This window comes from Pseudomonas paraglycinae, assembly GCF_021601625.1.
Taxonomy (GTDB): domain Bacteria; phylum Pseudomonadota; class Gammaproteobacteria; order Pseudomonadales; family Pseudomonadaceae; genus Aquipseudomonas; species Aquipseudomonas paraglycinae.
Genome location: NZ_BQHR01000029.1, coordinates 1 through 51604, shown reverse-complemented (window position 1 = coordinate 51604; position 51604 = coordinate 1). Strand labels below are relative to the sequence as shown.

The following is a 51604-nucleotide window of genomic DNA, read 5'->3' as shown; positions in this document are numbered from 1 at the left end:
GCCCTCCACCAGCATCGCCTGACAGGTCGGAATGGTCTTGCCATAACGGGCGCTGAGCTCCGCCGCGCGGGCCACCAGTTCCCGGGGAAAGTGCAGATTTTCCAGGGTCATGTGGCCGACCACTTCGCTGCTGAGATAACCGAGCATCTGCTCGGCGCCGGGGTTGAAGGTGTTGATCACCCCGCGCAGGTCAGTGGCGATGATTGCCACCTGGGTCGCCGCGTTGAGCACCCCGCGCAACTGACCGTGGGTGCCGCGCAGTTCCTGTTCGCGCTCATGCAGTTCCTGGGTGCGCAATTCGACCATGCGCAACGCGCGCTGGCGCTGACTGACCAGCACATAAAGCAGCGCGCTCAGCAGCAGACTGAGCAGTCCGCCCAGCACCACCACGCTGCCAACCGACGAATGGTTGGCCTGCATGAACGCTTCGCTCGGCAGGATATCCACCTGATAGTCGTGATCGGCCATGCGCACCAGCCGGGTAGCGGACAGATCGCTCGGCGCCGGTTCATTGGTCGATTCGAACAGCACTTCATGCTGATCGTTGGTAGACAGATCGAGGATGCGCACCGACAGATAGTCATGGAACGCATCCGGCAAACCGTCCGCCAGCAGCTGACGCATGCTTATGACAGCCATCACGTAGCCGTATGATCTGGGCTCGCCTTCGCGCAACACCGGTGCCACCAGCAATACGCCGCGGGCGTAAGCCGGCTCGATACCGACCAGATGCATCGGCTGCGACACTGCCAGACTGCGAAGCTGGTCGGCGCGCTCCAGGGTCGAGCGGCGCAACGGCTGAGCCAGCAAGTCGTAACCCAGCGGAGAACCGAGCCGGCTCTGGGTCTGGCTGTACAACACCACCACGTATTCATCGCGGGCGGAGGCCAGTTGCAGTTCGCCGCGCGCATTGAGTTCGCGCACGCTGAAGGTGCTCAGGCCCTCATCTCGCACGCGCTGCTCGAAGGCGGCACGTTCGGCACCGCTCACCCGCAAGGCAAACGAATAAGCCTGGGTGCGCAGCAATAGAGGATGGGTGTAACCGTCGAATTCGGCGCGGGACACCGATTCGGAGTTGGCGAAGAACCGGCGCAGGCCATCGAGACGTTGCTCCTGATCCTGAAAACGCTCTTCGATGCGGCTGTAGCGCTCGTTGGCCAGCAGCTGAAAGCGTTGGCGCAACTGGCTGTGAAACTGATTGAGGGTGCCCCAGGCGAGCAGCCCCGTGAGAATTCCGCCGGCGAGCAATACCAGCACCCCGACCAGCCAGGCCGAGACGTCTTCGCTGATAAAACCCAATATCTTCGGGCGCACGGGGTGCAACGACATAAAAGCCACTCACTACGTCAGCATCTGCGGGAAAAACCCCATCGGCCGTGTGTGAGTTATAGCTATTAGCCACTAATTTGGCTAGCTCTGAACGGATCCAAGAGCCTTTAAAAATCAAGGCTCTGTGGATCCAATTTTGCAGAGCGTCAACGAGCCGTGATTTTCCAGGCGCGGTGGATCTTGCCATTACGGGCGAAATCCGGGTCGATGGTGCTGGCGGTGATTTCCTCGACCGCGTAGCGCTCGGCCAGGTTGTCTTCAAGCTGGAACTTGCGGAAGTTGTTGGAGAAGTACAACACCCCACCGCTCGCCAGTCGGGCCATGGCCAGGTCGATCAGTTGCACCTGGTCACGCTGCACGTCGAAGATGCCTTCCATGCGCTTGGAGTTGGAGAAGGTCGGCGGATCGATGAAGATCAGGTCGTATTCGTCGCGGGAATTCTCCAGCCACGCCATCACATCGCCCTGCTCCAGACGGTTCTTGTCGGAGAAACCGTTGAGCGACAGGTTGCGGCGCGCCCAGTCGAGGTAGGTTTTCGACAGGTCGACGCTGGTGGTGCTGCGCGCGCCGCCCTTGGCCGCGTGCACGCTGGCGGTCGCGGTGTAGCAGAACAGGTTGAGGAAGCGCTTGCCGGCGGCCTCTTTCTGGATCCGCATGCGCATTGGCCGGTGGTCGAGGAACAGCCCGGTGTCGAGGTAGTCGGTGAGGTTGACCAGCAACTTCACACCGCCCTCGGTCACTTCATTGAACTTGCCCTGAGCCGCCTGACGCTCGTACTGCTTGGTGCCGCTCTGACGCTCGCGGCGCTTGACCACCACGCGGCTCTTGTCGATGTTCAGCGCCTGCGGGATGGCCGCCAGCGCATCGAACATGCGGATCGAGGCTTTTTCCGGGTCGATCGACTTCGGCGCGGCGTATTCCTGAACGTGCACCCAGTCGTGGTACAGGTCGATGGCCATGGCATATTCCGGCATGTCCGCATCGTAGACGCGGTAGCAATCGATGCCTTCGCGCTTGACCCACTTGCTCATGGCCTTGAGGTTCTTCTGCAGGCGGTTGGCAAACATTTGCCCGCCTTCACTCAGGCGCGGTTGCTCGATCACTGGCGCCGGGGCCGGCGTCGGTTTGATCGGATTGCCGTTCTTGTTGAACTTGCGCTCTTGCGGCTCATCCGGCGTCTGATCGTAGGCGGCTTGCTCGCGTTCGGCCTGACGTTGCTCCGGGGTGCGACGCTCGCCGGTGACGAACTGATCCGGCAAGACTTTGATCAACAGCAGCTTGCACGGCAGCGCGCCGTTCCAGAACGAATACTGCTTGTGGCTGCGGATGCCCATGCGCTTGCCCAGGTCCGGCGCGCCGGTGAACACCGCCGCTTCCCAGTTCAGGCAGGCCTGACGCAGACGCTCGCCAAGGTTCTGGTAGAGGTACAACAGGCTGGCTTCATCACCCAGACGCTCGCCGTACGGCGGGTTGCAGATGACCAGGCCTTTCTGGTTCTGGTCCGGACGCGGCTCGAAGGTCGCCACTTCGCCCTGATAGATCTTGATCCACTCGCTCAGGCCGGCGCGTTCGACGTTGTTGCGGCCCGGCTGAATCAGGCGTGGGTCGGCTTCATAACCACGAATCCACAGCGGCGGCTTGGCCAGACCGGCAGCGGCGCGCTCGACCGCTTCTTCATGCAGCTTTTTCCACAGCGCCGGCACGTGGCCGAGCCAGGCGGTGAAGCCCCACTGCTCGCGACGCAGGTTCGGCGCCATGTCGGCGGCGATCATGCCGGCTTCGACCAGGAACGTGCCGACACCGCACATCGGGTCAGCCAGCGCGCCACCTTCGGCGGCGATGCGCGGCCAGCCGGACCGGATCAGGATCGCGGCCGCGAGGTTTTCCTTCAGCGGCGCGGCGCCCTGCTGCAAGCGATAGCCGCGCTGGTGCAGGCTGTGGCCGGAAAGGTCGAGGGACAGAATCGCTTCGCCGCGATCCAGGCGCAGGTGAATGCGCAGATCCGGGTTGAGCTTGTCGATGCTTGGGCGGTCGCCCTGCGGGGTGCGCAGTTTGTCGACGATGGCGTCCTTGACCTTCAGGGCGCCGAAGTGGGTGTTGTCGATGCCCGAACCGTGGCCGCTGAATTCCACGGCCAGGGTGCCGTCGGCCAGCATGTGATCCTGCCAGTCGACGTCGAGTACACCGTGGTACAGGTCTTCGGCGTTTTTCATCGGGAAACGCTTGAGCACCAGCAGCACCCGGTTGGCCAGACGCGACCAGAGGCACAGGCGATAAGCGGTTTCCATGGTCGCCATACCACGCACGGCGGAGGTGTGTTCGCGGGCCTCTTCAAGGCCAAGCCCGACGGCTTCCTCGATGAGCAGGCCTTCAAGGCCTTTGGGGCAAGTGAGGAAGAGTTCGAAACGGTCGGACATGGTTTTTCCAGAGCCTTTGGCTAATGAACCGGCAACGCATTGCCGATCCGGTTTTCAATCAGGCGCTTTTCTACAAGAGCGCCCGCGTGGCACGAAGGTGTGCCGTTCCATCCCCGCTGCTCGGGTTAAAAGAGCTTAGATGCCGGGACAGATAAAAAAGTTGAAGCAACAAAATGACTCAAAGCAACCCTTCGTCGAATAGTACCCCAGCGTAAACGTGGGTCATTCTCACTAAAGGATTAACCTCATCATCCAGCGCGGGGCCGATCATACCGGGGTTTGGCCAATAGACGCTGGATAAATACGCGGTTACTTATGGCCATAGCATCTTTTTCGTTACGTCCTTATGACAAAACGGTCATTCCATCGATGTGACTCATTGGTTAGAACTGGACACAGGTTGACGTCGCAACGGCGTCAACACCTTGGCTCGCCACGCCGGCAGCGAGCCGCCAACGGCAGAGTTTTTCTGCCAGACCTCAATTGAGGTCGACGCGACAAAAACAGTCAACAAGTGAGGGAAACACCCTATGAGAAGACTTAAGCGTGATCCGTTGGAAAGAGCATTTTTGCGCGGATATCAATATGGCGTTGGTGGCAAATCCCGTGAGCTTTGCCCATTTACTCTACCGTCGGTACGTCAAGCCTGGATCAACGGCTGGCGAGAAGGACGCGGCGACAACTGGGACGGTATGACCGGCACTGCGGGAATCCACAGACTCAACGAACTTCACGCCGTCGGCTGACACAGGGCACTTATTCCGACACGACAATCTGATTTCGTAACAACCTGATCACCATGCACGTCCTTCCCGGACGGCGGGCTACGGCCCAGGGGCTCCTTCGAGGAGCCCTTTTTTGTGCCTGCCTTTTATGTCCGCCGATCAGCGCTTGGCGGCGATCGCGTCCACGGACTCGCGAATCAGCGCCGGGCCCTTATAGATGAAGCCGGAGTAGATTTGCACCAGACTCGCGCCGGCAGCGATCTTCTCGGCCGCATGCTTGCCTTCGGTGATGCCGCCCGCCGCGATGATCGGCAACTTGCCGCCCAGCTCGGACGCCAGCACTTTCACGGTGTGGGTGCTCTTCTCACGCACCGGCGCGCCGGACAGACCGCCCGCCTCGTCACCATGTTCCATGCCTTCGACGCCCACGCGGCTGAGGGTGGTGTTGGTGGCGATCACCGCGTCCATCCCGGTTTCGATCAGTGCTTGCGCGACTTGCGCGGTTTCTTCGTCGGTCATGTCCGGCGCGATCTTGATCGCCAGCGGTACATGTTTGCCGTGGCGCAGGGCCAGTTCGGCGCGGCGCGTGGCCAGGTCCGCCAGCAATTGCTTGAGCGAATCGCCGAATTGCAGGCTGCGCAGGCCCGGAGTGTTCGGCGAACTGACGTTGACCGTGACGTAACTGGCGTGGGCGTAGACCTTGTCCAGGCAGATCAGGTAGTCATCGACCGCGCGCTCGACCGGGGTGTCGAAGTTCTTGCCGATGTTGATCCCCAGCACGCCCTTGTATTTGGCCGCCGCCACCCGCGCCAGCAGGTTATCCACACCAAGGTTGTTGAAACCCATGCGGTTGATAATCGCCTCGGCTTCCGGCAGACGGAAAATCCGTGGTTTCGGGTTGCCCGGCTGCGGGCGCGGGGTCACGGTGCCGATTTCGACAAAACCGAACCCCAGCTGGGCGAAGCCGTCGATGGCCGCGCCGTTCTTGTCCAGACCGGCCGCCAACCCCACCGGGTTCGGGAACTGCAGGCCCATGACATTCACCGGCAGCGACGCCGGCGCCTTGCACAGCAAGCCGTTGAGGCCCAAACGCCCGCCCGCGCCGATCAGATCCAGCGACAGATCGTGAGAGGTTTCCGGGGAAAGTTTGAACAACAGCTGACGGGCCAGGGTGTACATGGGCGGCTATGACTCGGGCGGCGAAAAGAGGCGGCGATTATAGCCGGGCATCGCCCCGCCGCGCGAGGCGCACGGGTAAATCCGTGCGCATGGCATATGCCTTGCACCTTCCTCGGCATCAGCCCGCAGGCCAATGGTGGCGTGCAGGCAAGGACAATGGCGTCGTCTCTCGGTTTTGCGCGGGCAAAGCCTGGGACGACGTTTTTTTTGAGGGTGGCTTTCATGACTCAAACCTCCGCCGGGCCGCTGGCCTGGGTCAACGGCAGCGATGCCCCGGAAAAAAGCGCGATCAACCTCGGCTTCATGGCCCTGAGCGACTGCGCCTCGCTGGTGGTCGCGGCTACTCAGGGCTTTGCCCAGCCTTACGGCCTGACCCTGAACCTCAAGCGCCAGAGTTCCTGGGCCAACCTGCGGGACAATCTGGTCAGTGGCGAACTCGATGCCGCCCACAGCCTTTACGGTCTGATCTACGCGGTGCACTTGGGCATCGGCGGTGTCGCGCCGACCGACATGGCGGTGCTGATGGGTCTGAACCAGAACGGCCAGAGCCTCAACCTGTCCCACGGCTTGCAGGGCCTGGGCGTGACCGGTCCTGAAGCGCTGCACCACCATGTGCACCAAACCCGCGCAAAACTGACCTTCGCCCAGACTTTCCCGACCGGCACCCATGCCATGTGGCTGTATTACTGGCTGGCGAGCCAGGGCATTCATCCGTTGCAGGATGTCGACAGCGTGGTGGTGCCGCCGCCGCAAATGGTCGCGCACCTGCAGGCCGGGCGTATTGATGGCCTCTGCGTTGGCGAACCGTGGGCGGCCAGCGCCGTGCAGCAGGATCTCGGTTTCACGCTGGCGACCAGCCAGACCATCTGGCCCGATCACCCGGAAAAAGTCCTCGGCTGCACCCGCGCGTTCGTCGAGCAATACCCCAACACCGCCCGCGCGCTGGTGATGGCGATCCTCGAAGCCAGCCGTTTTATCGAAGAAAACCCGGAAAACCGCCGCAGCACCGCGCAGTTGCTGAGCGCCCCGGAATACCTCGACGCCCCGGTGTCCTGCATCGAACCGCGCTTTCTCGGCGACTACGACGATGGCCTCGGCAATCGCTGGCAGGACCCGCACGCCTTGCGCTTTCACGGCGATGGCGCGGTGAATCTGCCGTATCTGTCGGACGGCATGTGGTTCATGACCCAGTTCCGCCGTTGGGGTTTGCTGCGCGATGACCCGGACTACCTCGCCGTCGCCCGTCAGGTGCAACAACTGGAGATCTATCGCGACGCGGCGACTGCTGTGGGCGTCGCAGCCTGGGGCAAGGACATGCGCAGCAGCCAGTTGATCGACGGCAAAATCTGGGACGGCAGCGACCCGGCCGCCTACGCCCGAAGCTTCAAGCTCCACGCGCTGAGCGACAGCGCGCCCCTTTTCGCCCAACGCTGACAGGAGACCGCGAACATGCTGCGCATTCTGCTGATCAACGACACCGCGAAAAAAGTCGGACGCCTGAAAGCCGCGCTGACCGAGGCCGGTTTCGAGGTGATCGACGAGTCGGGTCTGACCATCGACCTGCCGGCGCGCGTCGAAACGGTGCGTCCGGACGTGATCCTGATCGATACCGAGTCACCGAGCCGCGATGTGATGGAGCAAGTGGTGCTGGTCAGCCGCGACCAGCCACGGCCGATCGTGATGTTCACCGACGAACATGACCCCGGCGTGATGCGTCAGGCGATCAAGTCCGGGGTCAGTGCCTACATCGTCGAAGGCATTCACGCACAACGCCTGCAGCCGATTCTCGACGTGGCCATGGCCCGCTTCGAGAGCGATCAAACCTTGCGCGCCCAGCTTCAGGCCCGCGACCAGCAACTGGCCGAGCGCAAACGAATCGAACTGGCCAAGGGCCTGTTGATGAAAATGAAGGACTGCAACGAAGAAGAGGCCTACACCCTGATGCGCCGCCAGGCCATGAGCCGCCAGCAGAAACTGATTCAGGTGGCGGAGCAGATCATTGCGATGAGCGAGTTGCTCGGCTGAAAAGCCCCTCACCCTAACCCTCTCCCGGAGGGAGAGGGAACCGACCGCAGTGTCTTGCGTCATACATCGACCTGAAAAACCCAGTCGATTATGGATTCAAAGCCGATCGTTCACGTCGGCGTATCTCTCGAATATCCCCCGATCAGTCCCCTCTCCCTCCGGGAGAGGGCTAGGGTGAGGGGCTTTTGATTTTGACTTGGCACAAATCTCGCTAAGCAATCCCTACAGGTAACCAACGGCGGTTGCCCCACCTACGACAAAGACGTCGCTCACCTTCTTCGCCCCCTTTCGGCGATCCGGGTAGCGGCGTTTTTGCGTTTTGGCCCCACAGCCCGGGGCCGGTGGTGCGGCCGTGGCGGCGCCCCACTGTGCTGGTTCTGACTCCTTCTCGAGATTCTCTACAGCTGAGGTGCGCGATGAATAAAAGCTTCTGGAAATCCGGCCACACCCCGACCCTGTTCGCGGCCTTCCTGTATTTCGACCTGAGCTTCATGGTCTGGTACCTGCTCGGCCCGCTGGCGGTGCAGATTGCCGCCGACCTGCACCTGACCACCCAGCAGCGCGGTCTCGTGGTGGCCACGCCGATTCTGGCCGGCGCGGTGCTGCGCTTTGCGATGGGCATGCTCGCCGATCGCCTGTCGCCGAAAACCGCCGGGCTGATCGGCCAGGTGATCGTGATCTGCGCACTGTTCGGCGCCTGGAAGCTTGGCATCCACAGTTACGAACAGGCCCTGCTGCTCGGTTTGTTCCTCGGCATGGCCGGCGCCTCGTTCGCCGTGGCCCTGCCGCTGGCCTCGCAGTGGTATCCGCCGGAGCATCAGGGCAAGGCGATGGGCATCGCTGGAGCCGGCAACTCCGGGACCGTGTTCGCGGCACTGATCGCCCCGGTACTCGCGGCGTCGTTTGGCTGGAGCAATGTATTCGGTTTCGCCCTGATTCCGCTGATCCTGACCCTGGTGCTGTTCGCCTGGCTGGCGAAAAACGCGCCGGAGCGGCCGAAAGCCAAGTCCATGGCCGACTACTTCAAGGCCCTGGGCGATCGCGACAGCTGGTGGTTCATGTTTTTCTACAGCGTCACCTTCGGCGGCTTCATCGGCCTGGCCAGCGCCCTGCCCGGCTACTTCAACGATCAATACGGTTTGAGCCCGGTGACCGCCGGTTACTACACCGCGGCCTGCGTGTTCGGTGGCAGCCTGATGCGTCCGCTGGGTGGCGCGCTGGCGGACCGGTTCGGCGGTATCCGCACCCTGCTGGCGATGTACACGGTAGCCGCCGTCTGCATCGCGGCGGTCGGCTTCAACCTGCCAAGTTCCTACGCGGCGCTGGCACTTTTCGTCTGCACCATGCTCGGTCTCGGCGCGGGTAATGGCGCGGTGTTCCAACTGGTACCGCAACGTTTCCGTCGCGAAATCGGCGTGATGACCGGGCTGATCGGCATGGCCGGCGGCATTGGCGGTTTTGCCCTGGCGGCCGGCATGGGCGCGATCAAACAGAGCACCGGCAGCTATCAACTGGCGCTGTGGTTGTTTGCCAGCCTGGGTGTGTTGGCGTGGTTCGGTCTGCACGGAGTCAAACGTCGCTGGAGAACCACCTGGGGTTCGGCGGCCGTGACTGCTGCCCGGGTCTGAAGCCCGAATGGCTCTGCAACTGAGCTTTGCCGAAGCCAGCGCCACCGGCCCCCGCGCGGAAAATCAGGACGCTTTGCGCCTGGTGACCCCCGCCCCGGCGCTGGCTGCCAGCAAGGGTTTCCTGTTCGCCATCGCCGACGGCGTCAGCCAGTGCGCCGATGGCGGGCTGGCCGCGCGCTCGACCTTGCAGGCGCTGGCACTGGACTATTACGCCACCCCGGAAACCTGGAGCGTGGCCCAGGCCCTCGATCGTCTGCTGCTCGCACAAAACCGCTGGTTGCAGGCCAACGGTGGCGGACAGCCGTTGCTCACCACGGTCAGTGCGCTGGTCATGCGCGGTAAACGCTTCACGCTGGCGCATGTCGGTGATTGCCGGGTCTATCGCTGGCACGCCGAGACCTTGCAACGGATCACCGAGGATCACGTCTGGGATCAACCGGGCATGCAGCATGTGCTCAAGCGGGCACTGGGACTGGATCAGCATCTGGTGCTGGATTTTCTCGATGGCGAACTGCGTGACGGCGAATGTTTCGTGCTGCTCAGTGATGGCGTGTGGGCGGCGCTCGGCGATACCGCCATCGCCGGAATCCTGCGCGATCAACCGGATCTGAACAGTGCCGCGCTAACGTTGGTCAACGCCGCGCATCTGGCCGGCAGTCAGGACAACGCCAGCGCGCTGTTGGTGCGAGTGGATGCCGTCGGCGAGGCCAGCCTCGGCGACGCGCTGATCCATTTGCAGCAGTGGCCGCTGCCCCCGCCGCTGAAACCGGGTCAGGACTTTGAAGGCTGGCGGGTTCAAGAGGTTGTAAGTCGCAGCCAGCAATCGTTGCTGTATCGCGTGCTCGATGGTCAGGGCCAGGCGTGGCTGTTGAAGACGTTGCCTGCACAACTGGCAGACGATGCTCAGGCCGGTCAGGCCTTGCTGGCGGAGGAATGGTTCCTCAAACGCGTCGCCGGGCGGCACTTTCCTGAAGTCCATAGCGCTGGTCAGCGTCAGCATTTGTACTACGTGATGCGTGAATATTCGGGGACGACCCTGGCTCAGTTGTTCGGGCAAAGCGGCCCGCTGCCACTGGCTCAGTGGCAGGATCTGGCCGAACGCCTGCTGCGGGCTGTCGGCCTGTTGCATCGACGGCAGATCCTGCACCGCGACATCAAACCGGAAAACCTGCACCTGGGGGACGACGGCGAGTTGCGGCTGCTGGATTTCGGTCTGGCGTATTGCCCCGGTCTGTCGCAGGACGCACCGTCAACCCTGCCCGGAACCCCGAGCTACATCGCACCGGAAGCCTTTCAAAGCGCAGTACCCAGCGCACAACAGGATCTGTATGCGGTGGGCGTGACCTTGTATTTCTTGCTCACCGGGCATTTTCCCTACGGCGAGATCGAAGCATTCCAGCGCCCGCGTTTCGGGGTGCCGGTGAGTGCCGGGCGTTATCGCCCGGATCTGCCGGAGTGGCTGGCGCAGTGTCTGGAACGCGGTGTGGCGGCCGATCCTTTGCAACGCTATGAAACCGCCGAGGAATGGCTGCTGATTCTGGAGCAAGGTGAGCGCCGCAGCCTGAGTGTGCGCCCTCGTCCCTTGCTGGAACGTGAGCCGTTGAAGGTCTGGCGGACACTGGCGTTACTGGCACTGCTGGGCAATCTGGTCCTGCTGTTCCTGTTGTTTCATGGCTGATGTGGCGCTCCATTAACGGGCGTGCCGCTTCCATTCAGTGCAAAAACCACATCGAACATCTGGCCATTTCCAGCATTACCCCAGTGAAATCGCGGCTCAGCGCAACTTGGCACAACCACTGCATTAACGTTTCCAACTGACATAAAGCCCGACCTTCAACGACGAAGGCCAGGCTTCCCGAGAGAACGGGACAAGGACAAAGGCGTCCTCGCTAGGTAACTGGCGGGACGCCTTTTTTGTTTGCGCCATTTTTGTCGAGCAAGGCCTGACTGCCCACAAGAGGCAAGCCCGATGCTCCCGGAGAACCTGATGAAAAAACTCAAACTGGTGATGATCGGCAATGGCATGGCCGGGGTCCGCACCCTGGAAGAACTGCTCAAGCTGAGCAACGAGCTGTACGACATCACGGTCTTCGGCGCCGAACCGCACACCAACTACAACCGCATCCTGTTGTCGCCGGTACTGGCCGGCGAACAAACCTTCGAAGAAATCGTGCTCAACGACCTCGACTGGTACCTGGAAAACAACATCAAACTGCTGCTCAACCGCAAAGTGGTGGAGATCGACCGGGTCAAACGCCGGGTGATCGCCGAGGACGGCACCGAGGCCGAGTACGACCGCTTGCTGATCGCCACCGGCTCGACCCCGTTCATCCTGCCGATCCCCGGCAACACCTTGCAGGGTGTGATCGGCTACCGCGACATCGCCGACACCCAGGCCATGATCGACACCGCAAAAACTCACAAGCACGCCGTGGTGATCGGCGGCGGCCTGCTCGGCCTCGAGGCCGCCAACGGCCTGATGCTGCGCGGCATGCACGTCACCGTGGTGCACCTCGGTGAGTGGCTGCTGGAGCGGCAACTGGACAAGACCAGCGGCCAACTCCTGCAAACCGCCCTCGAATCCCGTGGCCTGCACTTTCGCCTGTGCGAACAGACCCAGGCCCTGCATGACGCCGGCAATGGTCGCGTCGGCTCGGTGCAATTCAAGAACGGCGACATCATCCCCGCCGATCTGGTGGTCATGGCCGCCGGGATCCGCCCCAATACCGAACTGGCGGAAAAGGCCGGTATCCCGTGCAATCGCGGGATTCTGGTCAACGACACCCTGCAAACCTACGACCCGCGCATCTATGCCATCGGCGAATGCGCCAGCCACCGTGGCATCGCCTACGGCCTGGTGGCGCCGTTGTTCGAACAGGCCAAGGTCTGCGCCAATCACCTGGCGCAACTGGGTTTCGCCCGTTATCAGGGCTCGGTGACGTCGACCAAATTGAAAGTCACCGGCATCGACCTGTTTTCCGCCGGCGACTTCATGGGCGGCGAAGGCACCGAGACCATCACCCTCTCCGACCCGATCGGCGGGGTGTACAAAAAACTGGTGATCAAGGATGACGTGCTGGTCGGCGCCTGTCTGTACGGCGATACGGCAGATGGCGGTTGGTATTTCCGGCAGATTCGTGAGAATCACGCCATTGGTGAGATCCGCGATCACCTCATGTTCGGAGAAAACGCACTTGGCGATGTAGGACATCAGGGCCAGGACAAAGCCATGAGCATGGCCGACAACGCCGAGGTCTGCGGCTGTAACGGCGTGTGCAAGGGCACCATCGTCAAGGCCATTCAGGAACACGGACTGTTCAGCGTCGACGAGGTGAAAAAACACACCAAGGCCGCCAGCTCCTGCGGCTCCTGCGCCGGGCTGGTCGAGCAGATCCTGATCAACACCGTTGGCGGTGCAGCCGACGTCAAACCGAAAAGCGAAAAAGCCATCTGCGGTTGCAGCGACCTCAATCACGGCCAGATTCGCCAGGCCATTCGCGAACAGCATCTGCTGACCATCGCCGGCACCATGAGTTACCTCAACTGGCGCACCCCGAACGGCTGCGCCACCTGCCGCCCGGCCCTCAACTACTACTTGATTTCCACCTGGCCCGGCGAAGCCAAGGACGATCCGCAGTCGCGCCTGATCAACGAACGGGCCCACGCCAACATTCAGAAGGACGGCACTTATTCGGTGGTGCCACGGATGTGGGGCGGCGTGACCAACCCGTCGGAACTGCGGCGTATCGCCGACGTGGCGGACAAATATCAGGTGCCGATGGTCAAGGTCACCGGCGGCCAGCGCATCGACCTGCTGGGGATCAAGAAACAGGATCTGCCCGGTGTGTGGAAAGACCTCGACATGCCGTCCGGCCACGCCTACGGCAAATCGATCCGCACCGTGAAAACCTGCGTCGGCAGCGAGTTCTGCCGCTTCGGCACGCAGAATTCGACCCAGTTGGGCATCGACCTCGAGCACGATCTGTTCAACATGTGGTCGCCGCACAAAGTGAAACTGGCGGTCTCCGGATGCCCACGCAACTGTTCGGAAGCGGGGATCAAGGACGTAGGAATCATCGGCGTCGATTCCGGCTGGGAGATGTACATCGGCGGCAACGGCGGGATCAAGACCGAAGTCGCCGAGTTCTTCGTCAAGCTCAAGACCGCCGAGGAGGTGCGCGAGTACAACGGCGCGTTCCTGCAGTTGTACCGTGAGGAAGCCTTCTACCTCGAACGTACCGTGCACTACCTGCAACGGGTCGGCATGGAGCACATCAAAAAAGCCGTGCTGGAAGATCCCGAGCGCCGCAAGGCCCTGAACGAGCGCCTGCAATTCTCCCTGTCGTTCGAACAGGATCCGTGGAAAGAGCGCCTCGCCCAGCCACAACTGAAGAAAGAATTCGACGTGATCCCCGTGAAAAACCTGGAGGTGCCGGCATGAACTGGCTCGATATCTGTGCCCTGGAAGAGATCAATGCCCTCGGTTCGCGGATCATTGCCGGGCCCAAAGGTGACATTGCGATCTTTCGCACAAGCGACGACGAAGTTTTCGCACTCGATGACCGCTGCCCGCACAAGGGCGGCCCATTGTCCCAAGGCCTGATCTACGGCAAACGTGTCGCCTGCCCGCTGCACAACTGGCAGATCGACCTGCAATCCGGCGAAGCCCAGGCACCGGACGTCGGTTGCGCTCACCATCACCCGGCCCGGGTCGAGAACGGCCGTGTGCAACTGGCCCTGCGGGACGCCGTCTGATGAACCGCCAGACGACCGCCTCGACCTGCTGCTATTGCGGGGTCGGCTGCGGCGTGCTGATCGAGCATGACGGCGAGCGCATTCTCGGCGTCAGCGGCGATCCGGCGCATCCGGCCAACTTCGGCAAACTGTGCAGCAAAGGCTCGACCCTGCACCTGACCGGTGATTTGGCAGCACGGGCGTTGTACCCGGAATTGCGCCTGGGCAAAGGCCTGGCGCGCAGTCGCTGCGACTGGAACACCGCGCTGGATCACGCCACCAACGTGTTCGCCGACACCATCGCCGAACATGGCCCGGACAGCGTGGCGTTCTACATCTCCGGGCAGTTGCTGACCGAGGATTACTACGCCTTCAACAAACTGGCGCGGGCGCTGGTCGGGACCAATAACATCGACAGCAATTCGCGGCTGTGCATGTCTTCGGCGGTGGTCGGCTACAAACGCAGCCTCGGCGCCGACGCACCACCGTGCAGCTACGAAGACCTGGAGTTGAGCGATTGCGTGGTGATCGTCGGCAGTAACATGGCCTACGCCCACCCGGTACTCTTTCGCCGCCTCGAAGAAGCCAAATCCCACCGCCCGCAGATGAAAGTCGTCGTTATTGATCCACGGCGCACCGACACCTGCGATCTGGCGGACCTGCATCTGGCGATTCTGCCGGGCACCGATGTCGCGTTGTTCCATGGGATTTTGCATCTGCTGTTGTGGGAAGACTGGATCGACCGCGACTTCATCAAGGCGCACACCGACGGGCTCGCCGAGCTGAAAAGCCTGGTACGCGATTACACGCCGGCCATGGTGTCGCAGTTGTGCGGAATCAGCGTCGAGCAGTTGCAGCAATGTGCGGAATGGATCGGCACCGCGCCGAGTTTTCTGTCGCTGTGGTGCATGGGCCTGAACCAGTCCACCGCTGGCAGCGCGAAGAACAGTGCGCTGATCAATCTGCACCTGGCCACCGGGCAAATCGGCCGGCCGGGTGCAGGACCTTTCTCTTTGACCGGTCAGCCGAATGCCATGGGCGGACGGGAAACCGGCAGCCTCTCAAACCTGTTGCCCGGGCATCGCGAAGTGGCCAATCCGGAGCACCGCGCCGAAGTGGCGGCGTATTGGGGTGTGGATAAGCTGCCGGAAAGTACCGGCCTCAGTGCTATCGAACTGTTTGAACAAGTGCGTAGCGGCAAGATCAAGGCGCTGTGGATTGCCTGCACCAACCCCGCACAATCGATGCCTGACCAGAACGCTGTACGTGCAGCGTTGGAAGCTTGTCCGTTCGTGGTGTTGCAGGAGGCGTTTCGCACCACCGAAACCGCGGCGTTTGCCGATCTGATGCTGCCAGCGGCCAGTTGGGGCGAGAAGGAAGGTTCGGTGACCAACTCCGAACGGCGGATTTCCCACGTCCGCCAGGCCATTGCTGCACCGGGTGAAGCGCGTCCGGACTGGGCGATCACGGTGGATTTCGCACAACGCCTGGAGAAACGTCTGCGCCCGCAACAGCCGGGTCTGTTTGCGTTCGAGCAACCGGGTCAGCTGTTTGACGAGTACAAACAACTGACCCGGGGTCGCGATCTGGATTTGTCCGGGATCAGCCATGGGTTGATTGATGAACTGGGGCCACAGCAATGGCCCTTTCCCGCTGGCGCTCGCCAAGGTACAGCCCGGCTGTATGGCGACGGAATCTTTCCTACGCCGAACGGGCGCGCGCAGTTCGTTGCCGATCCCTATCGCGCCGCCAAGGAACAACGCGACGCGCGCTTTCCACTGACCCTGATCACCGGCCGCCTGCGTGATCAATGGCACGGTATGAGTCGCACCGGTACGGCGGCGCAGTTGTTCGGCCATGTCAGCGAAGCGGTGTTGAACCTGCACCCGGATGAGGTGCGCCGCCACCGCTTGCAGCCGGGGGATCTGGTGAATCTGAAAAGTCGTCGGGGCGCGGTGATTGTGGCGGTTGCCAGCGATGACAGCGTGCGTCCGGGTCAGGCGTTCCTGCCGATGCACTGGGGCGATCGTTTCCTCAAGGGCGGCGTGAACAGCCTGACCCTGCCCGCCTTCGATCCTTTGTCGAAACAGCCGGAACTCAAGCACAGCGGTGTACGGCTGGAACCGGTGAATCTGCCCTGGCAACTGTTCGCACTGATCGAGGGCGATGTTCAACGGCATTTCGAGGCGCTTCGACCGCTCTGTGAGGCGTTTTCCTACGCAAGTCTCAGCCTTGTCGGACGTGAACGGCCTGCGCTGCTGATACGCGCAGCCAGCGCCGCCGCACCCGATCCGCAATTGCTGCGTGAAATCGACCAGTGCCTGGCCCTGATTGAGGGGCCGGTGCTGGCTTATGACGATCCTCGCCGCGCCATCGGCAAGCGGGTACGCATCGAAAACGGACGAATCACCGCGATCCGTCTGGCCGGTGAAACCCTCGCTCAGCACTGGTTGCAAGGCCTGTGGCTGGAGGGGCGCGCCGACGAACAACTGCGGCGCTGGCTGCTGGCACCGATGAGTGCACCGCCGGGCAATGCCGGCGCGCAGGTTGTGGCGGACAAAACCTTGTGCAACTGCAAGAACGTCAGCCACAGCGCGGTCTGCGCCGGCATTCGTGAAGGTCTGGATCTGCAGGGTTTGAAAAATACATTGGGGTGCGGAACGCAATGCGGTTCCTGCGTCCCGGAAATCAAGCGCTTGCTGGCCGCCGACGTGCGTCCGGTCGCCGTCATCTGAAGAGGAAAACACCATGAACGCGAAAGTCTGGCTGGTGGGCGCGGGCCCCGGTGATCCTGAACTGCTGACGCTCAAAGCGTTGCGTGCCTTGCGCGAAGCCGAGGTGGTGCTGATCGACGATCTGGTCAATGAGGCGGTGCTTGAGCACTGCCCTGCTGCGCGAATCATCGCGGTCGGCAAACGCGGCGGCTGCCGCTCGACGCCCCAGGCGTTCATCCATCGGCTAATGCTGCGTTATGCGCGTCAGGGTAAATGCGTAGTACGGCTCAAGGGCGGCGATCCATGCATTTTCGGGCGTGGGGGTGAGGAAGCGCAGTGGTTGCGCGAGCGCGGGGTCGAGGTGGAGCTGGTCAATGGCATCACCGCCGGACTGGCCGGCGCGACCCAGTGTGATATTCCGCTGACGTTACGCGGCGTGGCCCGGGGCGTGACGCTGGTCACGGCTCATACCCAGGACGACAGTCAGTTGAACTGGCGGGCGCTGGCGCAAGGCGGGACGACGCTGGTGATTTACATGGGAGTGGCGAAGCTCGGCGAGATTCGCGAGCAACTGCTGGCGGGCGGTATGGCAGCGGATACGCCGGTGGCGATGATCGAGAATGCCTCGTTGCCAGAACAGCGTGAATGCCGCAGTGATCTGTCGGCGATGGAAGACGATGCCCTTGGTTTCCGACTCAGGAGCCCTGCGATTCTGGTGATCGGCGCCGTCGCAGCAGCTGCGACCCAGGTCGATTCAATCGACTGGGCAGCCGATCGCCTGGCCTGACAATCCCCGGTTTCACCAAATCGCAGGCAAAGAAAAGCCCGGCCTAAGCCGGGCTTTTCTCGGAGCGGCAGCTAATTACTTAGCTTGAGCTTCAACCTGCGCTTCTACGCGACGGTTAACAGCACGGCCAGCTTCAGTTTTGTTGTCAGCAACTGGGCGGGATTCGCCGTAGCCGATCGACTGAACGCGGGACGATTCAACACCGTACTGGTTGGTCAGAACTTGCTTAACGGCGTTCGCACGACGCTCGGACAGTTTCTGGTTGTAAGCGTCAGGACCGACGGAGTCAGTGTGACCTTCAACAGTAGTGGTGGTGGATGGATACTGCTTCATGAAGTCAGCCAGGTTTTTGATGTCGCCGTAGCTGTTTGGCTTAACAACCGACTTGTCGAAGTCGAACTTCACGTCCAGCTCAACACGAACAACTTCAGCAACTGCTGGGCAGCCATCAGCGTCAACAGTTACGTTGGCTGGGGTGTCCGGGCACTTGTCAACGTTGTCGCAAACGCCGTCGTTGTCGCTGTCGGAGCAGACTTCAGCCGGAGCTGGAACTGGAGCAGCAGCTGGCTTGGAGCCGCCACCGAAGTTCACACCGATACCGACGCTAGGAGCCCACTCGGTGTCGCCCTGGTCGATGTTGTATTGAGCTTCAACGCCAGCACGGGCGTAGAAGTTCTCGGTGAAGTACAGCTTGGCACCGCCGCCAACGTTGGCGAAGGTAGAGCGGTTACGACCGCCAGTGCCGTTCTGACCGATGCTCTGATCGGAGAAACCAGCCGAGACGTATGGACGCAGCATGTCGCCTGGGTTGTTGAAGTGGTACAGAGCATCCAGAGCGGTGTTGGCGCCCTTGATGTTACGACCGTCGTCGGAACGCACGTTGTGCACTTCGTCGTAGCCCAGACGCAGTTCAACGTCGTCGGTCAGGAAGTAACCGACCGAGCCGCCGAACAGGTTGCCGTTGTTCTTGAAGTTACGAGCGCTGTCGAATTGTTCTTTCTTTGCGAAGCCTTCGATTTCAACTGCGCCTTGGCCTTGTGCCAGAGCGCCGAAAGAAGTGGCGGCAATCAAAGAACCAATGGCCAAGCCCAAGGTGTTTTTCAGTTTCATCCGTTAAATCCCCATCTGGTGATTGTGAAGCAGTCCCGCAAACCGGGGGACAACTCGGCGGCAAGTCTATCAGAACTTGCCTACACGTAAGAGATATTTGCGCCGAACTAAGTTTCAGCAATGCCTGCAAATTTCTCACGCAATTTATCAAGAGCGCGTTTGTAACGCATTTTTGTCGCACTCAAACCCATGTGCATGATGTCTGCGATCTCCTGGAACTCCAGCTCTGCGACAAATCGTAGCACCAGAATTTCCCGGTCAATCGGGTTCACATACACCAGCCAGCGATCCAGTCCGCCCTTCTCCTCGGGTTTCGGCGCCTTTTCTTCGGACGCTTCCTCGAGGGGGTCAAGACTCAGTGCGTCCATCAAGCGACGCTTTCGCCGTTCCTTCCGATACTGTGTGATGCACTCGTTGTACGTGATGCTATATAGCCATGTCTTGAACTTCGATTTCCCCTCGAAGTTCTTCAGGCCGTACAGCACCTTCAACATCACCTCCTGACAGACATCGTCCGCGTCGCGATCGTTCCCGAGATATCGCGCACAAACGTTAAATAATGTCCGCTGGTAACGCCGCATCAATTCTTCATACGCGCGCGTCACGTGAAAAAGCTCGGTATGCGAGCGCGCGACCAACTCCTCATCAGAGAGCTCGCGGGGGTCGTAGCGCGTGGATAGCGTTTGGGCTTTATTCAAAACAAGTCGTGCCGACAGTCAGGTCAATGTCCACCGCAGCCAGCGACAGCTGGCATTTTGCGGCGGCATACATTAGCAGGGTTTGCCGGGTTAGCGGCTACTCACATGCTGCTCCAGCAGGATCCGATTGGAGAGAGAGACTAGCTCACCCTCATCGGTCAGCAATGTGGTCTTAACCGTGCCGATCTCTTCGATCTGGCCTTCGACCTCGCCAATACGCACTTGTTGCCCAACCTGATACAACTCACGCACATAGATTCCCGCAAGAATCTGACCGGCAATTTCCCGGCTTCCCAAACCCATGGCCAGCGCAACCGCCAGACCAACGGTAATCAATACGATAACGATCACATGGTTCAGCAGGTCGGTCTTGACCTCCAGCTGACTGATCGCGACCGAAATGCTGATGATGATCACCAGGCCCTGGGCAATTCGCCCAAGTCCTGAAGCGTAGTCCAGGCCTACGCCTTCTGCCGCTCCGCGAACCAGGCCATTGGCCAGTTGCGCAAGAAGGACACCCACCAGCAACACCAGCGCCGCGCCGAACACTTTTGGCAAATACAGCGCGAGCATGTCAAGCGTAGCTGAAACTCGCTCAAGTCCAAGGGATTCTGCTGCCGAAACAAGAAAAATCAGCAGAACGAACCAATACACGATTTTGCCGATCAACGTCGAGATCGGCACTTGCAGCCCCGCACGGGACATCAATTTGGTCAGGCCGGTGCCGCCCATCAGGCGATCGAGGCCCAGTTTGGCCAGCAATTTGGACAGCAAGGTGTCCAGCAGCTTGGCGACAACAAAACCCAACAACAACACAACCAATGCGCCGAACAGGTTCGGAATGAAGTTAGCGACTTTGGTCCACAACGCAGTCATTGCAGTGACGAGGCTCTGAGTCCAGAGATCAAGTTCCATATTCAATCAGCCTTATCAGCAGTGCGAGCGGTAGGTTTACGGAGACGGGAGACCGGCGCGACATGGGCCGAGCCGTTATTCAGGGCGATCATCAGCGCGGGCAGCCAGCGGCCCAGCAGGCTGAACAGATCGCCGGCGCCAACCTGGCGGTTGGCGGTTTTGAGTACGCGGCCCAGGCAGGCATCGTCGTCGCGACCGGACGGCGAGGCGTTGAGCATGTCGCGCAAAGACTGTTCAAACGGATCGTGCATACGCACCTCTCGTGATGTCTGTGAAAGACGCGGGCAAATTTGGTCGGGTCACATGGCGCATCTTCATACCCAGCGCAAACGGCGAAACAACCACCATTGTCCGAACGCCAGGGCGAGCACCGTCAGACAGGCGATCAGGAAACCATAAGGGCTGCTCGAGAACGGAATGCCGCCGACGTTGATGCCCAGCAGACCGGTAATAAAACTCATCGGCAAAAAGATGCAGGTGATGATCCCGAAGCGGTACATCGTGCGATTCATGTGCACGCTCAAGCGCCGGTCTTCAGCCTCCAGCACAAGCCCCACGCGCTCTCGGGTCAATTCGAGCTCTTCGAGATAACGGGTCAGGCTGTTGTTCAATTCGTTCCAGTAGTCGGCATCGTCATCGACGAACCACGGCAGTTTTATCCGCGTCAGCTGTCCGAAAATATCCCGCTGCGGTGCCAGAAAACGCTTCAGCCCGGCAGCCCGGCGACGGATGTGCAAAATGGCACCATGCTCGGGGGTATACCGTTCGTCGGCATCCAGTTTTTCTTCCTCTTCATCGACTACTTCGGAGAGGCAAGTCACCAGATCCTGCACCTTGTTGGTGAGGAATTGCGCCAGATACAGCATCAGCTCGGACGAGGTTTTCGGCCCCTTGCCCTCGCCCAGCATCACCAGCAACTCATCGGTGGCGCGCAATGGACGCAAACGCAGGGAAATCACCCGCTGGGCCGCAGCGAAAATCCGCACCGACACCATGTCTTCCGGCTCGGCACCCGGGTTGAGGTTGACCCCGCGCAAAAACAGCAGCAGCTCGGAATCCGGCAGCGGCAACAGGCGTGGTCGGGTGTTTTCTTCCAGCAGCAGATCGCAGGTGAACTCGTTGAGCCCACTGGATTTGCGCAGCCAGGTCTGGGTCTGCGGGTGACTGCGATCCCAATGCAGCCACAAGCTTTCATGAGCCTGCAGCTGCAGATCGTCGAGATCAGTCCGGGCTATCGAACGCGCACCGCCTTTACCGTCCAGCACCAGGGCATGCACCAGCCCCCATTGCGCGTTTTCTTCCTCGAACATCCTCACCCCTGTGGTTACCGCGATTTATTCAGGCATTTTCAGCGGACTTGGCGAGATGATCACGCCATTGTTGTCCGCATAGATGTACTGGCCGGGATGGAAGGTGACACCCGCAAACGTCACCGGCACGTTGAGGTCGCCGATACCGCGCTTGTCGGTTTTCATCGGGTGGCTGGCCAGGGCCTGCACGCCAAGATCGGTCTGGGCGATGACGTCCACATCACGAATGCAGCCGTAGATGACCAGCCCTTCCCAACCGTTTTTCGAGGCTTTCTCGGCGAGCATGTCGCCCAGCAGCGCACGGCGCAGGGAACCGCCACCGTCCACCACCAGCACCTTGCCATTACCCTTGAGCTCGACCTGTTCCTTGACCAGCGAGTTGTCTTCGAAGCACTTGATGGTCACGATCTCGCCGCCGAACGAATCACGGCCGCCGAAATTGCTGAACATCGGGTCCAGCACCTGAACCAGCTCCGGATAGGCGTCGCACAGGTCAGGCGTAAGGTAATGGTTCATCGAATAACTCCTGTAACAAGGAAGACGATCAAGGATGTCGCACTCTTTTGAAACGAGTCCCGGCGGTCGTTGTTTACCTTAGCCCATGTCATGGTCGCTGAACGAACCTGAACACAAGCTGAAACGTAATAGCGAAACAGTCACTAAATATGACCAGAACCGTCCAATGCGTCATATCTTAGCCGCAAGCCGACTCGAACGAAATGCCCTTTTCAGGACGCCGCGTTCAGACCGCTGCCGCCAGATCAGGCTTCTCGCCAAGCAATGGCGTGTGCTGATCCGCCAGCCAACGCGCCACCAGCGGCCAGACCTCGGCCTGCGCTGCCTTGCTGACCAGCATCTCGACATGCCCGAACTGATCGTTGAAGCCCTGCTCACGACCGAGGTTAATGAACTGCTTGTGCTCGGAGCCGATCTGTTCGAACAGTTTCTGGCACGCCCAGGCCGGATCCTGATGATCGCCCGCCGCGCTCACTGCCAGCACCGGCACCTGCACATCGGCCAGGCCTGCCCACCAATCCTTGTCCTTGTCGCCGAAACGGCCGAACAGTCCATACCAGCGCATGCTTTCCAGCGCCAGGCCGATCGGCTCGTCCTCGGGGCCGCGCTTGAGCCGCGAACCAGACAATTGGGCAAAACGCTTGAGAATGAAGCGCCCGCTCCACTCCACCGGCGGAATTTTCAGCGGCCAGTACGTGCGGCTGACCTGGGTGCCGAAAAACGCCGCCGAGGCCACCGCCGGTTCACCTAGGTATTCGCCGCCCAGCGCGGCTGCCAACGTGATGCCACCCAGCGAGTGGCCGATCCAGTGCGGAATCTGCCCGCTCTGCTCCCGGACGAACGCGGCGATGGCCGGCAGATCGTAACGGGCATAGTCGGCGACGCGGTTGCGGCGGTAGTCCTCGTTGCGCTGGGACAGACCGTGACCGCGCATTTCCGGGATCCACACATCGAAGCCCAGCCGCGTGAGATACGCGCCCAGGCCCAGGCCCTTCGGCGAAAACCAGAAGCGTCGGTTGGAAAAACTGCCGTGCAGCAAGATCACCGGCACGCCGCGCGACGCCGGCTCATCGGCCATGCCGAGACGAGTCACCGCGATTTCCACGGACCAGTCAGGGCTGTTGCCCGGTTTCAAACGGTAAACGTCTTCGCTCAGATCACCGCGCCGTTCGGCGCTGATCAGGGCGACAGGAAATAGGTTGCTGCTGCTTTGCATAATGCTCTTGCACAAAAAAGGGCGGCATCCGGAGAGCTCGCCCTACTTCAATCTTAAAGCCCCGACCCGGTTCAACGGGCCGGGGCTTCATTCACGGCTTATTCCGCCGCTTGGCCTTCGGCAAGGAAGAACCAGGTTTCCAGCACGGTGTCCGGGTTCAGCGACACGCTTTCGATGCCCTGCTCCATCAGCCACTTGGCTAGGTCCGGGTGGTCCGAAGGGCCCTGACCGCAGATGCCGATGTATTTGCCGGCCTTGTTGCACGCGGCAATCGCGTTGGCCAACAGCTTCTTGACCGCCGGATTACGCTCGTCGAACAGGTGCGCGATGATCCCGGAGTCACGGTCCAGACCCAGTGTCAGCTGAGTCAGGTCGTTGGAGCCGATCGAGAAACCGTCGAAGAATTCGAGGAACTCTTCAGCCAGGATCGCGTTGGATGGCAGTTCGCACATCATGATCACGCGCAGACCGTTGTCGCCACGCTTGAGGCCATTCTCGGCCAGCAGATCCACCACCTGGCTGGCTTCGCCAAGGGTACGGACGAACGGCACCATGATTTCGACGTTGGTCAGGCCCATCTCGTTGCGCACGCGTTTCAGCGCACGGCACTCGAGTTCGAAGCAGTCGCGGAACGATTCGCTGATGTAACGCGACGCGCCACGGAAGCCCAGCATCGGGTTTTCTTCTTCCGGCTCGTAGAGTTTGCCGCCGATCAGGTTGGCGTATTCGTTGGACTTGAAGTCCGACAGACGCACGATGACCTTCTTCGGTGCGAACGCAGCGGCCAGGGTGCTGATGCCTTCAACCAGCTTCTCGACATAGAAGCCGACCGGATCGTCGTAACCGGCGATGCGCTTGTCGACGCTTTCCTTGATGTCCTGTGGCAGGCCGTCGTAGTTCAACAGCGCTTTCGGGTGCACGCCGATCATGCGGTTGATAATGAATTCCAGACGGGCCAGGCCCACACCGGCGTTCGGCAGCTGCGCGAAGTCGAAGGCGCGGTCCGGGTTGCCGACGTTCATCATGATCTTGAACGGCAGTTCCGGCATGGCGTCGACGGAGTTCTTCTTGATGTCGAAACCCAGTTCGCCTTCGAAGATGTAACCGGTGTCGCCTTCGGCGCAGGACACGGTCACGCCCTGGCCATCCTTCAGCAGTTGGGTGGCGTTGCCGCAACCGACAACAGCAGGAATACCCAGCTCACGAGCAATGATCGCCGCGTGGCAGGTACGGCCGCCACGGTTGGTGACGATGGCGCTGGCGCGCTTCATGACCGGTTCCCAGTCCGGGTCGGTCATGTCGGAGACCAGTACGTCGCCCGGCTGAACCTTGTCCATCTCGGAGACGTCCTTGATGATCCGCACCTTGCCGGCGCCGATGCGCTGGCCGATGGCACGACCTTCCACCAGCACGGTGCCGGTCTCTTTCAGCAGGTAACGTTCCATGACGTTGGCCTGGGTGCGGCTCTTCACGGTTTCCGGACGGGCCTGCACGATGTACAGCTTGCCGTCGTCACCGTCTTTGGCCCACTCGATGTCCATCGGGCAGCCGTAGTGCTTCTCGATGATCATCGCCTGCTTTGCCAGCTCGCTGACTTCAGCGTCGGTCAGGCAGAAACGCGCGCGTTCGGCCTTGTCGACATCAACGGTTTTCACGGAACGACCGGCCTTGGCCTCGTCGCCGTAGATCATCTTGATGGCCTTGCTGCCCAGGTTGCGGCGCAGGATTGCCGGACGACCGGCTGCCAGCGTGCCCTTGTGGACATAGAATTCGTCCGGGTTCACCGCGCCTTGTACGACGGTTTCGCCCAGGCCGTAGGCGCCGGTGATGAACACCACGTCACGGAAGCCGGATTCGGTATCGAGGGTGAACATCACACCGGCGGTGCCGGTTTCCGAACGCACCATGCGCTGCACGCCAGCGGACAGGGCGACCAGTTTGTGGTCGAAGCCCTGGTGGACGCGGTAGGAAATGGCACGGTCGTTGAACAGGGAAGCGAACACTTCCTTGGCCGCGCGGATGACGTTTTCCACGCCACGGATGTTCAGGAAGGTTTCCTGCTGACCGGCGAACGAAGCGTCCGGCAAGTCTTCGGCGGTGGCGGAGGAACGCACGGCCACGGCGACGTCAGGATTGCCGGCCGACAGCGCGGCGAACGCGGTGCGGATCTCGGTGTTCAGTTTTTCAGGGAATTCGGCTTCCATGATCCATTGGCGGATCTGGGCGCCGGTCTTGGCCAGGGCATTGACGTCATCGACGTCCAGCGCATCAAGGGCCTTGTGGATCTGATCGTTCAGACCGCTCAGTTCCAAGAAGTCGCGATAGGCTTGCGCCGTGGTGGCGAAGCCGCCGGGGACCGAAACACCGGCACCGGCCAGGTTACTGATCATCTCGCCCAGGGATGCGTTCTTGCCCCCCACATGCTCAACATCGTGTTTGCCGAGCTTATCGAGGGAAACTACGTACTCTACCAAGGTGATCTCTCCACTAACTGTGTTGGAAAAGCTCAGAAACCGGCGGCTCGGGGGAGCGTTGGCCGGCTGTATGGCCTGGACCTGGAAAATAAGTGAGAATGCGGGCCAATGGCGGCCGGCAAATCGCGCCTATCATATCCAGAAATACTCATTAGCTTAAGGCCCAAGGTGCAAATGAAACGATCTGCTTTCTTTATCTCCGATGGCACCGGCATCACCGCCGAAACCCTGGGTCAAAGCCTTCTGGCGCAGTTCGAAAACATTACCTTCAGCAAATTCACGCGGCCGTACATCGACAGCGTTGAAAAAGCGCGGGCCATGGTACAACAAATCAACAAAGCCGCTGAAACCGACGGTTTCCGGCCGATCATCTTCGACACCATCGTCAATCAGGACATTCGTGAGATTCTCGCAACCTCCAATGGTTTCATGATCGACATCTTCTCGACGTTCCTCGCCCCGCTCGAGCAGGAACTGACCGAGCATTCTTCCTACACCGTCGGCAAGTCCCACTCCATCGGTCACAACTCCAATTACATGGAGCGGATCGAGGCCGTGAACTTCGCCCTCGACAACGACGATGGCGCCCGCACCCACTATTACGACAAGGCCGACCTGATACTAGTGGGCGTGTCGCGTTGTGGTAAGACGCCGACGTGCCTGTACATGGCGATGCAGTTCGGCATCCGCGCGGCCAACTACCCGCTGACCGAAGACGACATGGAACGCCTGCAACTGCCGGCCGCCCTGCGCGCCCACCAGCACAAGCTGTTCGGCCTGACCATCGACCCGGACCGCCTTACCGCGATCCGCAACGAACGAAAGCCCAACAGCCGCTATTCGAGCTACGCCCAGTGCGAGTTCGAGGTGCGCGAGGTGGAAAACCTGTTCCGCCGCGAGAACATCCCGAACATCAACTCCACGCATTTCTCGGTAGAAGAAATTTCCGCGAAGATCCTCGTGGAAAAAGGCGTGGAGCGGCGCTTCAAATAACCAATAAATCGACAAACCGGTTCACCGGCGTGGTTTCAAGCCGCGCCTGATCCTTGCACAGCGCAAGAATCTCCCCGCTGCGCTGCCCGGTGAAACGGGTGGCCAGATTTGCCCTGAACTTGTCCTCCAGCAATGGAATGCCCTCGGCGCGACGCCGGCGATGGCCAATCGGGTATTCCACCACCACGTTCTCCGTGCTCGAACCGTCCTTGAAAAACACCTGCACCGCGTTGGCAATCGAGCGTTTGTCGGCCTCCAGGTATTCACGGGTGAAGCGCGGGTCCTCGACGATGACCATTTTCTCGCGCAGCACATCGATGACCGGATGGGCCTTGTGGAAATCGTCTTCGTACTGCTCGGCCACCAGATTGCCGAACGCCAGCGGCACGGCGGTCATGTACTGGAGGCAGTGATCGCGGTCGGCGGCATTGGCCAGCGGCCCGACCTTGGAAATGATGCGAATCGCCGATTCGTGGGTGGTGATGACGATCCGGTCGATCTCATGCAGACGATTACGCACCTGCGGGTGTAAGGTCACGGCGGCTTCGCAGGCGGTTTGCGCGTGGAATTCGGCGGGGAAGCTGATTTTGAACAGCACGTTCTCCATCACGTAGCTGCCGAACGGTCGGGAAAAACTGAAGGCGCGCTTGTCTTCGGGCTTGAGCGCCAGATCGTTGTTGGTGTGGCTGAACAAAACGTCGTAAAAGCCCCATTGTTTGGCACTCAAGACGCCGGGGATTCCCATTTCGCCGCGCATCGCGATATCCGCCAGCCGCACGCCCCGGCTCGATGCATCCCCCGCCGCCCAGGATTTGCGTGAACCGGCGTTCGGCGCATGGCGGTACGTGCGCAATGCCTGGCCGTCGGCGAACGCGTGGGACAACGCTGATAACAGCTGCTCACGGTTGGCGCCCATCAGTTTGGCGGTCACGGCAGTCGAGGCCACCTTCACCAGAATGACGTGGTCGAGGCCTACGCGATTGAACGAGTTTTCCAGCGCGATCACGCCCTGGATTTCGTGGGCCATGATCATCGCTTCGAGTACATCGCGCACCGTCAGCGGCGTTTCACCATTTGCCAGACGCTTTTGCGACAGGTGATCGGCCACCGCGAGAATCCCGCCGAGGTTGTCCGACGGATGCCCCCATTCGGCGGCGAGCCAGGTGTCGTTGTAATCGAGCCAGCGCACGATGCAGCCGATGTCCCACGCGGCTTTGATTGGGTCGAGGCGATAGGACGTGCCTGGAACTCGGGCGCCGAATGGGACGACGGTGCCTTCGACGATGGGGCCAAGGTGTTTGGTGCACTCGGGGAAACGCAGAGCCAGCAGGCCGCAGCCCAGCGTGTCCATCAGGCAGTTGCGGGCGGTGTCGAGGGCTTCGGCAGATTCGATCTTGCAGGTGAGGACGTAATCGGCGATGTCCTGCAGGACACGGTCGTAGTCGGGGCGGTTGTTCAGGTCGACGTTGGCGCTCATGTTCGATTCACTCTTGGAAGTGGTTCGTTGATGGGACCTCGGTTCAGGGCTAATTTTTCTTGTTATTGAAATGCGTAAAGCGCTGAGAGCGATCAGGTTCGCTCTCAGCGACTGTGCGTTAGAACGAATCGCCAGGAACGCGCACGTAACCTTCCATCAGGACGCGTGCACTACGGCTCATGATCGCTTTCTTCACGATCCACTCACCGTTTTCCAGACTCGCTTCAGCCCCGACACGCAACGTCCCGGACGGATGCCCGAAGCGCACAGCGTTGCGCTCAACGCCGCCGGCCGCCAGGTTCACCAAAGTGCCCGAGATGGCTGCTGCGGTGCCAATCGCCACCGCCGCCGTCCCCATCATCGCGTGGTGCAGCTTGCCCATCGACAACGCCCGCACCAGCAAATCCACATCCCCAGCGCCAATGGCTTTGCCACTGGATGCCACGTAATCCGCAGGTTTGGCAACGAACGCCACTTTCGGCGTGTGCTGACGCTTGGCCGCTTCATCCAGACTGGAAATCAGCCCCATGCGCAAAGCACCGTAGGCACGAATGGTCTCAAACATCTGTAACGCTTTCGGATCGCTGTTGATCGCGCTTTGCAATTCAGTACCGGTGTAACCGATGTCTTCGGCGTTGACGAAGATCGTCGGGATACCCGCGTTGATCATGGTCGCCTTGAACGTGCCGACACCCGGCACTTCCAGCTCGTCGATCAGGTTGCCGGTGGGGAACATCGAACCGCCGCCGCCCTCTTCTTCCGCCGCCGGGTCCATGAATTCGACCTGTACTTCGGCGGCCGGAAAGGTCACGCCGTCGAGTTCGAAATCGCCGGTTTCCTGGACTTCGCCATTGGTGATCGGCACGTGGGCAATGATCGTTTTACCGATGTTGGCCTGCCACACGCGAACCACCGCCACACCGTTGTGCGGAATGCGGCTGGCGTCCACCAGACCGTTGCTGATGGCGAACGAACCGACTGCCGCCGACAGGTTGCCGCAGTTGCCGCTCCAGTCCACGAACGGCTTGTCGATCGACACCTGACCGAACAGGTAATCGACGTCGTGATCGGCCTTGATGCTTTTCGACAGGATCACGGTTTTGCTGGTGCTCGAGGTGGCGCCGCCCATGCCGTCGATCTGCTTGTCGTACGGATCGGGGCTGCCGATGACCCGCAGCAACAGCGCATCACGGGCCGGGCCGGGAATCTGCGCGGCTTCGGGCAGATCCTTGAGGCTGAAAAACACGCCTTTGCTGGTGCCGCCACGCATGTAGGTGGCGGGGATTTTGATCTGCGGTACGAAATTAGCTGCGTGAGCCATGGTGCTCCTTAACGAAGACATGGGACTTGAAGTCCCATGCCCACATCAGTTGATTTAAACGGCAACCGCCGACTCTTCGAGGAAGTCCTGAGCGAAGCGCTGCAACACGCCGCCGGCCTCGTAGATCGACACTTCTTCGGCGGTGTCGAGGCGGCAGGTCACCGGCACATCGACGCGTTCACCGTTCTTGCGATGGATTACCAGCGTCAGGTCGGCACGCGGCGTGCGCTCGCCGATCACGTCGTAGGTTTCGCTGCCGTCGATGCCCAGCGTCTTGCGGTCGGTGCCCGGTTTGAATTCCAGCGGCAACACGCCCATGCCCACCAGGTTGGTGCGGTGAATGCGCTCGAAACCTTCGGCGGCGATCGCTTCCACACCCGCCAGACGCACGCCTTTGGCCGCCCAGTCCCGGGACGATCCCTGACCGTAGTCGGCGCCGGCGATGATGATCAGCGGCTGCTTGCGCTCCATGTAGGTTTCGATGGCTTCCCACATGCGCATCACTTTGCCTTCCGGCTCGACACGGGCCAGGGAGCCCTGCTTGACCTTGCCGTTTTCCACAACCATTTCGTTGAACAGTTTCGGGTTGGCAAACGTTGCGCGCTGCGCGGTCAAGTGGTCGCCACGGTGGGTCGCGTAAGAGTTGAAGTCCTCTTCCGGCAGGCCCATTTTCGCCAGGTACTCACCGGCGGCGCTGTCGAGCATGATTGCGTTCGACGGCGACAGGTGATCGGTGGTGATGTTGTCCGGCAGCACCGCCAGCGGGCGCATGCCCTTGAGCGGACGCGCGCCGGCCAGTGCGCCTTCCCAGTACGGCGGACGGCGGATGTAGGTGCTCATCTCGCGCCAGTCGTACAGCGGCGTGACTTTCGGGCCGGTGTCTTCATGGATGGCGAACATCGGGATGTAGACCTGACGGAACTGCTCGGGCTTGACCGAGGATTTCACCACCGCGTCGATTTCTTCGTCGCTCGGCCAGATGTCTTTCAGGCGAACTTCCTTGCCGTCGACCACGCCCAGCACGTCTTTTTCAATGTCGAAACGAATAGTGCCGGCAATCGCGTAGGCCACCACCAGCGGCGGCGAAGCAAGGAACGCCTGCTTGGCGTACGGGTGAATCCGCCCGTCGAAGTTGCGGTTGCCAGACAGCACAGCGGTCGCATACAGATCGCGGTCGATGATCTCTTGCTGGATCACCGGATCCAGCGCGCCGGACATGCCGTTGCAGGTGGTGCAGGCGAAGGCGACAACGCCAAAACCGAGTTGCTCCAGCTCCGTGGTCAGCCCCGCTTCATCGAGGTACAGCGCCACGGTTTTCGAGCCCGGCGCCAGCGACGACTTGACCCACGGCTTGCGAGTCAGCCCGAGCTTGTTGGCGTTGCGCGCCAGCAGGCCAGCGGCGATCACGTTGCGCGGGTTGCTGGTGTTGGTGCAACTGGTGATGGCCGCGATGATCACCGCGCCGTCAGGCATTTGCCCCGGCACGTCTTCCCACTGACCGGCGATGCCTTTGGCCGCCAGATCCGACACCGCCACACGGGCGTGCGGGTTGCTCGGGCCGGCCATGTTGCGCACCACCGAAGACAGATCGAAGGTCAGGCCGCGCTCGTATTGCGCGCCTTTCAGGCTGTCGGCCCAGAGACCGATCTGCTTGGCGTATTGCTCGACCAGCTGAACTTGCTGGTCTTCGCGACCGGTGAGTTTCAGGTAATCGATAGTCTGCTGGTCGATGTAGAACATCGCCGCCGTGGCGCCGTATTCCGGGGCCATGTTGGAGATGGTCGCGCGGTCGCCGAGGGTCAGTGCCGAAGCACCTTCGCCGAAGAACTCCAGCCATGCGCCGACCACTTTCTGTTTGCGCAGGTATTCGGTCAGCGCCAGCACCATGTCGGTGGCGGTGATGCCCGGTTGCAGCTTGCCGGTCAGTTCGACGCCGACGCTTTCCGGCAGGCGCATCCACGACGCGCGGCCGAGCATCACGCTTTCGGCTTCCAGACCACCGACACCGATGGCGATCACGCCCAGCGCATCGACGTGCGGGGTGTGGCTGTCGGTGCCGACGCAGGTATCCGGGAATGCCACGCCGTCGCGCACCTGAATCACCGGAGACATTTTCTCCAGGTTGATCTGGTGCATGATGCCGTTGCCCGGCGGGATCACGTCGACGTTCTTGAACGCCTTCTTGGTCCAGTTGATGAAGTGGAAGCGGTCTTCGTTGCGACGGTCTTCGATGGCGCGGTTCTTCTCGAACGCCTGGGCGTCAAAACCGCCCGCTTCAACCGCCAGCGAGTGGTCGACGATCAGTTGGGTCGGCACCACCGGGTTGACCTGCGCCGGGTCGCCGCCCTGCTGGGCAATCGCGTCGCGCAGGCCGGCCAGATCCACCAGCGCGGTCTGGCCGAGAATGTCGTGGCACACCACGCGAGCCGGGAACCACGGGAAGTCGAGGTCGCGTTTGCGCTCGATCAGTTGTTTCAGGGAATCGGTGAGCGTGGCCGGGTCGCAGCGACGCACGAGGTTTTCCGCCAGCACGCGAGAGGTGTACGGCAGGGTGTCGTAGCTGCCGGGCTGGATCGCATCGACAGCCGCGCGGACGTCGAAAAAGTCCAGCGGCGTGCCGGGCAGGTTCTTGCGAAATTCTGTGTTCATCGGTCAGGACTCGGTCACGGTAGTTTCAAAGAGGGGGCGCCTGTGCCGGCGCCCTCCCCGGTCAGCGCTGGTCGATTGGCACGAACTTGCGCTGTTCGACGCCGGTGTACTCGGCGCTTGGACGGATGATGCGGTTGTTGGCGCGCTGTTCGAACACGTGCGCTGCCCAGCCGGTCAGGCGCGAGCAGACGAAGATCGGGGTGAACAGCTTGGTCGGGATGCCCATGAAGTGGTACGCCGAGGCATGGTAGAAGTCGGCGTTGGGGAACAGTTTCTTCTGCTCCCACATGGTCTTGTCGATGGCTTCCGAAACCGCGAACAACACCTTGTCGCCCACTTCGTCGGCGAGTTTTTTCGACCAGCCCTTGATCACCTCGTTGCGCGGATCGCTGTCCTTATAGATCGCGTGGCCGAAGCCCATGATCTTGTCCTTGCGTTCGAGCATGCCGAGGGTGCCTTTGATCGCCTCTTCCGGCGACGAGAAGCGCTCGATCATTTCCATCGCCGCTTCGTTGGCGCCACCGTGCAGCGGGCCACGCAGCGAGCCGATGGCCGCCGTGACGCAGGAATACAGATCGGACAGGGTCGAAGCACACACGCGAGCGGTGAAGGTCGAGGCGTTGAATTCGTGCTCGGCGTAGAGGATCAGCGACACGTTCATCACTTTGACGTGCAGTTCGCTCGGCTTCTTGTCATGCAGCAGGTGCAGGAAGTGGCCGCCGATGGACTGCTCGTCAGTCACGCAGTTGATGCGTTTGCCGTCGTGGCTGAAGCGATACCAGTAGCACATGATCGCCGGGAAAGCGGCCAGCAGGCGGTCGGTCTTGTCGCGTTGCTCGGAGAAGTCTTTCTCCGGCTCGATGTTGCCCAGGAACGAGCAACCGGTGCGCATCACGTCCATCGGGTGGGCGTCGGCGGGGATGCGTTCCAGCACTTCTTTCAGCGCTTGTGGCAGGTCGCGCAGCTTGCTGAGTTTGCTCTGGTAGTCGGCGAGCTGTGCCTTGGTCGGCAGTTCTCCGTAGAGCAGCAAGTACGCCACTTCTTCAAATTTTGCATCTGCTGCCAGTTCGCGCACGTCGTAGCCGCGATAGGTCAACCCGGCACCGGCCTGGCCCACGGTGGACAGTGCGGTTTGCCCGGCAACCTGGCCCCGGAGCCCGGCGCCACTGAGTACTTTTGCTTCGGCCATTGTTGTCTCCAATCTTGAATTTATTAGGGAGTACGGTTGCGGCTTACTTCTTCGCCGCAAACAACGCGTCGAGCTTCTGCTCGAAGGTGTGGTAATCGATGCGATCGTAGAGCTCCATGCGAGTCTGCATGGTGTCGATGACATTCTGCTGAGTGCCGTCGCGGCGGATCGCGGTGTAGACGTTTTCCGCAGCCTTGTTCATCGCGCGGAACGCCGACAGCGGGTACAGCACCAGCGACACATCGGCGCCGGCCAGTTGCTCGGTGGTGTACAGCGGCGTCGAGCCGAATTCGGTGATGTTGGCCAGGATCGGCGCTTTCACACGGCTGGCGAACAACTTGTACATCTCGAGTTCAGTGATGGCTTCCGGAAAGATCATGTCGGCGCCGGCCTCGATGCACGCAGCGGCGCGATCCAGTGCCGATTCCAGACCTTCAACGGCCAGGGCGTCGGTGCGGGCCATGATCACAAAACTGTCGTCGGTGCGGGCATCGACGGCAGCCTTGATGCGATCGACCATTTCCTGCTGGGTCACGATTTCTTTATTAGGGCGGTGACCGCAGCGTTTGGCGCCGACCTGGTCTTCGATGTGAATCGCTGCTGCGCCGAACTTGATCATCGACTTGACGGTGCGGGCCACGTTGAACGCCGAGGCGCCGAAACCGGTGTCGACGTCCACCAGCAGCGGCAGGTCGCAGACGTCGGTGATGCGGCGCACGTCGGTCAGCACGTCATCCAGGCCGGTGATGCCCAGGTCCGGCACGCCGAGGGAGCCGGCAGCCACCCCGCCACCCGACAGGTAGATCGCCTTGAAACCGGCGCGCTTGGCCAGCAGCGCGTGGTTGGCGTTGATCGCCCCGACCACTTGCAGCGGATGTTCGCTGGCGACCGCATCGCGGAAACGCTGGCCTGGAGTGCTCTTGTTGGAACTCATGACTCACCTCGTTCAGTGGCTGTCTTATTGTCGGCGCCGTCCTGGTAGTGACGGGCGATGTTGCGTTTCGAGGCGCCGATGTGACGGCGCATCAACAATTCCGCGAGCTCGCCGTCACGGTCGGCGATGGCATCGAGAATCCGGTGGTGTTCGGCAAAGGCCTGGCGCGGGCGGTTGGGCGTGGTGGAAAACTGGATGCGGTACATGCGCACCAGTTGATAGAGCTCGCCGCAGAGCATTTGCGTGAGGGTGCGGTTGCCGCTGCCCTGGATGATCCGGTAGTGAAAGTCGAAATCGCCTTCCTGCTGGTAGTAGCCGACACCGGCCTGGAAGGCTGCATCGCGTTCATGGGTTTCCAGCACCCGGCGCAGTTCGTCGATTTCTTCGACGCTCATGCGTTCGGCCGCCAGACGGCAGGCCATGCCTTCGAGGGATTCACGGATTTCGTAGAGTTCGAGCAATTCGGCGTGGCTCAGCGACACCACCCGCGCACCGACGTGCGGTACGCGCACCAGCAGGCGCTGGCCTTCCAGCCGGTGGATCGCCTCGCGCAGCGGCCCGCGGCTGATGCCGTAGGTGCGCGCCAGTTCCGGCTCGGAGATCTTGCTGCCCGGGGCGATCTCGCCTTTGACGATGGCCGCCTGGATGCGTCGGAAGACGTTTTCCGAGAGCGTCTCGGAATCGTCGCCGTTGATCACCGGGGGATCGAGTTGATCCAGCATATTGTCGACACCTTCAAATCCAATGCGGCAAAAACTAGCGAACCAGCCCGCATCAGTCAAAGGATAAATACAGATTGTCGACAATCGTCTAATAAGCCTTCATATCAGCCCCAAGGGTTATAGACCGGTCCCGCCGCTGGCGCCATAAAACCACCGTGCTAGAATGCCGCCCGCATTTGCGAGTCATTTGCACGGCTTGTCATAAAAAGCTGATAGGCACACGAAGGCGCATGGGCAGACAGGATTTCCTGATGCCATGGCCCTGAACCGAGAACGGAACGCTGCTCGCCAGGATTTATGAGACTCAAGCCCTTCCCCACATTCTTTGCACTGTTTTGCCTGCCCGGCCTCGCCGCGGCGGGGGAAAAGACCGTGTACGGCCTCAACGAATACGCTGCCCTCGACGGGATCAACCTGGAAGTGGCGGCGAAACTCGACACCGGGGCGAAAACCGCCTCCCTGAGCGCCCGCGACATCAAACGTTTCAAACGCAACGGCGAGTCCTGGGTACGTTTCTACCTGGCCATCGACGCCGCGCATTCGCACCCGATCGAACGGCCGCTGGCCCGGGTCAGCAAGATCAAGCGCCGCGCCGGCGACTACGACCCTGAAGAAGGCAAGAAGTACACCGCGCGCCCGGTGATCGAGCTGGACATCTGCATGGGTTCGGCAATGCGCAGCATCGAAGTGAACCTGACCGACCGTAGTGCGTTCCAATACCCGCTTTTGATCGGCTCCGAGGCGCTGAAACGCTTCGATGCGCTGGTCGATCCCAGTCTTAAATACGCTGCCGGCAAACCCGCCTGCGCCATCGCCGCTCATACCGCCGAGTAATTTCCATGCGTTCTCTAACCTTCCACCTGAAAGTCCTGATCACCATCCTGGTGTTGCTGGGCGTTTCGGTTACGGCCTATCAGATTTTCGTGCTCGGCATTCCAGTGACCGAAGACGCCACCGACGACTTGTGGAACATCGACGCCAAGGTCGAGTTCGTTGCCAGCACCAAGGATCCGGTCAAGATCCAGATGTTCGTGCCGCCCCTGAGCCGCGATTACGTCAGCCTCAATGAAAGCTTCATCTCCAACAATTACGGTGTGGCGGTCAACCGTGTCGACGGCAACCGCAAGGTCACCTGGTCGGCACGCCGGGCCAAGGGCAACCAGACCCTTTATTACCGCCTGGTGCTGACCAAGCGTTACACCGCCGAGAAAACCAAGATCAAAGGCCCGACCTTCCGCGACAGCATGGCCATCGAAGGCCCGGAAAAGATTGCCGCCGAAGCCCTGCTCGCCCCGATCCGCCAGCACTCGGCCGACGTCGAGACCTTCATTGGCGAAGCGATCAAACGCGTCAACAACGTCAACGACGACAACGTGAAACTGCTGCTGGCCGGCGATCCGTCGACGCCGCACAAAGCCAAGATTGTCGAACTGCTGCTGTCCATCGCCCACGTGCCGGTGGAGAAAGTCCACACCATCCGCCTCGTCGCCGATCAGCCGCAAACTCCGGAACTGTGGCTGCGCAGCTTCAACGGCACCGACTGGCTGTACTTCAACCCGGAAACCGGCGAACAAGGCCTGCCGACCGACCGCCTGCTGTGGTGGAGCGGTGATGAAAACCTGATCACTGTCGACGGCGGCAAGAAGGCCAACGTGACCTTCAGCCTGAACAACAGCGAGATGAACGCGATTCGTCTGGCCAAGCTGACCGACGAAAACACCGACGCCAACTTCCTCGAATACTCGCTGTACGGCCTGCCGCTGCAAACCCAGCAGACGTTCATGATCATGGTGATGATCCCGATCGGCGTGCTGGTGATCCTGATCCTGCGCAACCTGATCGGCCTGCAGACCCTCGGCACGTTCACACCGGTGCTGATCGCCTTGGCCTTCCGCGAGACGCAACTGGGCTTCGGCATCCTGCTGTTTACCGTGATCACCGCGCTCGGGTTATCGCTGCGCTCGTATCTGGAACACCTGAAGCTGCAAATGCTGCCGCGCCTGTCGGTGGTGCTGACGTTCGTGGTGGTGCTGATCGCGGCGATCAGCCTGTTCAGTCACAAACTCGGTCTGGAGCGCGGGCTGTCGGTGGCGCTGTTCCCGATGGTGATTCTGACCATGACCATCGAACGTCTGTCGATCACCTGGGAAGAACGCGGCGCCAGCCATGCCATGAAAGTGGCGATCGGCACGCTGTTCGCAGCGTCCCTGGCGCACTTGATCATGACCGTTCCTGAGCTGGTGTACTTCGTGTTCACCTTCCCGGCGATCCTGCTGATCCTGGTGGGCTTCATGCTGGCCATGGGTCGTTATCGCGGTTATCGCCTGACTGAACTCGTACGTTTCAAGGCTTTCCTGAAGAAGGCTGACGCCTGATGTTCGGTTTCTGGAAGACCTGGAAGGCCCTGGAAGCCCGGGGCATCATGGGCATCAATCGGCGTAACGCCGACTACGTGCTCAAGTACAACAAGCGCAGCCTGTACCCGATCGTCGATGACAAGATCATCACCAAGGAACGCGCGATCAAGGCCGGCATTCACGTGCCGGAACTGTATGGCGTGATTTCCACGGAGAAGGAAATCGACAAGCTCGGCGAGATCATCGGCGGGCGCAACGACTTCGTGATCAAGCCGGCCCAGGGCGCCGGCGGTGACGGCATCATCGTCATCGCCGACCGTTTCGAGGGCCGCTATCGCACGGTGTCGGGCAAGATCATTGCCCACGAAGAGCTGGAGCATCACATCTCCAGCATCCTCACCGGTCTGTATTCGCTGGGCGGCCACCGTGATCGGGCGCTGATCGAATACCGGGTGACCCCGGACCAGATCTTCAAGAGCATCAGCTACGAAGGCGTGCCGGACATCCGCATCATCGTGCTGATGGGCTACCCGGTGATGGCGATGTTGCGTCTGCCGACCCGTCAGTCCGGGGGCAAGGCCAACCTGCACCAGGGCGCCATCGGCGTCGGTGTCGACCTGGCCACCGGCCTGACCCTACGCGGCACCTGGCTGAACAACATCATCACCAAACACCCGGACACCACCAACGCGGTGGACGGCGTGCAACTGCCCTACTGGGACGGTTTCATGAAGCTTGCGGCCGGTTGCTATGAGCTGTGTGGCCTGGGGTACATCGGCGTGGACATGGTGCTGGACCAGGAGAAAGGCCCGCTGATTCTGGAGCTGAATGCGCGGCCGGGGCTGAATATCCAGATTGCCAACGATTGCGGACTGACGTTGCGTACCCATGCGGTGGAAGCGCATCTGGAAGAGCTCAAGGCGCGCGGCGTGACGGAGTCGGTTGAAGAGCGGGTGGCGTTTGCTCAGGAGTTGTTTGGGCATATTCCGGCAGTCGAGGGCTGAAGCTCAGAAGCAAAAGCACCCTCACCCCAGCCCTCTCCCGGAGGGAGAGGGAGCCGACGGTGTTGAACATTCGAGTTACATCGACCTGAATGACCGAGTCGAACTCAGGCTTTGAAAAGCATGAAGATCTGCTCCCTTCCCCCTCTCCCCCTTTGGGGGAGAGGGCTGGGGTGAGGGGGTAGGCTTTTGACTTTGATCTGGCATCGGAGAGGACTACAATCCCCACCCCGCCTCGATGGCCGATCTGCCCCGCCCATGTTGACCTGTTCCGTACACCCGCTGCCCTACCGCGCCAACCCTGCCGACTATTTCGCGGCCGTCCGCCATGCGCCCGGCGCCGTGCTGCTCGACAGTGGCCGGCCGAGTGCCGACCGTGGCCGTTATGACCTGCTCAGCGCCTGGCCGCTGGAACAACTGGCGGTGTTGCCGGACGAGCGCGGCGACGATTTCCTGCAACGTCTGCGGGACAATCTGACCCGCTTGGGCGACGCGCAATTGCCCGATGGGTACGAATTGCCCTTCGCCGGCGGCCTGATCGGTTACCTGAGCTACGACTTCGGCCGGCATCTGGAGAACCTGCCGAGCCAGGCCCGGGATGACCTGCAATTGCCCGATGCGCGCTTTGGGCTGTACGACTGGGCCTTGATCAGTGATCACCAATCGGCAACCAGCCAGTTGGTATTTCACCCTTCGGTCAGCGCCAGCGAGAAACAACGGCTGATCGATGTATTCAGCCAACCGGTGGGCGCCGAACTGACTCCGTTCAAGCTGAGCAGCCCGATGGCGGCAGATCTCTCAGCCGACGAGTACCGTCAGGCGTTCGAGCGTATCCAGCATTACATCCAGGCCGGCGACTGCTATCAGGTCAACTTCGCCCAGCGCTTCCGCGCGCCGTGCCAGGGCGATCCATGGCTGGCCTACTGCAAACTGCGTGAGGCCTGCCCGACGCCGTTTTCCGGTTTCCAGAGCCTGCCCGACGGCAACGCGGTACTGAGCCTGTCGCCCGAGCGCTTCGTCAAAGTCAGCCAGCGTCAGGTGGAAACCCGCCCGATCAAGGGCACCCGCCCCCGTGGCGCGAGCCAGGCCGAAGACGCGGCCAACGCCGCCGAACTGCTGGCCAGCCCCAAGGATCGCGCGGAAAACCTGATGATCGTCGACCTGCTGCGCAACGACCTGGGCCGCACCTGCCGCATCGGCTCGGTGCGGGTGCCGGAGTTGTTCAGTCTGGAAAGTTATCCGAACGTGCATCACCTGGTCAGCAGCGTGACCGGTGAGCTGGCGGAAGATCGCGATGCTCTGGACCTGATCGCTGGCAGCTTCCCTGGCGGTTCGATCACCGGCGCGCCGAAGATTCGTGCGATGCAGATCATCGACGAACTGGAACCGACCCGACGTGGGTTGTATTGCGGTTCGTTGCTGTATCTGGACGTGCGTGGCGAGATGGACAGCTCCATCGCCATTCGCAGTCTGCTGGTGAAGGATGGACAGGTGTGCTGCTGGGGCGGTGGCGGGATCGTCGCTGATTCGGACTGGCAGGCGGAGTATCAGGAATCGATTACCAAGGTCAGAGTTTTGCTCGAAACCCTGCAAACCCTTTAACTAGAAGCGCCCCACGTTGATCGTTCCCACGTCGAGGCGTCGAACCGTCCGCGTGGGAATGCATCCCGTGACGCTCCGCGTCCCAGTGGACGCGGAGCGTCCATAGCGGCATTCCCACGCGGAGCATGGGAACGATCAAGGAATGTGATTACAGGGACAGGTCGCGGTTCGAGGCTTTGAGGAACTCCTGCTTCAACTCTTCGAACGTATGCACCGCCGGAAACTGCGGAAACTCGCGAATCACGTTATCCGGCGCATGGAACAGAATCCCCGCATCCGCTTCGCCCAGCATGCTGGTGTCGTTGTAGGAATCCCCCGCCGCAATCACCCGGTAATACAAGCCCTTGAAAGCCAGAACCGACTGACGTTTCGGATCTTTCTGACGCAACTGGTAACTGGTCACCCGCCCGGTGTCATCCGTAATCAGTCGGTGGCAGAGCAAGGTCGGAAAGCCCAACTGACGCATCAGCGGCTGGGAAAACTCGTAGAACGTGTCCGACAGAATCACCACCTGAAACCGCTCGCGCAGCCAGTTGACGAACTCCACCGCGCCGTCCAGCGGCTTGAGGGTGGCGATCACTTCCTGGATGTCCGAAAGCTTCAGGCCATGCTCGTCGAGGATGCGCAGGCGCTGCTTCATCAGCACGTCGTAGTCGGGAATGTCCCGGGTGGTGGCCTTGAGCGATTCGATTCCGGTTTTTTCGGCGAAGGCGATCCAGATTTCCGGCACCAGCACCCCTTCAAGATCAAGACAGGCAATTTCCACAGGACACTCCATTTGTAATGTTTATTGAGCCGAGCGAGCCCGAACTCTAGCGGCTCGACCTGGAGCGCGCAACGCAGAGGCTGCCCCGGCGCGCGTTGCTTTTTGTTACCATCGCCGCCATATAGAGCGCCCAGCGCCACCGACCTGTAGGAAGCCGCCCTGATGAGCCCAACGTTCGACGTCGTGGAACTCGCCACGACCTATGCCAACAAATCCGCGCAGGACATCCTCAAACTCGCGTTCGCCGAGTTCGGCGATGACCTGTGGATATCTTTCAGCGGCGCCGAAGATGTGGTGCTGGTGGACATGGCCTGGAAGCTGAACAAGAACGTCAAGGTGTTCAGTCTCGACACCGGCCGCCTGCATCCGGAAACCTACCGCTTCATCGATCAGGTGCGCGAGCACTACAAGATCGACATCGAACTGGTCTCGCCGGACTACACGAAACTTGAACCGTTCGTGAAGGAAAAAGGCCTGTTCAGTTTCTACAAGGACGGCCATGGCGAATGCTGCGGGATCCGCAAGATCGAGCCGCTGCGCCGCAAACTGTCCGACGTGAAGGCCTGGGCCACCGGCCAGCGTCGTGACCAGAGCCCTGGTACTCGCAGTGCCGTGGCGGTGATGGAAATCGATACAGCGTTCTCCACCCCGGAGCGCACCCTGTACAAGTTCAACCCGCTGGCGCAGATGACCAGCGAGGAAATCTGGGGCTACATCCGCATGCTGGAGCTGCCGTACAACAGCCTGCATGAGCGCGGTTTCATCAGCATCGGCTGCGAACCGTGCACTCGTCCTGTCCTGCCGAACCAGCACGAACGTGAAGGTCGCTGGTGGTGGGAAGAAGCGACCCAGAAAGAATGCGGGTTGCATGCCGGGAACATCATCAGTAAGGCATAAGCATCGCTGTTGCCCCGTGGGAGCAAGTCAGCTCCCACAGTGTTCACCGCCCGTCTTGAAAAATGTGTACACACGAATGTCACCATCGGTGCCATTTATGTGTGCACTTTTCGTTTCTGCGCCCTGAAAAGTTACATCAGGCTCCAAAAACACTCCCTCCCGGCGCCCGCCAAAATCCCTCCCGAAAAATAAATACCTGTTCGAACGGTCAATTTATATCGCCGGTATTTCAACGACTTGGCGCTCCTCAATAACTTTTCGAAATCAGCGATGATTTTCATAGATCGCCGGCTGGCACAGATCTGGCTTTAGTGCATGCATGTTTTGTATACAAAACCGCAAAACATGAACCCACACTTTCGATCCGCAAGCCTGAAGCGCCCTATCCCGTACAGGCTGCAGATGCCCCGTAACCAGTGATGTTTTCACCGCCGCGACGAAGATCTGCCGAGCCCGAACGCTCATGCACAGTCATCGCGGCCCGAACATCAGGAGCCTGCCGGAATGCGTACGAGTCTCTCCAATAACAACATCGCGCTGAATCTGCCCGCCTCTTCACCCCTCGACCACAGCGTGGCCGGTGATGGCATCGCCGAACCGCTGCAACTGAGCCCGCGTCTGCACAACAGCGACCTCGCGCCGACCAAGGTCGAAGGAAGGCGCTGGGGCAAATACAGCATCTTTGCCCTGTGGACCAACGATGTGCACAACATCGCCAACTACTCGTTTGCCATCGGCCTGTACGCCCTGGGCCTGGGCGGCTGGCAGATTCTGCTGTCGCTGGGGATCGGCGCGGCGCTGGTGTACTTCTTCATGAACCTGTCCGGCTACATGGGGCAGAAAACCGGCGTGCCGTTTCCGGTGATCAGCCGGATCAGTTTCGGCATTCACGGGGCACAGATTCCTGCATTGATCCGGGCGGTGATCGCCATCGCCTGGTTCGGGATTCAGACGTACCTGGCGTCGGTGGTGTTTCGCGTGCTGCTCACGGCGATCCATCCCGGTTTCGCCGACTACGACCACAACTCGATCCTCGGCCTGTCGAGCCTGGGCTGGGTGTGTTTCGTGGCGATCTGGTTTGTGCAGTTGGGGATTCTGGCGTATGGCATGGAAATGGTCCGCCGCTACGAAGCCTTTGCCGGGCCGGTGATTCTGCTGACCGTCGCCTGCCTCGCCGCGTGGATGTACACCCAGGCCAACGCGACCATCGCCTGGTCGATCCGCGAACCACTGACCGGCGGCGAGATGTGGCGCAACATCTTTGCCGGCGGCGCTTTGTGGCTGGCGATCTACGGGACGCTGATCCTCAACTTCTGCGACTTCGCCCGCTCTTCGCCGTGCCGCAAGACGATCAAGATCGGAAATTTCTGGGGCCTGCCGGTCAATATTCTGGTGTTCGCCGGGATCACCGTCCTGCTGTGCGGCGCGCAATTTCAGATCAACGGCCGGATCATCGAAAGCCCGACCGAGATCATTGCGTCGATTCCCAACACGTTCTTTCTGGTACTCGGATGCCTGGCGTTCCTGATCGTCACCGTGGCGGTGAACATCATGGCCAACTTCGTCGCCCCGGCCTTCGTGCTCAGCAATCTGGCGCCGAAATACCTGACCTTCCGCCGCGCCGGGCTGATCAGCGCGACGATTGCGGTGCTGATCCTGCCGTGGAATCTCTACAACAGCCCGCTGGTGATCGTGTATTTCCTGTCCGGCCTCGGCGCCCTGCTCGGACCGTTGTACGGCGTGATCATGGTCGACTACTGGCTGATCCGCAAAGGCCGGATCCACGTACCGCAGCTGTACAGCGAAAACCCGAACGGCGCGTATTACTACAGCCGCGGGATCAACCTGCGGGCTGTGGCGGCGTTCATTCCAGCCGCGCTGATCGCCATCGTCCTGGCTCTGGTGCCGGGCTTCCACCTCGTTTCGCCCTTCTCCTGGCTAATCGGCGCCGGCATTGCCGGGATGCTTTACCTGATCATCGCCAAACGCCAGCCGCACTACGCCGACGTCGACGGTGAAGCCATCGCCGTCGACAACGTCAGCCACTGAATCTTTTGGCGGCCCTTCGCGGGGCCGCAGAACCAACCGTAATAAGGACTTCCCATGCGAATTCTCGTGGTCAACGTCAACACCACCGAATCCATCACCCAGGCCATCGCCCGTTCGGCGCAGGCTGTCGCTTCCCCCGGCACCGAGATTGTCGGCCTGACGCCGTACTTCGGCGCCGATTCAGTCGAAGGCAATTTCGAAAGTTACCTGGCCGCCATCGCTGTGATGGACCGGGTGATGTCCTACGACCAGCCGTTCGATGCGGTGATCCAGGCCGGCTACGGCGAACACGGTCGCGAAGGCTTGCAGGAATTACTCAACGTGCCGGTGGTGGACATCACCGATGCGGCGGCCAGCACCGCGATGTTTCTCGGCCACGCCTATTCGGTGGTCACCACGCTGGATCGCACCGTGCCGTTGATCGAGGATCGGCTGAAACTGTCCGGTTTGTGGGATCGCTGCGCCTCGGTGCGCGCCAGTGGTCTGGCGGTTCTGGAGCTGGAGCACGAACCGCAGCGGGCGCTGGAAGCCATCGTGCATCAGGCGGAACTGGCGGTGACTCAGGATAAAGCCGAAGTGATCTGCCTCGGTTGCGGCGGCATGGCCGGGCTCGACGAGAAGATCCGTCAGCGCACCGGGGTGCCGGTGATCGATGGCGTCACAGCGGCCGTGACCATCGCCGAATCGCTGGTGCGACTGGGCCTGTCGACCTCCAAGGTGCGGACTTACGCAACGCCACGGCCGAAAACCATCATCGGCTGGCCAGCACGTTTTGCGCGTTGAAACGTTCGGCGAGGCCCAAGGTAGAAAACTGCTCGATGACAAAATCGACGAACGCCCGGGTCTTGCCCGGCAGCAATTTGTGTTCGGCGTAATAGATGGAGATGTTGCCGTCGTCGACGTACCAGTCGGGTAAGACTCGCTGCAAAGTCCTTGCCTCTAGGTAGCCGACCGCAAACGGCATGCTCACCAACGCAATCCCCAACCCCTGCGCCGCCGTGGCGCAGGCGGCTTCTGAATCGCTCATGGTCATTCGTGCCTTGAGGGTTAGCGGGCTGTGTTGCCGGGTGCGATGCGTCAACTGCCACGAGCGCACGCGACCGGTCTGCGGTGAGCGGATCAGGATGCCGTCGTGCAGCTTGAGGTCGTCCGGCTCGCTGATCGGCGCGTATCGATCCAGATAATCCGCAGAAGCCACCAACACCCGATGCGCCGGCGTCAACCTGCGCGCTACTACGCCTTGGGGCAGTTCGAAGCCTCCACCAATTGCTGCATCGAAACCCTGGCCGATCAGATCGACCTGGCGGTTATCGAAATGCCAGTCCGGATTGATTGCCGGAAACCTTTTCAGGAACTCCCCCAGCAACGGCACGATGTACAAACGGCCGAACACCGTGCCCATACTGACTTTCAGCGTACCGGCCGGTTGACCACCAGCGCTGGCCAGATTGTTCACTGCATTCTGGATGGTGGTGAGACTGCCGCTGACCTCACTCAGAAACAGTTGCCCCGCTTCCGTCAGGGTCAATCTTCGGGTGCTACGCTGGAACAGCCTCACGCCGAGGCGCGCTTCCAGTTTCGCCACACTCTTACCCACGGCGGCCGGTGTCAGGCTAAGGCGTCGCGCGGCCTCGGCAAAGCTGCCGACTTCGGCGCTGCGCACGAAGCATTCGATACTGCTGAAGGTTTCCATGGCCGCCACTATAAACTTTTGGTTTACACAGACTATAGCAACCACGGTCTACCCGCCTATTGGCGAGGGGCAGATACTCGACACCACACCAAGGCAGCCTGCCTTGAAACTTCTGGAGATCGAACATGACCACTCAAAACCTCAGCGGTAAAGTCGCTCTGATTCAAGGCGGCTCTCGCGGCATCGGTGCCGCCATCGTCAAACGCCTGGCCGCTGAAGGCGCCGCGGTTGCCTTTACCTACGTCAGCTCCGCCGCCAAGGCTGAAGAACTGCAAAACAGCATCACCGCCACCGGCGGCAAAGTCCTGGCGATCAAGGCCGACAGCGCCGACGCCGGTGCCATTCGCCACGCGGTAAGCGCCACTGTCGAAACCTTTGGCCGCCTCGACATCCTGGTCAACAACGCCGGTGTACTGGCCGTCGCCCCGCTGGAAGACTTCAAACTGGAAGACTTCGACCAGACCCTGGCAATCAACGTGCGCAGCGTGTTCATCGCCAGCCAGGAAGCCGCCAAACACATGGGCGAAGGCTCACGCATCATCAACATCGGCAGCACCAACGCCGACCGCATGCCCTTCGCCGGTGGTGGCGTGTATGCGATGAGCAAGTCCGCACTGGTCGGCCTGACCAAAGGCCTGGCCCGCGACCTCGGCCCACGCGGCATCACCATCAACAACGTGCAGCCCGGCCCGGTCGACACCGACATGAACCCGGCTCACGGCGAGTTTGCCGACAGTCTGATCCCGCTGATGGCGGTGGGTCGCTACGGCAAGGCAGAGGAAATCGCCAGCTTCGTGGCCTACCTCGCCAGCCCGGAGGCCGGTTACATCACCGGTGCCAGCCTGACCATCGACGGTGGTTTCGGCGCCTGATTGATCAGATAGTCGATAACGAAAAACGCCGCCCCTCCTTTGACAGAGGGGCGGCGTTTCTTTTGTTCGCGATTTGATCAGGCCCAGTCGAGCGCCGGCAATCCGCATGCACTCGGCGTAAACGCCTTCAACGTACGAAGAATCCCGTCGGCGTGTGCGTATTTTTCATCGGCCATGGCGGCATCGGGAATGGCGATGGCAGTCATACCGGCCGCTTTCGCCGCCGTCACACCGAATGGCGAGTCTTCGAACACCAGGCAATCTTCCGGCGCTACACCCAGGCGGCGCGCGGCGGTGAGGAAGATGTCCGGCGCCGGTTTGGCCGCGCCGACTTCCGGGTCGTCAGCGGTGACGATGAAGTCGAACAACGCGAACCAGTCGCGGTGCAAGGTGGTTTTCTGACCGAACGACTGACGCGACGAACTGGTGCCGACGGCAATCGGAATGTTGTGCGCCTTGAGGTGGCGGATCAGCTCCTCGGCGCCCGGCATCGCTTGCGCGGTGGGAAAACGCTCGCGCATCAGCGGCTCGCGGATCACCAGAAACTCTTCGGCGGTGATCGGCAGGTCCAGCGCTTCAACCACATAACGGGCCAGATCGCCGGCGCCACGCCCGATGATGTTCTGCTTGATGCTCCAGTCGAAGGTGCGCCCGTACCGCTCGGCAATCAGCGAGGTAACCTCGGTGTAGATGCCCTCGGTGTCCAGCAGCAAACCGTCCATATCGAAAATCACGGCCTTGATCGGGCCGAACGCCTTCAGCGGTGCATTCATCATCGGATCCGTTATCAAAGACATCCCGGGCGGCGTGGATAGCGCCGCTGCTCGGATCTGATTAAAGGGTTCAGCAGCATAACGAGCCCGGCCAAGGTTGAGCAACGGGCAATGTCGGTTGTCCGCCGAACGCCCTCTCGCACATTTAGAGAATCGCCCTACAGACATCGCCTACTCGGCTGACTTCTTTCCTGTTTGATCCCCCGCAAAGTTTCGCGCCATTCCCCTGATGCGCGCGAGTGACTGCGAATGCTTCCATCTGACCAACTCCTGAAACTGAACAACAGCATTGGTTTGCTGGTGGTCGCTGCGCTGAACCCTGATCAGCCCGACGTCGAAAAGCTGTTTAAGGAGTTTCGCCTTTGCCTCAACAACTATGACGCCTGGGCCGAGCAGTTCTGGACGGGCACCGCGCTGGGTGTCGAGCAAGTGTTCCAGGTCGGCAACGATGTCCGGCTCAGTGCACCGGTTGCCAGCCGCAAACCCATCAGTTCCTCCGTGGCCATGTGTTCCGCCAGCGGCTCCCTGACGCTGGTGCACATGTTCGAAGCCGCGCGGTTTGTGCCGATCGGCGATACGCCGGTGACCCTTGAACCGGTCATTTCCGATGTCGACGGTGTTCTGGGTTTCGGCGATCCACTGCATTACACCATCGGCCCCAGCGGCATTCTCAAGGTCGACGACTGCGACCGGGGCCAGCGTTATCGCATCACCTTCTTTCCCGATGTTTCCACTGCGCATATCCGGACGTTATACGCCTCGTATCAAGGCCTCATCGATGGTCTGGAAGGCTGGTTACGTGAGGAATGGAAAGGGTTTCAACCGCAGTGGACGGCGTTTTCCAGCGCCGGTTTCACCGAGCGTTACGGGCAGTTGCAACAGGCTGACTGGCACGGTTTTGAAACTGCCCTGAATGGTGTCTGGGATGACGTGAAGCAACTGTTCGCGTTGCTCGCCGATTTGCAGGCCAACAGCGAAAAGCTTCTGCAGTACCTGTCCGCCGCCGAGCTGGAGGCCCTGCTTGAGGCGTCCACCGAGGCCATCGCCAATGGCCTGCTGATGCTCGGCGATGAGCCGTTGCTGTTCATTCATCTGGCGGCCTTTACCAGTTGGCTAAAGATGCTGCCGCCACAGTATCTGGCCGAGGTGGTGGCTGAGGTTCGGGCCGAATTGCTGGTCAGTTTTCTGCTGATGTGTGTGTCGGGTGGCATGGGTGTGCCGCTGCGGTTGAGCACCAAAGTACTGGGCAAGATCAAGTCACCGCGTGCGCGGGAATGGCTGGCGGCTTCGGCGTTGCGGCTGGCGGAGCTGACCTCCGCGCCTGATCTGACCCGGCATGCGAGCGCGTTGAAACCGCTGATGGTCAATGCGGGTCCGGCACCGTTGCGGCCGACACCGGCTATTCCGCTGGAGGTTCGCACGGGGGATGCGCTGGTGCTGACAGTGCCCAATCCGGCGGCCGTTGCGCGTGAAAAGTCCCACGGCATGACGCGAATGGAACGGCATGAGCCTCGGGATGAGGCTTCGGATCAGGCGAAAAATCCCAACGGTGACAGTGCCGATTGTGCGCCGCTGACCTGCACCAACGGCTGTCCGGTGTCGATGGTCACCGGTGAGGAATTGCTGACGCTGACTGATGGAGTGCTCGATGGGCTGCTGCCGTTCGAGTTCAGCCGGTTGTACCGCACCAGCGCGGCCGAGATCGATGTTGGGTTGGGGTTTGGCTGGGGTCATTCGCTGGCGCATCGGCTGGAGGTTGATGGCGCTTCGGTGGTCTGGGTGGATCACGAGAACCGGCGCACGCGGTTTCCGTTGCCGAGCGTCGAGCGGCCGGCGATTCACAACAGCTTGTCGCGAGCGGCGATCTTTCTCGGGGATGAGCCTGAGGAGCTGATTGTTGCGCTGGCGGGGGACTCGGCGCGGTTTTATCACTTTCGGGCTGGGCGTCTGACTGCTGTCAGCGATGCCTACGGTAACCGGTTGCGTATTACGCGGGACCGCTTGGATCGCGTTGAGCGCCTCGATAACGGGGCCGGTCGTTCCCTGTTGCTGCGCTATGAGCGGGCGCATCTGATCGCGGTCGATTATCAGGTTTTTCGGGAGTCTGCCTGGCGTACCGAGCAGACGCTGGTCAGTTACCGCTTTGATGCTCGCCATCGACTGATCGAGGCGTCGAACGCCGTCGGCGAGACCGAGCGTTACGATTACGACGACCGGCACGTCATCCTGCAACGGCAACTGAGCGGCGGCGCGAGCTTTTTCTGGGCGTGGGAGCGCGCTGGCAAAGCGGCGCGTTGCGTGCGGCACTGGGCGTCGTTTTCGCAGATGGACACGCGTTACGTCTGGGATGACACTGGCCGGGTCACCGTGCAGTACGTCGATGGGACTGAGGAAACTTACGTCCACGACGACACCGCGCGGTTGGTGCGTCAGGTCGCCGCCGATGGTGGCGAACAGCTCAAGGCCTATGATTCGGCGGGCCGGATGGTTGCCGAGCAGGATGCGCTGGGGGCGGTCACCGAGTACCGCTATGACGACGCCGGGCGGTTGATCGCGCTGATTCCGCCGGACGATGCGCCGACATCCTACGAGTACCGCAACGGTTTTCTGCACAGCCGCTCACGTGGCGATGCGGTGTGGACGTACCGGCGCAATGCCCAGGGTGACATCACCGAAGCGGTCGATCCCGATGGCCATGTCACCCATTACCACTACGACGCGCAGGGGCGGTTGCTGTCGGTCCGTTATCCGGATTCTGGCCGGCACGTGTTCGTGTGGAACGACCTGGGTCAGTTGGTCGAGGAAAGTCTGCCGGACGGTGGGGTTCGGAAGTTTTCCTACGACCTTCAGGGGCGGCGGATTACTGCGCAGGACGAAAACGGCGCGATCACTCGCCACGCGTGGGACGCCGTTGGCCGGCTGATCCAAACAACGCTGCCTACCGGGGCGACACGGGCTTTCAGTTACAGCGCCTACGGCCAGATCACCGCCGAGCGCGATGAACTGGGGCGTATCACCCGCTACGAATATGACGACGACCTGCACCTGGTCAGCCGGCGGATCAACCCCGACGGCACGCGGCTGCAGTACCGCTACGACCATGCGCAGCTGCTGCTCACGGAAATCGAGAACGAATCCGGCGAAAAATACCGGCTGGACTACACGCCGACCGGACTGATCCGACAGGAAACCGGCTTCGATGGTCGGCGCACGGCGTATGCCTACGACCGCAATGGCCACCTGCTGGAAAAGACCGAGTTCGGCGACGACGGCTCGACGCTGGTCACCGCTTACCAACGTGATGCTGCTGGGCGTCTGCTGCTCAAGACCCTGCCGGACGGGGTCGAGGTCAGCTACCGCTATGACCGCCTCGGTCGGCTGGTCGGCGTGGATGACGGCCAGGATCACCCGCTGGCCTTCGAATACGACCTGCAGGACCGGCTGGTGCGCGAGCATCAGGGCTGGGGCACCCTGCGCTACACCTACGACGCCTGCGGCCAGCTCACCCGCCTGCGCCTGCCGGACAACAGCAAGCTCGACTACCACTACGCCAAGGGCGGCGCGCTGACCGCGATCGACCTCAACGGCGCCTTGCTGACCCGCCACGTCTACCAGAACGGCCGCGAACAGCAGCGCCAGCAAGGCCTGCTGCTCAGCGAATACACCTACGACGAACAGGGCCGCTTGAAGTCCCACGCCGTAGGCCATCAACGCAGCGCGCTGTACCGCCGCGACTTTGCCTACAGCGCCAACGGCAACCTCGAACACATCGCCGACACCCGCCACGGCCAGCGCAGCTACACGTACGACGCCCTCGACCGGCTGATCCGCGTGCGCCACACCCGCGACGATGTGCCGGAAAACCTCGCCCACGACCCGGCCGGCAACCTGCTGATGCAGGATCGCCCCGGTCCGACACAGATCAACGGCAATCGCCTGCGGATGCAGGGCGATCGTCATTACGACTACGACGCCTTCGGCAACCTGATCCGCGAACGCCGCGGCCGCGCGCAAACCCTTGTCACCGAATACCGCTACGACAGCCAGCACCGCCTGATCGGCCTGACCCGCCCCGACGGCAAAACCGCGACCTACCAATACGACGCCTTCGGCCGGCGCATCCGCAAAACCGTCGACGGCCAGACCACCGAGTTCTTCTGGCAAGGCGACCACCTGATCGCCGAAAGCAGCCCGACCCAACACCGCAGCTTCATCTACGAACCCGGCACCTTCCGCCCGTTGGCCATGCTCGACGGCAAAGGCCCGAAACGCGCCTGCCCGTTCTACTACCAGCTCGACCACCTCGGCACCCCGCAGGAACTGACCGACTACAGCGGCGACATCGTCTGGTCCGCCAAATACAGCGCCTACGGCAAGGTCACCTCACTGGAACTGGCGACCGAGGACTACCTGAACCAGCCACTGCGCTTTCAGGGGCAGTACTTCGATGACGAAAGCGGGCTGCATTACAACCGGCACCGGTATTACGACCCGGACGTGGGACGGTATCTGACGCCGGATCCGGTGAAGCT

39 protein-coding genes are annotated in these 51604 nt (G+C 61.2%); 19 read left to right on the top strand and 20 right to left on the bottom strand.

What is annotated here, in order from left to right:
* Positions 1-1329: CHASE domain-containing protein (locus tag L6D82_RS27625; protein ID WP_236192053.1), on the bottom strand; the 1329-nt coding region annotated here is incomplete at its 3' end.
* A 146-nt stretch (positions 1330-1475) separates the two neighbouring features.
* On the bottom strand, positions 1476-3746 hold the full coding sequence (rlmKL, locus tag L6D82_RS27620; RefSeq protein ID WP_102686945.1) for a bifunctional 23S rRNA (guanine(2069)-N(7))-methyltransferase RlmK/23S rRNA (guanine(2445)-N(2))-methyltransferase RlmL: 2271 nt from the start codon (positions 3744-3746) through the stop codon (positions 1476-1478).
* A 530-nt stretch (positions 3747-4276) separates the two neighbouring features.
* Between rlmKL and rmf the strand changes: the two genes are divergently transcribed.
* Positions 4277-4492: a ribosome modulation factor gene (rmf, locus tag L6D82_RS27615; RefSeq protein ID WP_003223300.1), complete on the top strand. Its 216-nt coding sequence runs from the start codon at positions 4277-4279 to the stop codon at positions 4490-4492.
* 138 nt (positions 4493-4630) lie between these two features.
* On the opposite strand, the gene L6D82_RS27610 is transcribed toward rmf, so the two are convergent.
* A complete protein-coding gene (locus L6D82_RS27610) occupies positions 4631-5650 on the bottom strand; it encodes a quinone-dependent dihydroorotate dehydrogenase (protein WP_011333259.1) in 1020 nt (339 codons plus the stop codon).
* 222 nt (positions 5651-5872) lie between these two features.
* Between L6D82_RS27610 and L6D82_RS27605 the strand changes: the two genes are divergently transcribed.
* The 8 genes from L6D82_RS27605 to cobA all read left to right on the top strand — a co-directional run bounded on the left by L6D82_RS27605 (position 5873) and on the right by cobA (position 17538).
* Positions 5873-7084: a CmpA/NrtA family ABC transporter substrate-binding protein gene (locus L6D82_RS27605; protein ID WP_236192052.1), complete on the top strand. Its 1212-nt coding sequence runs from the start codon at positions 5873-5875 to the stop codon at positions 7082-7084.
* A gap of 15 nt (positions 7085-7099) precedes the next feature.
* Positions 7100-7675 carry an ANTAR domain-containing response regulator gene (locus L6D82_RS27600; RefSeq protein WP_236192051.1) on the top strand — a complete coding sequence of 192 codons (576 nt, stop codon included), beginning with the start codon at positions 7100-7102 and terminating at the stop codon, positions 7673-7675.
* Between the two features lie 416 nt (positions 7676-8091).
* On the top strand, positions 8092-9303 hold the full coding sequence (locus L6D82_RS27595) for a nitrate/nitrite transporter (RefSeq protein ID WP_102686943.1): 1212 nt from the start codon (positions 8092-8094) through the stop codon (positions 9301-9303).
* 7 nt (positions 9304-9310) lie between these two features.
* On the top strand, positions 9311-10981 hold the full coding sequence (locus tag L6D82_RS27590) for a bifunctional protein-serine/threonine kinase/phosphatase (protein WP_236192050.1): 1671 nt from the start codon (positions 9311-9313) through the stop codon (positions 10979-10981).
* A 309-nt stretch (positions 10982-11290) separates the two neighbouring features.
* Entirely contained in the window at positions 11291-13744 is a 2454-nt protein-coding gene (nirB, locus tag L6D82_RS27585) for a nitrite reductase large subunit NirB (RefSeq protein WP_045121673.1), read from the top strand.
* Entirely contained in the window at positions 13741-14058 is a 318-nt protein-coding gene (gene nirD / locus L6D82_RS27580) for a nitrite reductase small subunit NirD (RefSeq protein ID WP_007951992.1), read from the top strand. The genes nirB and nirD overlap by 4 nt, the downstream gene beginning before the upstream one ends.
* A complete protein-coding gene (locus L6D82_RS27575; RefSeq protein WP_102686941.1) occupies positions 14058-16772 on the top strand; it encodes a nitrate reductase in 2715 nt (904 codons plus the stop codon). The genes nirD and L6D82_RS27575 overlap by 1 nt, the downstream gene beginning before the upstream one ends.
* Positions 16773-16785: 13 nt before the next feature.
* Entirely contained in the window at positions 16786-17538 is a 753-nt protein-coding gene (cobA, locus tag L6D82_RS27570) for a uroporphyrinogen-III C-methyltransferase (protein WP_102718658.1), read from the top strand.
* A gap of 75 nt (positions 17539-17613) precedes the next feature.
* Here the strand turns inward: cobA and L6D82_RS27565 are convergent, their stop codons facing one another.
* The 8 genes from L6D82_RS27565 to ppsA all read right to left on the bottom strand — a co-directional run bounded on the left by L6D82_RS27565 (position 17614) and on the right by ppsA (position 25777).
* Positions 17614-18648 carry an OmpA family protein gene (locus L6D82_RS27565; RefSeq protein WP_102718659.1) on the bottom strand — a complete coding sequence of 345 codons (1035 nt, stop codon included), beginning with the start codon at positions 18646-18648 and terminating at the stop codon, positions 17614-17616.
* 107 nt (positions 18649-18755) lie between these two features.
* Positions 18756-19346 carry an RNA polymerase sigma factor SigX gene (gene sigX, locus L6D82_RS27560; protein ID WP_011333251.1) on the bottom strand — a complete coding sequence of 197 codons (591 nt, stop codon included), beginning with the start codon at positions 19344-19346 and terminating at the stop codon, positions 18756-18758.
* Positions 19347-19436: 90 nt separating this feature from the next.
* A complete protein-coding gene (locus tag L6D82_RS27555) occupies positions 19437-20261 on the bottom strand; it encodes a mechanosensitive ion channel family protein (protein WP_007951987.1) in 825 nt (274 codons plus the stop codon).
* Between the two features lie 2 nt (positions 20262-20263).
* Positions 20264-20512, bottom strand: a complete 249-nt coding sequence (locus tag L6D82_RS27550) for a CrfX protein (protein WP_085700244.1) — start codon at positions 20510-20512, stop codon at positions 20264-20266.
* 63 nt (positions 20513-20575) lie between these two features.
* Complete coding sequence (locus L6D82_RS27545; protein ID WP_102718660.1) at positions 20576-21571, bottom strand: zinc transporter ZntB; 996 nt, start codon at positions 21569-21571, stop codon at positions 20576-20578.
* A gap of 24 nt (positions 21572-21595) precedes the next feature.
* Positions 21596-22087, bottom strand: coding sequence for a ribonuclease E activity regulator RraA (rraA, locus tag L6D82_RS27540; RefSeq protein WP_007951984.1), 492 nt, complete (start codon positions 22085-22087; stop codon positions 21596-21598).
* Between the two features lie 226 nt (positions 22088-22313).
* Positions 22314-23303, bottom strand: a complete 990-nt coding sequence (locus L6D82_RS27535) for an alpha/beta fold hydrolase (RefSeq protein WP_007951983.1) — start codon at positions 23301-23303, stop codon at positions 22314-22316.
* A gap of 98 nt (positions 23304-23401) precedes the next feature.
* Entirely contained in the window at positions 23402-25777 is a 2376-nt protein-coding gene (ppsA, locus tag L6D82_RS27530) for a phosphoenolpyruvate synthase (RefSeq protein ID WP_102686938.1), read from the bottom strand.
* Between the two features lie 174 nt (positions 25778-25951).
* On the opposite strand from ppsA, the gene ppsR reads away from it, so the two are divergent.
* Positions 25952-26770, top strand: coding sequence for a posphoenolpyruvate synthetase regulatory kinase/phosphorylase PpsR (gene ppsR / locus L6D82_RS27525; RefSeq protein ID WP_007951980.1), 819 nt, complete (start codon positions 25952-25954; stop codon positions 26768-26770).
* Here the strand turns inward: ppsR and prpD are convergent.
* From prpD to L6D82_RS27495, 6 genes are all read right to left on the bottom strand, one after another.
* The gene (gene prpD, locus L6D82_RS27520) at positions 26763-28247 is read right to left on the bottom strand and encodes a 2-methylcitrate dehydratase (RefSeq protein ID WP_134020577.1); all 1485 of its coding nucleotides are present in this window, start codon (positions 28245-28247) and stop codon (positions 26763-26765) included. The genes ppsR and prpD overlap by 8 nt on opposite strands.
* A 118-nt stretch (positions 28248-28365) precedes the next feature.
* Positions 28366-29568 (bottom strand): 2-methylaconitate cis-trans isomerase PrpF, encoded by a 1203-nt coding sequence (gene prpF, locus L6D82_RS27515; protein WP_236192049.1) that lies wholly within the window; start codon positions 29566-29568, stop codon positions 28366-28368.
* 54 nt (positions 29569-29622) lie between these two features.
* Positions 29623-32217 (bottom strand): Fe/S-dependent 2-methylisocitrate dehydratase AcnD, encoded by a 2595-nt coding sequence (gene acnD, locus L6D82_RS27510; RefSeq protein ID WP_102686935.1) that lies wholly within the window; start codon positions 32215-32217, stop codon positions 29623-29625.
* A gap of 61 nt (positions 32218-32278) precedes the next feature.
* Entirely contained in the window at positions 32279-33406 is a 1128-nt protein-coding gene (prpC, locus tag L6D82_RS27505; RefSeq protein WP_102718663.1) for a bifunctional 2-methylcitrate synthase/citrate synthase, read from the bottom strand.
* Between the two features lie 43 nt (positions 33407-33449).
* Entirely contained in the window at positions 33450-34340 is an 891-nt protein-coding gene (prpB, locus tag L6D82_RS27500) for a methylisocitrate lyase (protein ID WP_007951973.1), read from the bottom strand.
* Positions 34337-35059 (bottom strand): GntR family transcriptional regulator, encoded by a 723-nt coding sequence (locus tag L6D82_RS27495; RefSeq protein WP_173892848.1) that lies wholly within the window; start codon positions 35057-35059, stop codon positions 34337-34339. Before L6D82_RS27495 ends, prpB begins: the two co-directional genes overlap by 4 nt.
* Before the next feature lie 300 nt (positions 35060-35359).
* Between L6D82_RS27495 and rloA the strand changes: the two genes are divergently transcribed.
* From rloA to pabB, 4 genes are all read left to right on the top strand, one after another.
* On the top strand, positions 35360-35896 hold the full coding sequence (gene rloA / locus L6D82_RS27490) for a retropepsin-like aspartic peptidase RloA (RefSeq protein WP_011333239.1): 537 nt from the start codon (positions 35360-35362) through the stop codon (positions 35894-35896).
* A gap of 5 nt (positions 35897-35901) precedes the next feature.
* The gene (gene rloB, locus L6D82_RS27485) at positions 35902-37437 is read left to right on the top strand and encodes an osmotic stress tolerance membrane protein RloB (RefSeq protein WP_007951967.1); all 1536 of its coding nucleotides are present in this window, start codon (positions 35902-35904) and stop codon (positions 37435-37437) included.
* A complete protein-coding gene (locus tag L6D82_RS27480; RefSeq protein ID WP_085747914.1) occupies positions 37437-38423 on the top strand; it encodes an alpha-L-glutamate ligase-like protein in 987 nt (328 codons plus the stop codon). Before rloB ends, L6D82_RS27480 begins: the two co-directional genes overlap by 1 nt.
* 255 nt (positions 38424-38678) lie before the next feature.
* Positions 38679-40022, top strand: a complete 1344-nt coding sequence (pabB, locus tag L6D82_RS27475; protein ID WP_236192048.1) for an aminodeoxychorismate synthase component I — start codon at positions 38679-38681, stop codon at positions 40020-40022.
* A 148-nt stretch (positions 40023-40170) separates the two neighbouring features.
* On the opposite strand, the gene thrH is transcribed toward pabB, so the two are convergent.
* Positions 40171-40788 (bottom strand): bifunctional phosphoserine phosphatase/homoserine phosphotransferase ThrH, encoded by a 618-nt coding sequence (thrH, locus tag L6D82_RS27470; protein WP_102688655.1) that lies wholly within the window; start codon positions 40786-40788, stop codon positions 40171-40173.
* Between the two features lie 162 nt (positions 40789-40950).
* On the opposite strand from thrH, the gene L6D82_RS27465 reads away from it, so the two are divergent.
* From L6D82_RS27465 to L6D82_RS27455, 3 genes are all read left to right on the top strand, one after another.
* Positions 40951-41685 (top strand): phosphoadenylyl-sulfate reductase, encoded by a 735-nt coding sequence (locus tag L6D82_RS27465; RefSeq protein WP_039769972.1) that lies wholly within the window; start codon positions 40951-40953, stop codon positions 41683-41685.
* A gap of 504 nt (positions 41686-42189) precedes the next feature.
* Positions 42190-43734: an NCS1 family nucleobase:cation symporter-1 gene (locus tag L6D82_RS27460; RefSeq protein ID WP_085747918.1), complete on the top strand. Its 1545-nt coding sequence runs from the start codon at positions 42190-42192 to the stop codon at positions 43732-43734.
* A 54-nt stretch (positions 43735-43788) separates the two neighbouring features.
* A complete protein-coding gene (locus L6D82_RS27455; RefSeq protein WP_085711883.1) occupies positions 43789-44517 on the top strand; it encodes an aspartate/glutamate racemase family protein in 729 nt (242 codons plus the stop codon).
* On the opposite strand, the gene L6D82_RS27450 is transcribed toward L6D82_RS27455, so the two are convergent.
* The gene (locus L6D82_RS27450) at positions 44486-45427 is read right to left on the bottom strand and encodes a LysR family transcriptional regulator (RefSeq protein WP_236192047.1); all 942 of its coding nucleotides are present in this window, start codon (positions 45425-45427) and stop codon (positions 44486-44488) included. The two genes, L6D82_RS27455 and L6D82_RS27450, sit on opposite strands and share 32 nt — an antisense overlap.
* Positions 45428-45552: 125 nt before the next feature.
* Between L6D82_RS27450 and L6D82_RS27445 the strand changes: the two genes are divergently transcribed.
* A complete protein-coding gene (locus L6D82_RS27445; protein WP_236192046.1) occupies positions 45553-46299 on the top strand; it encodes a 3-oxoacyl-ACP reductase family protein in 747 nt (248 codons plus the stop codon).
* Positions 46300-46376: 77 nt separating this feature from the next.
* Here the strand turns inward: L6D82_RS27445 and L6D82_RS27440 are convergent, their stop codons facing one another.
* Complete coding sequence (locus L6D82_RS27440) at positions 46377-47072, bottom strand: HAD-IA family hydrolase (RefSeq protein ID WP_007960113.1); 696 nt, start codon at positions 47070-47072, stop codon at positions 46377-46379.
* 249 nt (positions 47073-47321) lie between these two features.
* Here L6D82_RS27440 and L6D82_RS28810 point away from each other — a divergent pair.
* Positions 47322-51604: DUF6531 domain-containing protein (locus L6D82_RS28810; protein WP_373870920.1), on the top strand; the 4283-nt coding region annotated here is incomplete at its 3' end.

Excerpts from the sequence above, each read along its gene's own strand:
- rlmKL (WP_102686945.1), bottom strand. The coding sequence starts at position 3,746 with ATGTCCGACCGTTTCGAACTCTTCCTCACTTGCCCCAAAGGCCTTGAA.
- L6D82_RS27550 (WP_085700244.1), bottom strand. The coding sequence starts at position 20,512 with ATGCACGATCCGTTTGAACAGTCTTTGCGCGACATGCTCAACGCCTCG.
- rmf (WP_003223300.1), top strand. The coding sequence starts at position 4,277 with ATGAGAAGACTTAAGCGTGATCCGTTGGAAAGAGCATTTTTGCGCGGA.
- nirD (WP_007951992.1), top strand. The coding sequence starts at position 13,741 with ATGAACTGGCTCGATATCTGTGCCCTGGAAGAGATCAATGCCCTCGGT.
- ppsR (WP_007951980.1), top strand. The coding sequence starts at position 25,952 with ATGAAACGATCTGCTTTCTTTATCTCCGATGGCACCGGCATCACCGCC.
- pabB (WP_236192048.1), top strand. The coding sequence starts at position 38,679 with ATGTTGACCTGTTCCGTACACCCGCTGCCCTACCGCGCCAACCCTGCC.
- L6D82_RS27575 (WP_102686941.1), top strand. The coding sequence starts at position 14,058 with ATGAACCGCCAGACGACCGCCTCGACCTGCTGCTATTGCGGGGTCGGC.
- L6D82_RS27440 (WP_007960113.1), bottom strand. The coding sequence starts at position 47,072 with ATGAATGCACCGCTGAAGGCGTTCGGCCCGATCAAGGCCGTGATTTTC.
- L6D82_RS27600 (WP_236192051.1), top strand. The coding sequence starts at position 7,100 with ATGCTGCGCATTCTGCTGATCAACGACACCGCGAAAAAAGTCGGACGC.
- L6D82_RS27535 (WP_007951983.1), bottom strand. The coding sequence starts at position 23,303 with ATGCAAAGCAGCAGCAACCTATTTCCTGTCGCCCTGATCAGCGCCGAA.
- L6D82_RS27610 (WP_011333259.1), bottom strand. The coding sequence starts at position 5,650 with ATGTACACCCTGGCCCGTCAGCTGTTGTTCAAACTTTCCCCGGAAACC.
- rloB (WP_007951967.1), top strand. The coding sequence starts at position 35,902 with ATGCGTTCTCTAACCTTCCACCTGAAAGTCCTGATCACCATCCTGGTG.
- L6D82_RS27460 (WP_085747918.1), top strand. The coding sequence starts at position 42,190 with ATGCGTACGAGTCTCTCCAATAACAACATCGCGCTGAATCTGCCCGCC.
- rraA (WP_007951984.1), bottom strand. The coding sequence starts at position 22,087 with ATGAACCATTACCTTACGCCTGACCTGTGCGACGCCTATCCGGAGCTG.
- rloA (WP_011333239.1), top strand. The coding sequence starts at position 35,360 with ATGAGACTCAAGCCCTTCCCCACATTCTTTGCACTGTTTTGCCTGCCC.
- L6D82_RS27465 (WP_039769972.1), top strand. The coding sequence starts at position 40,951 with ATGAGCCCAACGTTCGACGTCGTGGAACTCGCCACGACCTATGCCAAC.
- L6D82_RS27445 (WP_236192046.1), top strand. The coding sequence starts at position 45,553 with ATGACCACTCAAAACCTCAGCGGTAAAGTCGCTCTGATTCAAGGCGGC.
- L6D82_RS27545 (WP_102718660.1), bottom strand. The coding sequence starts at position 21,571 with ATGTTCGAGGAAGAAAACGCGCAATGGGGGCTGGTGCATGCCCTGGTG.
- nirB (WP_045121673.1), top strand. The coding sequence starts at position 11,291 with ATGAAAAAACTCAAACTGGTGATGATCGGCAATGGCATGGCCGGGGTC.
- L6D82_RS27555 (WP_007951987.1), bottom strand. The coding sequence starts at position 20,261 with ATGGAACTTGATCTCTGGACTCAGAGCCTCGTCACTGCAATGACTGCG.
- cobA (WP_102718658.1), top strand. The coding sequence starts at position 16,786 with ATGAACGCGAAAGTCTGGCTGGTGGGCGCGGGCCCCGGTGATCCTGAA.
- prpF (WP_236192049.1), bottom strand. The coding sequence starts at position 29,568 with ATGGCTCACGCAGCTAATTTCGTACCGCAGATCAAAATCCCCGCCACC.
- L6D82_RS27455 (WP_085711883.1), top strand. The coding sequence starts at position 43,789 with ATGCGAATTCTCGTGGTCAACGTCAACACCACCGAATCCATCACCCAG.
- L6D82_RS27605 (WP_236192052.1), top strand. The coding sequence starts at position 5,873 with ATGACTCAAACCTCCGCCGGGCCGCTGGCCTGGGTCAACGGCAGCGAT.
- prpB (WP_007951973.1), bottom strand. The coding sequence starts at position 34,340 with ATGAGTTCCAACAAGAGCACTCCAGGCCAGCGTTTCCGCGATGCGGTC.
- L6D82_RS27565 (WP_102718659.1), bottom strand. The coding sequence starts at position 18,648 with ATGAAACTGAAAAACACCTTGGGCTTGGCCATTGGTTCTTTGATTGCC.
- acnD (WP_102686935.1), bottom strand. The coding sequence starts at position 32,217 with ATGAACACAGAATTTCGCAAGAACCTGCCCGGCACGCCGCTGGACTTT.
- prpC (WP_102718663.1), bottom strand. The coding sequence starts at position 33,406 with ATGGCCGAAGCAAAAGTACTCAGTGGCGCCGGGCTCCGGGGCCAGGTT.
- prpD (WP_134020577.1), bottom strand. The coding sequence starts at position 28,247 with ATGAGCGCCAACGTCGACCTGAACAACCGCCCCGACTACGACCGTGTC.
- L6D82_RS27450 (WP_236192047.1), bottom strand. The coding sequence starts at position 45,427 with ATGGAAACCTTCAGCAGTATCGAATGCTTCGTGCGCAGCGCCGAAGTC.
- L6D82_RS27590 (WP_236192050.1), top strand. The coding sequence starts at position 9,311 with ATGGCTCTGCAACTGAGCTTTGCCGAAGCCAGCGCCACCGGCCCCCGC.
- L6D82_RS27595 (WP_102686943.1), top strand. The coding sequence starts at position 8,092 with ATGAATAAAAGCTTCTGGAAATCCGGCCACACCCCGACCCTGTTCGCG.
- L6D82_RS27480 (WP_085747914.1), top strand. The coding sequence starts at position 37,437 with ATGTTCGGTTTCTGGAAGACCTGGAAGGCCCTGGAAGCCCGGGGCATC.